This is a genomic window from Pantoea sp. X-Soil-TKNS-1207 (assembly GCF_059730485.1).
Genome location: NZ_AP035959.1, coordinates 572294 through 629456, shown reverse-complemented (window position 1 = coordinate 629456; position 57163 = coordinate 572294). Strand labels below are relative to the sequence as shown.

General features: G+C 58.4%; 51 protein-coding genes, 2 pseudogenes and 1 riboswitch (2 of these 54 cut by a window edge). Of the genes and pseudogenes, 33 read left to right on the top strand and 20 right to left on the bottom strand.

What is annotated here, in order from left to right:
* The 3 genes from mqo to AC6I8V_RS23030 all read right to left on the bottom strand — a co-directional run.
* Positions 1 to 424 carry the start of a malate dehydrogenase (quinone) gene (gene mqo / locus AC6I8V_RS23040; RefSeq protein WP_497846134.1) on the bottom strand. 1229 nt of this gene lie to the left of the window's left edge, so the window shows 424 of its 1653 coding nt (coding positions 1-424); the start codon lies at positions 422 to 424; the stop codon falls past the left edge of the window.
* Positions 425 to 655: 231 nt separating this feature from the next.
* Positions 656 to 1360: a GNAT family N-acetyltransferase gene (locus tag AC6I8V_RS23035; protein ID WP_497846133.1), complete on the bottom strand. Its 705-nt coding sequence runs from the start codon at positions 1358 to 1360 to the stop codon at positions 656 to 658.
* Positions 1361 to 1399: 39 nt separating this feature from the next.
* Positions 1400 to 2269 (bottom strand): LysR substrate-binding domain-containing protein, encoded by an 870-nt coding sequence (locus tag AC6I8V_RS23030; protein ID WP_497846568.1) that lies wholly within the window; start codon positions 2267 to 2269, stop codon positions 1400 to 1402.
* A 100-nt stretch (positions 2270 to 2369) separates the two neighbouring features.
* Here AC6I8V_RS23030 and AC6I8V_RS23025 point away from each other — a divergent pair, with 100 nt between their 5' ends.
* From AC6I8V_RS23025 to AC6I8V_RS23015, 3 genes are all read left to right on the top strand, one after another.
* The gene (locus AC6I8V_RS23025; RefSeq protein ID WP_497846132.1) at positions 2370 to 2678 is read left to right on the top strand and encodes a carboxymuconolactone decarboxylase family protein; all 309 of its coding nucleotides are present in this window, start codon (positions 2370 to 2372) and stop codon (positions 2676 to 2678) included.
* Positions 2678 to 3070, top strand: coding sequence for a tautomerase family protein (locus AC6I8V_RS23020; RefSeq protein ID WP_497846131.1), 393 nt, complete (start codon positions 2678 to 2680; stop codon positions 3068 to 3070). Before AC6I8V_RS23025 ends, AC6I8V_RS23020 begins: the two co-directional genes overlap by 1 nt.
* A gap of 62 nt (positions 3071 to 3132) precedes the next feature.
* Positions 3133 to 3588: an acyltransferase gene (locus AC6I8V_RS23015; RefSeq protein WP_497846130.1), complete on the top strand. Its 456-nt coding sequence runs from the start codon at positions 3133 to 3135 to the stop codon at positions 3586 to 3588.
* Positions 3589 to 3592: 4 nt separating this feature from the next.
* Here AC6I8V_RS23015 and AC6I8V_RS23010 read toward each other — a convergent pair whose 3' ends face one another.
* The 3 genes from AC6I8V_RS23010 to AC6I8V_RS23000 are packed head-to-tail and all read right to left on the bottom strand — an operon-like array spanning position 3593 to position 7976.
* The gene (locus tag AC6I8V_RS23010) at positions 3593 to 5386 is read right to left on the bottom strand and encodes an ABC transporter ATP-binding protein (protein WP_497846129.1); all 1794 of its coding nucleotides are present in this window, start codon (positions 5384 to 5386) and stop codon (positions 3593 to 3595) included.
* Entirely contained in the window at positions 5383 to 6831 is a 1449-nt protein-coding gene (locus AC6I8V_RS23005) for a M81 family metallopeptidase (RefSeq protein WP_497846128.1), read from the bottom strand. Before AC6I8V_RS23005 ends, AC6I8V_RS23010 begins: the two co-directional genes overlap by 4 nt.
* A gap of 11 nt (positions 6832 to 6842) precedes the next feature.
* Complete coding sequence (locus AC6I8V_RS23000) at positions 6843 to 7976, bottom strand: ROK family protein (protein WP_497846127.1); 1134 nt, start codon at positions 7974 to 7976, stop codon at positions 6843 to 6845.
* Between the two features lie 191 nt (positions 7977 to 8167).
* Here AC6I8V_RS23000 and AC6I8V_RS22995 point away from each other — a divergent pair, with 191 nt between their 5' ends.
* From AC6I8V_RS22995 to AC6I8V_RS22980, 4 genes are read left to right on the top strand one after another with little or no spacing between them, the layout of a single operon-like run.
* A complete protein-coding gene (locus tag AC6I8V_RS22995) occupies positions 8168 to 9703 on the top strand; it encodes an ABC transporter substrate-binding protein (protein ID WP_497846126.1) in 1536 nt (511 codons plus the stop codon).
* Positions 9704 to 9718: 15 nt separating this feature from the next.
* Positions 9719 to 10639 carry an ABC transporter permease gene (locus AC6I8V_RS22990; RefSeq protein WP_497846125.1) on the top strand — a complete coding sequence of 307 codons (921 nt, stop codon included), beginning with the start codon at positions 9719 to 9721 and terminating at the stop codon, positions 10637 to 10639.
* Positions 10639 to 11505, top strand: coding sequence for an ABC transporter permease (locus AC6I8V_RS22985; RefSeq protein WP_497846124.1), 867 nt, complete (start codon positions 10639 to 10641; stop codon positions 11503 to 11505). The genes AC6I8V_RS22990 and AC6I8V_RS22985 overlap by 1 nt, the downstream gene beginning before the upstream one ends.
* Complete coding sequence (locus AC6I8V_RS22980) at positions 11502 to 12455, top strand: ROK family protein (RefSeq protein WP_497846123.1); 954 nt, start codon at positions 11502 to 11504, stop codon at positions 12453 to 12455. Before AC6I8V_RS22985 ends, AC6I8V_RS22980 begins: the two co-directional genes overlap by 4 nt.
* 186 nt (positions 12456 to 12641) lie before the next feature.
* On the opposite strand, the gene AC6I8V_RS22975 is transcribed toward AC6I8V_RS22980, so the two are convergent.
* Positions 12642 to 13520, bottom strand: coding sequence for a LysR family transcriptional regulator (locus tag AC6I8V_RS22975; RefSeq protein ID WP_497846122.1), 879 nt, complete (start codon positions 13518 to 13520; stop codon positions 12642 to 12644).
* Between the two features lie 123 nt (positions 13521 to 13643).
* On the opposite strand from AC6I8V_RS22975, the gene AC6I8V_RS22970 reads away from it, so the two are divergent.
* Positions 13644 to 14369 (top strand): pirin family protein, encoded by a 726-nt coding sequence (locus AC6I8V_RS22970; RefSeq protein ID WP_497846121.1) that lies wholly within the window; start codon positions 13644 to 13646, stop codon positions 14367 to 14369.
* 63 nt (positions 14370 to 14432) lie between these two features.
* Here AC6I8V_RS22970 and iolG read toward each other — a convergent pair whose 3' ends face one another.
* Positions 14433 to 15431 carry an inositol 2-dehydrogenase gene (gene iolG, locus AC6I8V_RS22965; RefSeq protein ID WP_497846120.1) on the bottom strand — a complete coding sequence of 333 codons (999 nt, stop codon included), beginning with the start codon at positions 15429 to 15431 and terminating at the stop codon, positions 14433 to 14435.
* 224 nt (positions 15432 to 15655) lie between these two features.
* A riboswitch (TPP riboswitch) is annotated at positions 15656 to 15775 on the top strand.
* A gap of 128 nt (positions 15776 to 15903) precedes the next feature.
* Here iolG and AC6I8V_RS22960 point away from each other — a divergent pair.
* The 9 genes from AC6I8V_RS22960 to fepB all read left to right on the top strand — a co-directional run bounded on the left by AC6I8V_RS22960 (position 15904) and on the right by fepB (position 24921).
* Positions 15904 to 16848, top strand: coding sequence for an FAD-dependent oxidoreductase (locus tag AC6I8V_RS22960; protein ID WP_497846119.1), 945 nt, complete (start codon positions 15904 to 15906; stop codon positions 16846 to 16848).
* Positions 16832 to 17029 (top strand): sulfur carrier protein ThiS, encoded by a 198-nt coding sequence (thiS, locus tag AC6I8V_RS22955; RefSeq protein ID WP_497846118.1) that lies wholly within the window; start codon positions 16832 to 16834, stop codon positions 17027 to 17029. Before AC6I8V_RS22960 ends, thiS begins: the two co-directional genes overlap by 17 nt.
* A gap of 3 nt (positions 17030 to 17032) precedes the next feature.
* A complete protein-coding gene (locus AC6I8V_RS22950; RefSeq protein ID WP_497846117.1) occupies positions 17033 to 17791 on the top strand; it encodes a thiazole synthase in 759 nt (252 codons plus the stop codon).
* A gap of 11 nt (positions 17792 to 17802) precedes the next feature.
* On the top strand, positions 17803 to 18771 hold the full coding sequence (locus AC6I8V_RS22945) for a HesA/MoeB/ThiF family protein (protein ID WP_497846116.1): 969 nt from the start codon (positions 17803 to 17805) through the stop codon (positions 18769 to 18771).
* Positions 18768 to 19487, top strand: coding sequence for an ABC transporter ATP-binding protein (locus AC6I8V_RS22940; protein WP_497846115.1), 720 nt, complete (start codon positions 18768 to 18770; stop codon positions 19485 to 19487). Before AC6I8V_RS22945 ends, AC6I8V_RS22940 begins: the two co-directional genes overlap by 4 nt.
* The gene (locus AC6I8V_RS22935; RefSeq protein WP_497846114.1) at positions 19468 to 20205 is read left to right on the top strand and encodes an ABC transporter permease; all 738 of its coding nucleotides are present in this window, start codon (positions 19468 to 19470) and stop codon (positions 20203 to 20205) included. The genes AC6I8V_RS22940 and AC6I8V_RS22935 overlap by 20 nt, the downstream gene beginning before the upstream one ends.
* 9 nt (positions 20206 to 20214) lie before the next feature.
* Positions 20215 to 21150 (top strand): ABC transporter substrate-binding protein, encoded by a 936-nt coding sequence (locus tag AC6I8V_RS22930; RefSeq protein WP_497846113.1) that lies wholly within the window; start codon positions 20215 to 20217, stop codon positions 21148 to 21150.
* Positions 21151 to 21432: 282 nt separating this feature from the next.
* Entirely contained in the window at positions 21433 to 23793 is a 2361-nt protein-coding gene (locus AC6I8V_RS22925; protein ID WP_497846112.1) for a glucose/quinate/shikimate family membrane-bound PQQ-dependent dehydrogenase, read from the top strand.
* Positions 23794 to 23916: 123 nt separating this feature from the next.
* Positions 23917 to 24921: a Fe2+-enterobactin ABC transporter substrate-binding protein gene (gene fepB / locus AC6I8V_RS22920; RefSeq protein ID WP_497846111.1), complete on the top strand. Its 1005-nt coding sequence runs from the start codon at positions 23917 to 23919 to the stop codon at positions 24919 to 24921.
* Here fepB and fes read toward each other — a convergent pair.
* Positions 24918 to 26243 (bottom strand): enterochelin esterase, encoded by a 1326-nt coding sequence (gene fes, locus AC6I8V_RS22915; RefSeq protein WP_497846110.1) that lies wholly within the window; start codon positions 26241 to 26243, stop codon positions 24918 to 24920. The two genes, fepB and fes, sit on opposite strands and share 4 nt — an antisense overlap.
* A gap of 278 nt (positions 26244 to 26521) precedes the next feature.
* Here fes and AC6I8V_RS22910 point away from each other — a divergent pair, with 278 nt between their 5' ends.
* Positions 26522 to 28708 carry a TonB-dependent siderophore receptor gene (locus AC6I8V_RS22910; protein ID WP_497846109.1) on the top strand — a complete coding sequence of 729 codons (2187 nt, stop codon included), beginning with the start codon at positions 26522 to 26524 and terminating at the stop codon, positions 28706 to 28708.
* 160 nt (positions 28709 to 28868) lie between these two features.
* Positions 28869 to 29315 (top strand): hypothetical protein, encoded by a 447-nt coding sequence (locus AC6I8V_RS22905; RefSeq protein ID WP_497846108.1) that lies wholly within the window; start codon positions 28869 to 28871, stop codon positions 29313 to 29315.
* Between the two features lie 50 nt (positions 29316 to 29365).
* On the opposite strand, the gene AC6I8V_RS22900 is transcribed toward AC6I8V_RS22905, so the two are convergent.
* Complete coding sequence (locus AC6I8V_RS22900) at positions 29366 to 29998, bottom strand: LysE family translocator (RefSeq protein ID WP_497846107.1); 633 nt, start codon at positions 29996 to 29998, stop codon at positions 29366 to 29368.
* Positions 29999 to 30138: 140 nt separating this feature from the next.
* Here AC6I8V_RS22900 and AC6I8V_RS22895 point away from each other — a divergent pair, with 140 nt between their 5' ends.
* Positions 30139 to 32007, top strand: a complete 1869-nt coding sequence (locus tag AC6I8V_RS22895; RefSeq protein WP_497846106.1) for a sigma-54-dependent Fis family transcriptional regulator — start codon at positions 30139 to 30141, stop codon at positions 32005 to 32007.
* A gap of 31 nt (positions 32008 to 32038) precedes the next feature.
* On the opposite strand, the gene AC6I8V_RS22890 is transcribed toward AC6I8V_RS22895, so the two are convergent.
* Both AC6I8V_RS22890 and AC6I8V_RS22885 read right to left on the bottom strand, forming a co-directional pair.
* Positions 32039 to 33094, bottom strand: a complete 1056-nt coding sequence (locus tag AC6I8V_RS22890; RefSeq protein WP_497846105.1) for a 2,3-butanediol dehydrogenase — start codon at positions 33092 to 33094, stop codon at positions 32039 to 32041.
* A gap of 216 nt (positions 33095 to 33310) precedes the next feature.
* On the bottom strand, positions 33311 to 34228 hold the full coding sequence (locus AC6I8V_RS22885; protein WP_497846104.1) for a LysR family transcriptional regulator: 918 nt from the start codon (positions 34226 to 34228) through the stop codon (positions 33311 to 33313).
* Positions 34229 to 34364: 136 nt separating this feature from the next.
* Here AC6I8V_RS22885 and AC6I8V_RS22880 point away from each other — a divergent pair, with 136 nt between their 5' ends.
* Both AC6I8V_RS22880 and nfsB read left to right on the top strand, forming a co-directional pair.
* The gene (locus AC6I8V_RS22880) at positions 34365 to 35366 is read left to right on the top strand and encodes a zinc-binding alcohol dehydrogenase family protein (protein WP_497846103.1); all 1002 of its coding nucleotides are present in this window, start codon (positions 34365 to 34367) and stop codon (positions 35364 to 35366) included.
* A gap of 87 nt (positions 35367 to 35453) precedes the next feature.
* Positions 35454 to 36107 (top strand): oxygen-insensitive NAD(P)H nitroreductase, encoded by a 654-nt coding sequence (gene nfsB, locus AC6I8V_RS22875; RefSeq protein WP_497846102.1) that lies wholly within the window; start codon positions 35454 to 35456, stop codon positions 36105 to 36107.
* A gap of 44 nt (positions 36108 to 36151) precedes the next feature.
* Here the strand turns inward: nfsB and AC6I8V_RS22870 are convergent, their stop codons facing one another.
* The 4 genes from AC6I8V_RS22870 to AC6I8V_RS22855 all read right to left on the bottom strand — a co-directional run bounded on the left by AC6I8V_RS22870 (position 36152) and on the right by AC6I8V_RS22855 (position 41300).
* A complete protein-coding gene (locus AC6I8V_RS22870) occupies positions 36152 to 37516 on the bottom strand; it encodes a heavy metal sensor histidine kinase (protein ID WP_497846101.1) in 1365 nt (454 codons plus the stop codon).
* Complete coding sequence (locus AC6I8V_RS22865) at positions 37513 to 38187, bottom strand: heavy metal response regulator transcription factor (protein WP_497846100.1); 675 nt, start codon at positions 38185 to 38187, stop codon at positions 37513 to 37515. Before AC6I8V_RS22865 ends, AC6I8V_RS22870 begins: the two co-directional genes overlap by 4 nt.
* Positions 38188 to 38214: 27 nt before the next feature.
* Positions 38215 to 38970, bottom strand: a complete 756-nt coding sequence (locus tag AC6I8V_RS22860) for an alpha/beta fold hydrolase (protein WP_497846099.1) — start codon at positions 38968 to 38970, stop codon at positions 38215 to 38217.
* A 134-nt stretch (positions 38971 to 39104) separates the two neighbouring features.
* Positions 39105 to 41300 (bottom strand): hypothetical protein, encoded by a 2196-nt coding sequence (locus AC6I8V_RS22855; RefSeq protein ID WP_497846098.1) that lies wholly within the window; start codon positions 41298 to 41300, stop codon positions 39105 to 39107.
* Between the two features lie 285 nt (positions 41301 to 41585).
* On the opposite strand from AC6I8V_RS22855, the gene AC6I8V_RS22850 reads away from it, so the two are divergent.
* Together AC6I8V_RS22850 and AC6I8V_RS22845 are read left to right on the top strand one after the other, a co-directional pair.
* Positions 41586 to 42356 (top strand): ABC transporter substrate-binding protein, encoded by a 771-nt coding sequence (locus AC6I8V_RS22850; RefSeq protein WP_497846097.1) that lies wholly within the window; start codon positions 41586 to 41588, stop codon positions 42354 to 42356.
* Between the two features lie 56 nt (positions 42357 to 42412).
* Complete coding sequence (locus AC6I8V_RS22845) at positions 42413 to 43504, top strand: DUF2817 domain-containing protein (protein WP_497846597.1); 1092 nt, start codon at positions 42413 to 42415, stop codon at positions 43502 to 43504.
* Here AC6I8V_RS22845 and AC6I8V_RS22840 read toward each other — a convergent pair.
* A complete protein-coding gene (locus AC6I8V_RS22840) occupies positions 43489 to 44262 on the bottom strand; it encodes a 2OG-Fe(II) oxygenase (protein WP_497846096.1) in 774 nt (257 codons plus the stop codon). The two genes, AC6I8V_RS22845 and AC6I8V_RS22840, sit on opposite strands and share 16 nt — an antisense overlap.
* A 99-nt stretch (positions 44263 to 44361) precedes the next feature.
* On the opposite strand from AC6I8V_RS22840, the gene AC6I8V_RS22835 reads away from it, so the two are divergent.
* The 6 genes and pseudogenes from AC6I8V_RS22835 (at position 44362) to AC6I8V_RS22810 (ending at position 49781) form a co-directional block, all read left to right on the top strand.
* On the top strand, positions 44362 to 45270 hold the full coding sequence (locus tag AC6I8V_RS22835; protein ID WP_497846095.1) for a LysR substrate-binding domain-containing protein: 909 nt from the start codon (positions 44362 to 44364) through the stop codon (positions 45268 to 45270).
* Between the two features lie 428 nt (positions 45271 to 45698).
* Positions 45699 to 46203: pseudogene (locus tag AC6I8V_RS22830) on the top strand (DUF1254 domain-containing protein); the annotation flags it as partial.
* A pseudogene (locus AC6I8V_RS22825) lies at positions 46200 to 46880 on the top strand (DUF1214 domain-containing protein); the annotation flags it as partial. The pseudogenes AC6I8V_RS22830 and AC6I8V_RS22825, both read left to right, overlap by 4 nt.
* Positions 46881 to 47112: 232 nt before the next feature.
* Positions 47113 to 48408: an SLC13 family permease gene (locus tag AC6I8V_RS22820; protein WP_497846094.1), complete on the top strand. Its 1296-nt coding sequence runs from the start codon at positions 47113 to 47115 to the stop codon at positions 48406 to 48408.
* Positions 48409 to 48490: 82 nt separating this feature from the next.
* Positions 48491 to 49333 carry a helix-turn-helix domain-containing protein gene (locus AC6I8V_RS22815; protein WP_497846093.1) on the top strand — a complete coding sequence of 281 codons (843 nt, stop codon included), beginning with the start codon at positions 48491 to 48493 and terminating at the stop codon, positions 49331 to 49333.
* A gap of 40 nt (positions 49334 to 49373) precedes the next feature.
* Positions 49374 to 49781, top strand: coding sequence for a DUF2000 family protein (locus AC6I8V_RS22810; protein WP_497846092.1), 408 nt, complete (start codon positions 49374 to 49376; stop codon positions 49779 to 49781).
* Here AC6I8V_RS22810 and AC6I8V_RS22805 read toward each other — a convergent pair.
* Genes AC6I8V_RS22805 through AC6I8V_RS22795 form a run of 3 tightly spaced genes read right to left on the bottom strand, consistent with a single transcriptional unit; the run spans position 49778 to position 53177 of the window.
* On the bottom strand, positions 49778 to 50923 hold the full coding sequence (locus tag AC6I8V_RS22805) for an MFS transporter (RefSeq protein WP_497846091.1): 1146 nt from the start codon (positions 50921 to 50923) through the stop codon (positions 49778 to 49780). The genes AC6I8V_RS22810 and AC6I8V_RS22805 overlap by 4 nt on opposite strands.
* A gap of 57 nt (positions 50924 to 50980) precedes the next feature.
* Positions 50981 to 52336 carry an amidase gene (locus AC6I8V_RS22800; RefSeq protein WP_497846090.1) on the bottom strand — a complete coding sequence of 452 codons (1356 nt, stop codon included), beginning with the start codon at positions 52334 to 52336 and terminating at the stop codon, positions 50981 to 50983.
* Positions 52323 to 53177, bottom strand: coding sequence for an MBL fold metallo-hydrolase (locus AC6I8V_RS22795; protein WP_497846089.1), 855 nt, complete (start codon positions 53175 to 53177; stop codon positions 52323 to 52325). The genes AC6I8V_RS22800 and AC6I8V_RS22795 overlap by 14 nt, the downstream gene beginning before the upstream one ends.
* 78 nt (positions 53178 to 53255) lie before the next feature.
* Between AC6I8V_RS22795 and AC6I8V_RS22790 the strand changes: the two genes are divergently transcribed.
* The 3 genes from AC6I8V_RS22790 to AC6I8V_RS22780 all read left to right on the top strand — a co-directional run.
* A complete protein-coding gene (locus AC6I8V_RS22790) occupies positions 53256 to 54188 on the top strand; it encodes a LysR family transcriptional regulator (protein ID WP_497846088.1) in 933 nt (310 codons plus the stop codon).
* A 69-nt stretch (positions 54189 to 54257) separates the two neighbouring features.
* Positions 54258 to 55157: a LysR family transcriptional regulator gene (locus AC6I8V_RS22785; protein ID WP_497846087.1), complete on the top strand. Its 900-nt coding sequence runs from the start codon at positions 54258 to 54260 to the stop codon at positions 55155 to 55157.
* Positions 55158 to 55264: 107 nt separating this feature from the next.
* Positions 55265 to 57163 carry the 5' portion of a pentapeptide repeat-containing protein gene (locus AC6I8V_RS22780; RefSeq protein ID WP_497846086.1) on the top strand. The gene runs 219 nt beyond the window's last position, so only the first 1899 of its 2118 coding nucleotides appear in the window; its start codon is at positions 55265 to 55267; the stop codon falls past the right edge of the window.

The window sequence follows — 57163 nt, the reverse complement described above, 5'->3', positions numbered from 1 at the left end:
AACTCATGTGCGGCGTAGAATTAATAAAGTTATGCGGATTATTTAATACGCCGCGTTTAACCTGAGCGGTCCAGAATTGACGGGAAATCATAAAGGCTTCATTGATTTCCAGCGCTTTGCTGACATCAATGCTGCCGTCCGGACGTTCTGGCGTATAGTTCAGTTCCATATTGGCGGAGTGACCGGTACCGGCATTATTCCAGCCGTTGGACGATTCCAGCGCGACGCCGTCCAGTTTTTCTACCATTACCTGTTTCCAGCTGGGTTGTAATTCTTCCAGCCAGGTCCCCAGAGAAGCACTCATAATGCCCCCGCCAATCAGCAGCACATCAGTCTTTTCCGGCGCATCGGCGGCATGGACGGCTGAGCTGACAAGTAAGGCGGTGAGCGAAAGCGAGGTGATTAATTTAGTTGGATTTTTCATTAAGTTGACAACGTTTTCTTAGGCGATGATTAAAGAGTTCGCAACAAATTTAAAACATTGTTATTGAAATATTAAAATTTTTTTAGTTTAAAAACTATTGAACTGAAATAACGGATTTATTTGGTTACAAATGTAACCAGGATATTTCCCTGCGGGGAAAGCGGTTATTTGGCAATCAACAAACCAGAAGATAACCGCTATTTTAACGTGGGCATCCGGTGCGGCGGTGAATTAATTTTGGTTAAAGAAATGGCGCAACGGATGTATTTGTTGACCGTGATTATCCCTATTTTCTGCGCCACACCAGGCCGTTATCGCCTGCTGAATGGCGGGCCATTCAACATCGATTATCGATAACCAGTCGGTGTCGCGATTGCGCTGTTTACGCGTCATCGCCTGACGGAAACGTCCTTCAAAGGTGAAGCCGATGCGTTCCGCCGCCCGCCGCGAGGCATGGTTTAACGAATCGCAACGCCAGGCCACACGCCGGTAGCCGAGCGCGAAGGCCTGGGCCAGCAGCAGATACAGCGCTTCCGTACCCAGCACGTTGCGTTGCATCAGGGGAGACCAGGTCACATGGCCAATCTCCAGCGCGCCATTCTGCGGATCGATATTGGCGAGACATACCACACCCACGGCCTGCTGGCTGGCATGGCTGATCACCGCATAGGACACCAGCGTGGCGTCGGCAATTTTATCGCCGACCCAGCGTTGCAGCTCGGCCAGCGAGCGCGGTTGCTCCGCACCGAGCCAGGTCCAGTCACGATCGTCGCTGGCCTGGGAAAACGCGGCGTACAACGATGCGCAATGCCCGGATTGCAGCGGGGCCAGGGTGCAAAACTGTCCTGCCAGCGGGATGGCCGGAGGACGCACAACCGGCTGCCAGTCGGGCAGCGGCGTTCCTACCGGTTGACCATATTGATTAAAATGCGCCACGTTACATTCCTTAATTCAGTTCCGTTGTCGGTTGGCTGATTATGCCACCAGATAGTCGCTCACCGCCGCCGCCATCAGCTGGCCCAGCCATTGCTGGGTGGCATCAGTGCTTTCCTGCTGCACCAGCGCAATCCCGATACTGCCGACTGCGGGCAGCTGCGCGTTGAGGGTGCGTAGCCCGGCAGGCAGGCCAATCTGGCTGCGCAGGGTGACGCCCAGCCCAGCCTGCACCGCCGCCCATACGCCGCTCAGGCTGTGGCTGGTAAACACCACGCGCCAGGCGATACCCGCCTGTTCCAGCGCAGCAATGGCGCGGGATCGCATCAGGCAGGGGGCTTCAAACATCACCAGCGGCAGCGGTTGCAACGCAGAGATATCCAGTTCAGGCGCGGCAATCCAGGCCAGCGGGCACTGGCCGAGCAGTTGACTGCTGGCAGGCAGGTTATCTCCCTGCCACAGCAGCGCCATATCGAGGTTGTGCTCGCTTAGCGCCTGTAATAGCGGCTGGTTACGGTCAACGCGCGCGCTGATGCGTACGCCAGGATGATGGCGGCTGAAGGGGCCGAGAATACCGGGCATCAGCGACTCACCAAAATCTTCCTGCATCCCGATGCGCACGTCGCCCTGCAACAATTCCCCGCGCACCGCGCGGCAGGCTTCATCGTTCAGGCTGAGCAGGCGGCGCGCATAGCTCATCAGGATTTCACCCCCCGGCGTCGGCACCAGATGGCGGCCATGTTTCACCACCAGCGGTGTGCCGCATTGCTGCTCCAGCTTTTTCAACTGGGCGCTGACCGCCGAGGTGGAGCGGCACAGCTGTCGGGCGGCCAGCGCGAAGCTGCCGCATTCGATACCCAGCACAAAGCTGCGTAACGCATCGCTATCGAGCGAGATCGGGATCTTCTCCATCATCATCCTTAAAAACGGGACCATTGGTCCTGAATAATATGATTTTTCGGATTGTAGCAGTGCGCGATACTCGCGGCATAGACCATCACGGAGAATAAAGATGACGAAATCCCTGGATCGTGACGCGCTGCAACGCGTCGCGCCGAAACTGGCAGAGCTGACGCAGCAGGTATTGTTTGGTGATATCTGGCAGCGCCCGATATTAAGCCCGCGCGAGCGCAGCCTGATTACCCTGGCGACGCTGGCGGCCCTTGGCCGGGTGCAGCAGCTTCCCTGGCATCTGCAATTTGCCGCTGAAAATGGCCTGAGCCATGACGAGCTGGCCGAAGCCTTTACCCATCTGGCGTTTTACGCGGGCTGGCCCGCAGCGGTAACGGCGTTAACCTGTCTGGATGAGGAGGCGCGCTGATGCCCTTTACCCGAATTACGCTGCGTGAAGGCTGGTGTGACGCAGAACTGCAAATCCTGTCGGACACCCTGCATGAGGTGCTGGTGGCGGAATTCAGCGTGCCGCCCGGCGACCGCTTTCAGATAATTGACTGCCTGCCTGCCGCGCGATTCATCTATGATCGTCATTACCTGAGTGGCGGACGCAGCGATCGTTACGTGCTGTTCAACCTGGTGGTGGGAAAATCGCGCAGCACCGGCCAGAAGCAGAGGTTTTATCATGTGCTGAGCCAGCGCCTGCACCAGCGGCTGGGCCTCGATCCCAATGACGTGATGGTGGTGATTCAGCCAACCAGCGCCGGGGAGTGGAGCTTCAGCGGGGGAGAGATGTTCGATTTATCGATGATAAAATAACGCCAGCAGAGCGGAAGCCGCGCCTGCGATCTCACCATACTGGCAAACAGGGAGGATAAAGGATGGCAAATCTGCGTGAAACGGGCTTAAAAGATGTGATTAGCGGCGAAAACGTCACCATTTATCAGCCGTCAAATCTCTACGGCTGCACCTTACAGGACGATGTATTTATCGGGCCGTTTGTCGAAATTCAGGGACATACGGTGATCGGTCGTGGCAGCAAGGTGCAGTCGCACAGCTTTATCTGCGAGTACGTCACCATTGGCGAGAACTGCTTTATCGGCCACGGCGTGATGTTCGCCAATGATATGTTTCGAGATGGCAAACCGGATGCGGATCGCGCCAGCTGGGGACGGATTGTTATCGGCGACGCGGTCTCGATAGGCAGCGGCGCCACCATTCTGGCAGTCACCATCTGCGACGGCACCGTGATTGGCGCCGGCAGCGTGGTGACGAAAGATATTACACAGAAAGGGATTTACGCCGGCAATCCGGCGCGTTTGCTACGTTTGCTGTAACGCGCTACTCCATCACCCAATGCCCGGCGCTGACCGCACGGTAGCGCCGCGTTGCCGGGACAAAACCCACCGGCCTGACCGGGCTTTTCAGCTCGCTGACCTCAATCTGTCGCTTCAGCTGACGGCGCGCCGGATCGGGCACCGGCACCGACGACAGCAGCTTACGGGTATAGTCGTGTTGCGGGTTTTCGAAAATCGCCGCGCGCGGGCCAATTTCCACGATCTCGCCTAACAACATCACCGCCACCCGATGGCTGATGCGTTCCACCACCGCCATATCATGCGAAATAAACAGATACGACAGCCCGAGGCTGTGCTGCAAATCGAGCAGCAGGTTGATGATCTGGGCTTTCACCGTCACATCGAGCGCTGAGACCGATTCATCGGCAATGATCATTTTCGGGTCCAGCATCAGCGCGCGGGCGATGCAGATTCGTTGCCGCTGGCCGCCGGAAAACTCGTGTGGATACCTTTTCATCATCGCTGGCGACAAGCCGACTCGCGCCATTAATTCCCCCGCTTTCTGCACCGCCGTGGCCTTGCTGCCCAGCTGGTGCTGTAAAAACGGCTCGGTCAGGGCTTCCTGCACCGACATGCGCGGATTGAGGCTGGCGAACGGGTCCTGGAAAATCATCTGCATCGCACAGCGAAGCTTACGCAGCTCGCTGGCAGAAAGATTGAGGACATCATAGCCATCAAACTCTATCTGGCCGGAGGTGGCAGCCGTCAGGCGGGTGAGGGAACGGCCGGTGGTGGATTTGCCACAGCCGGATTCACCCACCAGCGACAGCGTTTCGCCCGGCATCAGCTCGAAGGAGATATTCTCCACCGCATGTACCGCGCCGGTTTTACGGCTGAACAATCCCTCATGGATGCTGAAGCGCGTGCTGAGGTTTTTTACCGACAGCAGCGGGCGCGCAGCGGGATCGGGCGTTTTCGCTGCCGGGACGGCGCTGTCGCGGGTCAGGGCAAACTTACGTGGCCCTTCAATGCCCCGCATCGCGCCGAGCTGCGGCACGGTGGCAATCAGGGTGCGGGTATAATCCGCCGCCGGTGCGGAGAAGATCGCTGCGGTGGTGCCGGTTTCCACCACATCACCCTGATACATCACCAGCGTGCGGTCAGACACTTCCGCCACCACGCCCATATCGTGGGTGATAAAAAGCACCGCCGTGCCTTCTTCTTCCTGTAGGGTTTTGATCAGATCGAGAATTTGCCCCTGAATGGTGACGTCGAGCGCGGTGGTGGGTTCATCGGCGATCAGCAACCGCGGGCGTAACGCCAGCGCCATAGCGATCATCACGCGCTGACGCATCCCGCCGGAGAAGTGATGCGGATAGTCATCAAAACGCCGGGCCGCATTCGGGATGCGCACCTTCTCCAGCAGGCGAATGGTCTCCTCTCGGGCGGCGCGCCTGGAGATTTTGCGGTGGTTGATCAGCACTTCGGCGATCTGATGACCAATGGTAAACGACGGATTCAGGCTGGTCATTGGCTCCTGAAAGATCATCGCTACCGCATTGCCGCGAATATCCCGCATCGCCGCTTCACTCAGCGTCAGCAAATCCACGCCGTTAAGCAGAATCCTGCCGGTAACGCGGGCGTGGCGCGGATTCAGCAGCCGCATAATCGACATGGAGGTGACGCTTTTACCGGAACCCGACTCGCCGACAATCGCCAGGGTTTCACCGGCGTGAATGTCGAGCGAGACGTTCTTCACCACTTCACGCCACTGATGGTCGCTGCGAAACGCGACCGACAGATTTTCGATGCGCAGTACCGGTTGCGAGGCGTTCATCGCTGGGGTTCTGCCATAAAACGCGCCGACAGGGTGCTGACCGGCAGGAAGTCAAAATCGGTATCGAACGGGTAGGTGGGGTGCGTTTTGCGTTTGCGCTCCAGGCGCTCCACATATTGATCGACCACGCCTTCCGACAGCGCCATCAGGTTCGGATTCGCCAGCGGCGCCAGCTCCGGCGACAGATAACCGGATTTCACCACCACGATTTTTGCCGTTGCCGGGTCCAGCCCCAGCAGCGCGAAGTCGGCGAGGTTGTGATACGGACGACGGCGATCCGCCACCACCAGGGTAATGCCACCGGTTTGCAGCAGCGCCTGCTTCGCAATCGAACGCGGATCATCCACCAGATGGGTGACGACAAACGTCGCGCTGGCCTTGCCACCGGCCGGATCGAGCGTGGCGCCCACGGTAAGGGCTAAGCTCGCGCCGACACCCGCGGCAAACGCCGCATCGGTGGCAGGTTTATCGGTAATGCCTGCGACGATCACGCCCTGCGCGTCCTGACGGATCAGTTCCGCCAGCATATCGCCGCGATCGCCAACGCCGCCGCCGGTGGGGTTATCGCCGGAATCCGCCAGAATCACCGGGTGGGTCTGGCTGGCTATCGCCATGCTCACGCACGCCTCGGTGCTGCCGGTGACACAACCAAAGCTGAATGCCTCCCGCGCCTGCCAGTAAGCCAGCGCCAGTTTTGCCGCCTGTTCCGCCAGCACATCCGCGTCGGTGCCGGTCATGATCGCCGCTGCGGTAGCGCGTGGTTCGTCGGCCCACACGTAACCCACCATCAGTGAGGCATCCCAGATATGATCGAGGGCATCAATGGCGGGGAGTCGCGCATACAGGCTTTTCGCCGGTTCATCTTCGGTACTGGTGCGTTCGCCGGGTAACACCACCGGAATCGGCGCCCAGACCACACCCGGTTTCACGCCGCTGTGCAGGCTTTTAACCAGCATCGACACCGAACGGCGCATGGTTTCTTCCACATCAATATGCGGCGCGGTGCGGTAGGTGGAGAACATATCAATGGCATCAATGATGCGTTGCGTAACGTTGCCGTGCAGATCATAGCTGACGCTAATCGGGCAATCCTGGCCCACCAGCTCGCGGGTGGCGGCAATCCAGTCGCCTTCGGCATCTTCCATCCCTTCAACGTAGACCGCACCGTGCATCGCCAGATACACCCCGTCCACCGGCAACAGCGCCGCCAGCCGGGTCAGGAAATCCTGTTTGAAATCATCGTAAGTGACGCGGGCCACCGGCCCACCGGCGATGGCGCGGGCATGAAACGTGGGCAGAAAGGTGGCGTCATAATCGGCGAGAAAGGCAAAATAAGGACTCGCCGTTAATTCATCCCCGCGCAGAATGCGGAAGTCATCGGCATAATTCAGCACCGGGTTATAGGTACTGCACTCAGTATGAATACCACCAAAAGCAATGCGCATAGCAGCCTCCGCTACTCGGGTAAATGAATTAAGAAACGATATGCCGCCACACTGGCTGCGGCTCTGGCCCAGCTTTCTTCGGTAATTTCGATGGTCGAAATCGGTGTTTTGCCCATGATGGAAGGCAGCACGTTGGCATCAATCGCCTGCATCACCACGGTTTTCAGCAGGCCATCAAACGCTGCCGGATGATGGGCAATCACAATCAATTCCGGGTCGTTCATCTGGATGATATTGGCGATGGCCAGACCGAGCGCATTGCCCGCCTGGTGCAAAATGGCAATCGCCGCGCTATGGCCCTTCACCGCCAGCGTTTCCAGCGCCGCCAGCCCCTCGGCGTTGATGGCTTTTTCTCGCATGTTCTCGCGGATGGCGGTGAGCGAGGCGAGGGTGTCGAGGCAGCCGCGTTTGCCGCAGCGACACGGCCGTCCGCCAGGTTCAATGGTGCAGTGGGCGATCTCACCGGCACCGCCATGCGCACCCCGGTGCAGCTGTCCCTGGAAAAAATGCGCCGAACCGATGCCGTCGCCATGGGAAATCACCGTGAAATTGCGCACCTTCTTTGCCAGTCCGAAGATTTTCTCGCTCACCGCCAGCGCTTTGGCGTCGTTTTCCAGCGACACCTCGAGTCCGGTTTTCTCTTTCAGCATTGCCGCCAGCGGCACATCTTTCCAGCCGAGCAGGGCCGACTGCACGCATACCGCCTGATGTTCATCAACAAAGCCGGACAGGGTGACGCCGAGGCCAATCAGCTGGTCCGGCGAGATAGCGTTATCGGCCACCAGCGGGGGAATGGCCGCCGCAATCGCCGCAGTGAGCTGTGACGGATCGAGGCTCAGCGGCAATACACGGGTCGCCAGCGTGCGGCCATGCATATCAATCAGTACCAGGGTTATCTCCTCGCCGAGCAGGGAGGCACCGAGGAAATAGGCGCTGTCGGCCCGCATTTTTAATAACACCGACGGACGGCCCTGCCCGGTGGCTTCGGGAATACTCTCTTCCAGCAAACCGGCGTTCAGCATTTCTTTAATCAGGGTACTAATCGCCGCTTTGCTCAGTTTCATGTTCTGCGCAATAGCGGTGCGGCTCATGCCATGTGAAGCGATAAGCAGGCGAATGATTTGTTGCTGATGGGCATTGAGCATTCAGAACACCAGGATCGGGGCAATATCGCCTGACAATAATAAGAGGTGAGAACAAACACAACGTTATTTAGTTAAATTTCTGAACCTGGATCGAGATATAAGTAAAATATATGAACTTACGTATTGGCTTTCATTCATGAACTGTGCCTTATATGTCCGGGTTAATTCACCGATCGTATCTGAGGGCCTTCATGGAAAGCACACTTAAGCGTTTTAGGGTAATGACTCTCGCGGGCTGCATGATGTCGTTATTTGCCAGCGCCTCCGCCTTTGCCAGCCAGCTGGTGATTATGCAAAACGAGCCGCCACGCAGTATGGATCCGGGTAACCAGACCGCCACCTTTACCGGCACGGTGCTCGATCCGATGTACGAAGGTCTGACGCGCCTCGGTGATGACGGCAAAATTATTCCGGCGCTGGCCCTCTCCTGGACCACCGATGCCAGCGGCCTGAACTGGACCTTCAAACTGCGTCCGAACGTGAAATTCCACGATGGCACGCCGTTTAATGCCGACGCGGTGGTGGAAAACTTTCAGCGCCATCTCGATACCAAACGCGGCCTCGCCGCCAGCGGCAAAATTCGCACCTTTATTCAGGACGTGAAGAAAAAAGATGATCTCACGGTGGAATTTCAGCTGAAGAAAATTAACCCGGCGTTTTTAACCGTTCTGGCGTCCGGTCCGGGATTAATGGTCAGCCCGCAGGCGGATAAAGCAGGCAGCATCAATAATAAAGCCGATGGCACCGGGCCTTATAAGCTGGCGCAATATAAATCCGGCGAATTTGTACTGGAACAGAAGAACCCGGATTATTGGGGTAAATCATCCGGCCCGGACGAAATTAAATGGACGTGGAGCAGCGAGCCGTCGGTTATGAATATGGCGCTGCAATCGGGGCAGGTGGATATTATTAACCCGGTGCCGCCGCAATTTGCCGGCATGTTAAAAAACAATCCCAACGTCAACCTTAAACAGTCGCCCGGTGCGGCGGTGTTCTGGGTGGATCTGAATACGCAAGCCAAAGCGCTGAGCGATGTCCGGGTGCGTCAGGCGCTGAACTTCGCCACCGATCAGCAGGCGCTGAGCAAAGCGATTATGTTTGGCTACGCGCAGCCCGCCAACTCGGCGCTGGCGCCGGTCGATCCCAACTACGACAAAAGTCTGCACGACTACCCGTATGACATCCAGAAAGCCAAAGATCTGCTGAAAGCGGCGGGTTATGCCAACGGCTTTGCCATGTCGATTGCGGTACAGGCGCCCGATGCGCGCACTGCGCAGGTGTTGCAGGGCATGTGGGGCAAAATTGGCGTCAAACTGAACGTGCGCCAGATGGAAAGCGGCGTCTGGACCAAAGCGGCCTTTGCCGATGGCAAAGAGAAAGCGTCGCAGGGGACGGATGCGGTGCTGGCTTCGTGGTCGTCCGGGTTGTACGGTTCCGATCTGCAACTGCGCCCGCTGTACCACACCAGCAGCTTTGCCCCAGGCGGGGCTAACCTCGGCTTCTTCAGTGATAAGCAGACCGATGATCTGATCGATACCGCTGCATCCACTATGGACGACAGCAAACGCAAAGCGCTCTACGTTGCAGCGCAGCAGCGCATCAGCGCGCTGGCCCCGCAGGTGCTGCTGTTTTATCAGGACGATCTCTATGCCGCGCGTAAAAATATCAGCGGTGTGACCATGCAGCCAGGCGGTCAGCTGGTGGTGCGGGATGCGGTAAAACCTTAATCCAGGCGGTTTGTGATGAAAGCGTATGTCGCGAAAAAGGTGCTGTCACTGCCGTTAATTATTTTCGGCGTGTCGATTATCGTCTTTATCGCCATCCGCGCGCTGCCGGGCGATCCGGCGCGCCTGATGGCGGGGCCGGAAGCGCCGCAGGAAGCGGTGGATAATATGCGTATCCGCCTCGGCCTTGACCAGCCGCTGCCGCTGCAATATGTGACGTTTGCAGCGGAAGCGCTGCATGGCAACCTTGGGTTGTCGTTGCAGTCGCAGCGTCCGGTGATGACCGAAATCAGCGAACGGCTGCCCTATACCTTATCGCTGGCGGCGCTGGCCTATCTGCTGGCGATTGCCATTGGGGTGCCCGCAGGCATGACCGGGGCGATCTATCGTCAACGCATCCCGGATCAGGTGGTGATGGTGCTGACCATCGCCGGGGCGTCAATTGCCAACTTCTGGCTGGCGCTGCTGGCGATGAACTACTTTGCGGTGCAGCTCGGCTGGCTGCCGCTGCTCGGGGCAGATTCCTGGCGCAACTATATTATGCCCACCGTCACGCTGGCGATTTTGCCGATGGCGATGATTGCCCGTATGACACGCTCCAGTATGCTCGACGTCCTGAGCCAGGACTATATCCGCACCGCCAAAGCCAAAGGGTTATCCTCGCGCAGCATCCACTGGAAACACGCGTTGCGTAACGCGCTCATCCCCATCGTTACCATTGTGGCGCTGAATTTCGGCAGCCTGATTGGCGGCGCCGTGGTGACGGAATCGGTGTTCAACTGGCCCGGCATTGGCCGGTTACTGGTGGACTCGGTGCGCTACCGCGACTATCCGGTGATTCAGGGCGTTACCCTGGTGGCGGTGACCGGCGTGGTGCTGATGAATCTGGTGGGCGAAATCCTTATTGGTTTACTGAATCCAAAAATAAGGTTCGACTGATGAACAGCATAGAAACCTCCGTGCTGCCGCGCCGTTCGCGCGGCAGGCAGCTGCTGCACTTTCTGCTGGCCTATCCATCCATCGCCATTGGCGGCGGGCTGGTTCTGTTGGTGGTACTGGCGGCGATCCTCGCCCCGTTCATCACCCAGTGGGATCCGGTGGAGCAGGATCTGCTGAGTACCTTGCAGGCTCCGTCGGCCGCCCACTGGTTCGGCACGGACGATTACGGACGTGACATCTTCTCGCGGGTGATTTACGGCGCGCGGATCTCATTGTTTGAAGTCTGCCTTAGCGTGGCGATCTCGATGGTGATCGGCATTCCGCTCGGCATTATCTCCGGTCTGGCGGGGCGGAAAATCGATGCGCTGATCATGTGGGTGATGGACATTATTTTCGCCTTTCCGGGCATCGTGCTGGCGATTCTGATTGTTAGCGTGCTGGGCGAGGGGCTGACCAATATGCTGATTGCGATCTCGCTGTTTTCCATCCCGGTGTATGCGCGCCTCAGCCGCAACCTGACGCTGGGGCTGAAAAATATGGAGTACATCGAAGCGGCGCATATGCTGGGGGTGCGTTATCCGCGCATCATTACCCACTATATTTTGCGTAATTCGATCGGACCGCTGATTGTGCAATCCACCCTGACCGCCGGGGCGGTGGTGCTGTCCGCCGCCAGTCTGTCGTTCCTTGGGCTGGGGGTACAACCGCCGATGCCGGAGTGGGGCACCATGATGAGCGACGGTCGCAACTTTCTCGGACTGAATATTTACGTGTCGCTTTTCCCTGGTCTGGCGATTCTGATTACCGTGCTCGGCTGCAACGTGCTGGGTGACGGTTTGCGCGATGTAATGGATAAGCGTCTATGAATAACAAGCAACATGCGGTGATTTGTTTCGATTTAGGCGGTTCTTTTATCAAACTGGCGGCGGCCCGGCAGGACGGCGAACTGACGCTGCTGGGGCAGGAAAAAATCCCCGCCGCCTCCTGGCCGGCCTTCACGCAGGTCATCCGCGCGATGATTGACCAGCATCAGCAGCATTTCAGCGATGCCAGCCCGGTGGCGATCTCCACCGCCGGGATCGTGGCGCCGGATAGCGGCGAAATGTTTGCCAGCAATATTCCGGCGTTTCATCAGCGCAATCTTGCGCAGGAACTGGGCGCCATTCTGCAACGTCAGGTGATTGTGCATAACGATGCCGACTGCTTCACCCTGGCGGAAGCGCTGGCCGGGGCGGGCAAAGGTCACAAGGTGGTGTTCGGCGCGATCCTCGGCTCTGGTGTCGGCGGTGGGCTGGTGGCGGATGGCCGTATTATTACCGGGCAAAATGGCTTAACCGGCGAGTGGGGCCACGGCCCGATTACCCTGACCGAGGTTGAGATCGATGGCAAGTGGCAGCGACTGCCGCGCCCGCTCTGTCCGTGCGGACAGCGGGGGTGCCTGGACAGCTACGGCGGCGCGCGCGGGATGGAGAATCTGCATCGCACGCTGCATGGCGAGTCGGCCACCAGCCTCGACATTATCGCGCGCTGGCAAGCTCAGGAGGCGCTGGCCGGGAAAACTATCGCGGCGTGGTTGCAGTTGGTGGCGCAGCCGCTGGCTTATTGCATCAATATCACTGGCGCATCGGTGGTGGTGGTGGGCGGTGGGCTGGCATCGGTTACGCCGCTGATTGCTGAGCTGGATCGCGCGGTGCAAAGTTATGTCTTACGCCGCCGTTCGCAGCCGCTGGTGGTGCCGGGCAGGTTTGCGCATCATGGCGGGATGATGGGGGCGGCGTTGCTGGCGCGTCAGCGTCTGGTTACCGTAGCCGGTTAGCGATGTAGTTGGGAGGATGAGGTGATTAACGATGACGCCACCGGTCACAGCGCGATAAAAAATGATGTGCCTGCCGATAGGAAAACTGCGGGTATCGGCACGCACTTCTTCGCGAACAATACCTAACTGAGGCGACATCTCCAGTGTCGTCATCGTCAACTGTAGCTGTAACGTATTCTACTAAAGTCATGAAGCCAGCTTCTGCTGCAAAAATGCCATAAACACCCGATTGACCTCGCTGCGCTGGCGATGCTGCGGATAAAGCGCATTCAGGCTCAGCGAGGAGGGATGCCAGTCGTCAAGTACGGTGAGCAGATCGCCGCTGGCGATGGCCGGGGCGACGATAAATTCCGGCAGCAGGATCAGCCCCAGCCCGGCAACCGCGGCATCGCGCAGCATCTCACCGTTGTTACTGACCATCGGTCCCTGCACGTTGATCACTTCACGCTTCTCACCCTGAAACAGCTCCCAGCCGGTCTGGCTTTCACGTCCGTAACGCAGGCAGGCGTGGTTGAGCAAATCATCCGGCTTACGTGGCGCATCCGCTCCCTGTAGATAACGCGGGCTGGCGCAGATCACGCGACGAAACTCTCCCAGTTTTTTGGCAATCAGGGTTGAGTCGGGCAGGGTACCGATACGGATCGCCATATCAAAGCCTTCGCCAATCATATCCACATAGCGATCCGCCAGTTCCACCTGGAACTGCAATGCCGGATGGATGCTGAGGAATTCGGCAATAAACGGCGAAAGGTGGCTGATGCCAAACGACATCGGCACGCTAAGACGAAAGCTGCCCTGCAACACCTGACGACGCCCCGATACCGCCAGCTCCACTTCCTGCACGTCATCCAGGATGCGCTGCGCGTGCCGGGCAAACACCTGCCCGTTATCGGTCACCGACAGTTTGCGCGTGTTGCGGTTAAGCAGGGTTGCGCCGAGTGACTCTTCCAGCGCGGCAATACGACGGCTGACATATTGCTTGGAAAGCAGCAGCTGCTCGGCGGCAGCGGTGAAGTTGCCTGCTTTAATCACGGCAACATAAATGCGGAGATCGTCTATCTGCATATTGTCCACTTCCTGGTGACAGTCATTGTCAATGCAACACATTGTTGGGCATTTCAGTTTACGTATACTGAATCACATCAGGAAGCGAAATCGTCTTCCACCCACAAATTCGAGGAGCAGACCATGATTGAACAACGCCTGTCAGCACAACGCGGTTTAGGTGACCACGGCTGGTTGCATTCACGCCACACCTTTTCTTTCGCCAACTACTGGGACCCGAAACAAACCGGTTTCTCTGATTTGCTGGTGATTAACGATGACCAGGTCGCACCGGGTCGTGGTTTTGGTGCGCATCCGCACAGCAACATGGAGATCATCTCCTACGTTCTGGAAGGCGCGCTGGAGCATAAAGATTCCATGGGTACCGGTTCGGTGATTGTCCCTGGCGATGTGCAGCTGATGAGTGCCGGTAGCGGCGTCACGCACAGCGAGTTTAACCACTCGAAAGCGGACAACGTCCACTTCCTGCAAATCTGGATCGTGCCTGCCGAACGCGGTACGCAGCCGGGATATCAGCAGGTATCGGTAGCGGAAAGCGACAAACGCGGTCAGCTGCGTCTGATTGTTTCGCCGCAGGGTGATGAGGGTTCGCTGAGCGTGCGTCAGGACATCCGTATCTATGCCGGACTGTTTGACGGTGCAGAGCAGCAGACCTTCGCGCTGGATGCCGACCGTTATGCCTACATCCATGTGGCTCGCGGCAGCATTGAAGTGAATGGCGTGGTGTTTAACGAAGGTGACGGTGCGCGCGTACGTAACGAAACCGCGCTGCAATTCGCCAACGGCAAAGACGCGGAAGTGCTGGTGTTTGACCTGCGCCCGCTGGAAGTGAACCATCCGCAGCGTTAAAACATAAAAGGGAGGCCTGAGCGCCTCCCTTATTCTTTTCGCCGTTATATTCCCGGCAAAGCGTTACAACAGCGACGCAGGCGCTACCGGTTTGCCGGTCTTCAGCGACGTCAGCGCCGCATCCGCCAGCAGCAACGCCTGCAATCCATCATTCCCGCCGGGATACTCGCCTTCCCCTTTCGCCAGCGCTTCCACAAATGTCGCCAGTTCATTGCGATAGGCTTCGGCGTAGCGTTGCAGGAAGAAATGCTGCGGCTTCTGCGCCACGACGCCGGACGCCACCGATTTCACCAGCTGACTCTCCAGCTGATTGGTCACCGCCAGCATCCCTTCGCTGCCGTGGACCTCAATGCGCTGATCGTAGCCGTAACTGGCTCGGCGGCTATTGGTGATCACCGCCATTTTGCCGCTGGCGCAGGTCAGGGTGACCACTGCGGTATCGACATCGCCCAGCGCTTTGATCTGGGGATCGACCAGCGCCGAGGCTGAGGCGTACACCGTCACCGGTTCTTCATCCAGCAGCCAGCGCGCCATATCGAAATCGTGAATGGTCATATCACGGAACAGCCCGCCGGAGACTTTGACATACTCAGCCGGGGGCGCACCCGGATCGCGCGAGCTGATGGTGACCAGTTCGGTGCTGCCAATCTCCCCGGCCCGCAGGCAGGCCTGCAAATGCGCCATGCTCGGATCAAAGCGGCGGTTAAACCCAATCATCAGCGGCACCCCGGCGGCGCGCACCGTGGCGAGGCAACGCTGCACGCGTTCCAGGCTGAGATCGACCGGCTTTTCACAGAAGATGGCTTTCTTCGCCTGTGCGGCGGCTTCAATCAAATCGGCATGGGTATTGGTGGCGCTGCAAATCGCCACCAGGTCGATGCTACTATCCGCGAGGATGGTGTCGAGATCGGCGACGGCGGCACCGTATTTCTCTGCCAGCGCGCTGGCGGCGGAGGCATTCACATCCATCACATACGTCAGACGGCACTGCGGATGTGCGGCGATATTGCCTGCGTGGATCTGACCAATACGACCGGCACCTAATAAAGCGACATTCAGCATGGGGGAGTTCCTCTGAGGGTAATAAGGCAGTGGCGCTATTAATCGATTCTGGCGGGCTTTAAGTCAAAACAAAGCCCCTGCGACAGTGCAAATTAATGAGGTTGATCACAGGGTTTTTCGCGCTGCAAGCGATCAGAACTGCGCTGCTGGGGTCGCACCGTTTTTCCTATTTCGCCTGATTATGATGCCCTGCGCTTGACGAAGCCTGGCTGCTGCAATACAAATAGACGCGTCGGGGGAGTCTCGCCCAAGAGACTGAGAGGCTAATAGCGCACTGCGCGGCTTAGCGACCCTTTGAACCTGACCCAGTTGATACTGGCGTAGGAAGACTGACAGTCGGCTTTTTTGGCTGTCTGGCGCAGGGACGTTTTTCCGTCGCGCGCGTCATTTCCCTTCTCCTGTATCCGGGTCTCAGTGCGAAAAACTGAGAGGCCGATGTGAATTTCCCCATTTCTATTCCGGAACACCCGCTATGAGCCGCTGGACGGTACTCGGCGGCGGTGTCGCGGGTCTGTGCGTGGCCACGTTACTGGCGGAACGCGGTGAACAAGCTGAGCTGATTGTTGATGAGTCGCGCCCGCCCGCTTCGTGGTTTGCGGGCGGGATGCTTGCGCCCTGGTGCGAGGCGGAAAGTGCGCCCCCGGCGGTGATCGAGCTTGGACAGCACTCCGCCGCCTGGTGGCAGCAGCGCGTGAGCAGCGTCGAACATCAGGGCACGCTGGTGGTGGCGCCCCCGCGCGACGGCCAGGAGCTGAACCGCTTTGCGCGTATGACCGAACAACATCAATGGATCGATCCCGCTGAACTGGAACCGGCGCTGGCCGGACGCTTTGCCCGCGGCCTGTACTTTGCACGCGAAGCCCATCTCGATCCGCGCCTGGCGCTGGGCGAAATGCGCGAGAAATTGCAGCAGCGCGGCGTCGCGATCCACAGCGGGAAAGCCAGCGGTCGGGTGATTGATTGTCGCGGCATCCACGCCGCGCCTGCGTTGCCGCGTCTGCGTGCGGTGCGCGGTGAAATGCTGATCCTGCAAAGCAATGACGTGCAGTTCTCCCGGCCGATTCGTCTGCTGCACCCGCGTTTTCCCTGCTATCTGGTGCCGCGTCGCGGCGGCCATTTTATGCTCGGCGCCACCATGGTGGAGAGCCATGACGCCAGCCCGATCAGCGCGCGCGCCATGATGGAGCTGCTGAGCGCCGCTTATGCCATCCATCCGGCGCTGGCTGAAGCGCGCATCATCGAAAGCGCCAGCGGTTTACGCCCGGCTTATCCGGCCAATCTGCCGGAAATCCACTATCAGGACGGCACCTTTTATCTGAATGGCATGTATCGCCACGGTTTCCTGTTGGCTCCGCTGATGGCGGAACAGCTGATGCAGCGCCTGTCCGAGGAACATCTTCATGAATATTCAGCTTAACGGCCGTCTGGTCTCGACTGAGGCCCGCACCCTGAGCGAACTGCTGCGCGAGCAGCAGATTGACGCCGCCTGCGTGGCGACGGCATTGAACGGCATGTTCGTGCCAAAAGCGCAGTACGACAGCCAGCCGCTCGAAGAGGGTTGCCAGCTGGAAGTGTTATCACCGATGCAGGGAGGCTAAACGATGTTTTACGGCTTTGAACCCCAATCACGTTTCTTACTTGGCACGGCGGGCTATCCGTCGCCGGCGATTTTGCAGCAGGCGATTGCTGCCTCGGGCAGTGAGATCATCACCGTCAGCCTGCGGCGCGAAGGGGCCGCCGGTGCGGCGTTTCGTGAGCTGCTGAGCCAGCTGGATCTGCGCGTGCTGCCAAATACCGCAGGCTGCCACACGGTGCAGGAAGCGGTCACCACCGCCTACATGGCGCGCGAACTGTTTAACACGCCGTGGATCAAGCTGGAGGTGATCGGCCATGCCGATACGCTGCAACCCGATCCCTTCGCGCTGGTGGAAGCGGCGCGCATCCTGTGTGCCGATGGCTTCCAGGTATTTCCCTACACCACGGAAGATCTGATCGTCGGTGAAAAATTGCTGGAAGCGGGCTGCGAAGTGCTGATGCCGTGGGGCGCGCCTATTGGTTCCGGCCAGGGGCTGCGCAATATCGATGGTCTGCGGGCGATGCGTGCCTGGTTTAGCGACATCCCACTGATTATTGATGCCGGGATTGGCGCACCCTCGCAGGCAGCGCAGGCGATGGAGCTGGGTTTCGACGCCATCCTGCTGAATACCGCAGTGGCGAAAGCGGGCGATCCGGTGCGCATGGCCGGGGCGTTCCGCCAGGCGATCGACGCCGGAAAAGCCGCGCGCGACGGTGGCTTAATGGAAAAACGCGATATGGCGGTGGCATCAACGCCAATCTTTGGCCTGGCGAATTTTTCCTGAGGAGAACAACCATGGATCGCTATCAACGTCAGACGATGTTGCCGGAGATAGGGGAGCTGGGCCAGCAGCGCCTGGCGCAGGCGCGGGTGCTGGTCGTCGGTGCGGGCGGGCTTGGCTCCACGCTGCTGCCGCTGCTGGTGGGGGCGGGCGTCGGCTTTCTCCGCCTTTACGACGACGATGAAGTGGCGCTGCATAATCTGCATCGCCAGACGCTGTTTGACATGCAGGATGTGGCGCAGTCGAAAGTCGCCAGCGCGCAGCGCGCGTTGCAGCGGCGTAACCCGCAGGTCGCCATTGAAGCGCGGCACCAGCCGCTTACCGCCAGCAATGTGCAGCAGGCACTGCACGGCATCGATTTGGTGATCGATGCGGCGGATAACTTTGCTGTGACTTATCAATTGTCGGACGCCTGCCACCCGGCGGGGATACCGCTGATTAGCGCCTCGGTGCTGGGGCGTCAGGGATATGTTGGCGGGTTCTGCGGTCCGGCGCCAAGCTATCGCGCGGTGTTTCCGCGTTTGCCCGGCTCGGCAGCCAACTGCAACACCGCCGGGGTGATGGGACCGGCGGTGGCGGTGCTTGGGGCGATGCAGGCGCAGATGGCGCTGAGCGTATTGATCGGCCTCGACCCTTCGCCGCTCGGCTGCCTGGTGAACTGCGACTTCGTCCACTGGCATTTCCGCCAGTTCCGCTTTGATGGCGCGGGCGAGCCGGATCAGCCTTATGTCCCCTTTATCGATACCCAGTTGCTCACCGCAGAAGATTGCATCGTGGAGTTGCGCAGCCGCGAAGAAGCGCCGGTCAGCGTGGCGGCCTGGGCGCAGCGCATTCTGCCGCAGCAGCTTGATGACTGGCAGCCGCCTTATGATCGCCGCATCGTGCTGGTGTGCGCCAGCGGTATTCGGGCGGCGCAGGCGGCGACGGCGCTGGCGCAGCGCGGCTGCTCGCAGCTGGCGATTCTGGCAGCGAACCGGCCATGAGCAACGATATTACGCTGCATGACGTCAGCTTCGGCTGGGGCGCACAGCCGCTGTGCCAGCAGCTGAACCTGCGGCTGCGTGGCGGCAAAACCACGGTGATGCTCGGTCGCAGCGGCATTGGTAAAAGCACGCTGCTGCGGCTGGTGGCCGGTCTGCTCCAGCCGCAGCAGGGGCGGATCAGCGGCATTGCCGACAGCGTGGCGTGGATGGGGCAGCAGGATCTGCTGTACCCGTGGCTGTCGGTGCTGGACAACGTGATGCTGGCGGCGCGTCTCAATGGCGACAAGCCGGATCGCGAACGGGCGCGGCATCTGCTGGAGCAGGTGAAACTGGCTGAGGTGGCGACTGCCCGGCCGCACACGCTTTCTGGCGGGATGCGCCAGCGCGTGGCGCTGGCCCGTACCCTTTACGCACAACGTGATGTGGTGCTGATGGATGAACCCTTCGCCACCCTCGACGTGATGACCAAAATCAGCCTGCAAACGCTGACCGCGACGCTGCTGCACGGCAAAACCGTGCTGCTGGTAACCCACGATCCGCTGGAAGCCTGCCGCATGGCCGATGATATTTTGCTGCTGAGCGGCCAGCCGTTGAGCATCGAAAACTGGCCGGTGCCGCAAGGCCACGCGCCCCGCACCCTCGACGACCCGGCGCTACTTCAGGCGCAGGGCCATCTCTTTACCCGACTGAATGACGATGAAAACGAATCTGTTTAGCGCCCTCTATCTGCTGGCGGTGCTGCTGTGCGGCTGGCTGCTGGCACGTCACAGCGGCGTGCCCAACTTCCTGCTACCCGCGCCGCAGGCGGTGCTGGAGGCGTTGTGGCTGCATCGTCAGCTGCTGTGGCATCACCTGCTGTATACCCTGGCGGAAATCGTGCTGGCGCTGCTGCTGGGGGTGGGCGCGGGCGTCATGCTGGCGGTGCTGATGGCTGCCAGCCCGACCATCCGGCGTCTGCTGTTTCCGCTGGTCACCGCCAGCCAGGCTATCCCGGTGTTTGCGCTCGCGCCGCTGCTGGTGCTGTGGCTCGGTTTCGGCATTGCCTCGAAAGTGGTGGTGGCGGCGCTGATCCTGTTCTTTCCGCTGTGCCTGTCGCTGTTTGACGGCCTGTGCCGCACGCCGCCGGGCTGGCTGGAGCTGGCGCAAACCCTCAACCGTTCGCGTTTCCGCCAGTTCTGGCTGGTGCGCTGGCCCGCCGCGCTGCCGCAGTTTTTCTCCGGTTTGCAGATGGCGGTGGTGCTGGCACCGATTGGCGTGGTGATTGGCGAATGGGTGGGGGCGAGTGAAGGGCTGGGCTATCTGATGATGCAGGCCAATGCCCGGCTGGAAACCGCCACCAGCTTTGCCGCGCTGCTGCTGTTACTGATTCTGGCGTTGCTGCTCTCCGGTGGCGTCGCCCTGATACGCAAGAAAACCCTCTGGCACTTAACATAAGGATGCACTTTGAACACCCTACGTACGGCGATCGCCGCGTTGCTGCTGCTGGCAACCACCAGCGTGGCACAGGCCAATGAAAAGGTTCGTTTGCTGCTCGACTGGTTTGTTAACCCCAACCACGCGGCGATCTTTGCGGCGCAATACAGCGGCGCGTTTAACAAAGAGGGGCTGGATGTTGAGATGATCGCGCCTGCCGATTCCGCCTCGGTGCCGCTGTTGCTGGCCGCCGGTAAGGCCGATCTGGCTATCAGCTATCAGCCGCAGCTGTACACGCTGGTGGAAAAAGAGGTGCCAGTGATCCGCGTCGGCACGTTGATCAACCAGCCGCTTAATACCCTGACCACGGTATCGGACGATATTCACTCCCTGAAAGATTTTGCCGGTAAGTCCATCGGCTACGCCATTCCGGGCGCGGAAGATGTGGCAATTCGCAACATGCTGAAATCACAGGGCGTGGATGCGGATAGCGTCAAGCTGATCAACCTGAATATGGATGCCGTATCGGCGCTGCTGACGCACAAAATTGATGGCGCGATGACGGTTTTTCGTAATTACGAGTTGATCGACCTGAAGGACAAGGGCGCGAAACCGGTGGTATTTAAACCGGAAGATTATGGCGTACCCGCTTATGACGAGCTGATCATTCTGGCGAACCAGAAAACCGCCGCGCAGGATAAACGCATCCCGGCGTTTCTGCGCGGGCTGGATGCCGGTATCGCCTGGCTGCGCGCTCATCCGCAGCAGGCCTGGCAGGCATTTATCAAACAATATCCGGAGCTGGATACGCCGCTGAACAAACAGGCGTGGCAGGCGACGTTGCCTTATTTCGCCAGCCATACGGCGACGCTGGATACTCAGCGTTATCAGGCGTTTGGCGAATATATGCAGGCCAATGGCCTGATTAAGAGCGTGGCGCCGATGTCGCGTTATTCGTTGCAGTAACGGCGGGGACGTACCCTGCGCGTGCTGGTTGGCACTGCCGATCGGCACGCGCGCCATCGTTGGTAGCGTTATCACATAAATCCTTTCCTTTCGAACGCCCCTATGCAGTCTCCGTTTTTATAAACCACCGCAATTAAAACAACAGTTTGATTTTTAACTGTTTTATAAAATTAAAAATAAAACCCGCACGGAATGATAATGTAAGGTAACTGTGGAAGCGTTTACACTTAGGTTGTAATTTCTTTACAATTGTCACGCTTTCATTTCCTCAAGGTTAATCAAATGTCACGGGTATCCCGAACGCTTAATTTGTTAACACTCATTTTTTCAGTCGCTTGCGCTGCATGGCTGTTGATTGGTGGTGTCTGGTTACTGTCGCTGGGCGGCAGTGCTTATTATCTGGTGAGTGGCCTCGCGATGGCCGCCTTTAGTGGGCTGTTGCTGAAGAGAAAGCGCAGTGCGCTTTACCTGTTTGCTGCCATTCTGTTGTTCACCGCCCTCTGGGCCTGGCATGAGGCCGGAAGCGACTACTGGACGCTGGTGCCGCGTCTGGATATCTGGGTGCTGCTGGGTATCTGGTTAATCCTGCCATTCAGCTACCGTCAGTTTGATGTCACCAATAAAAAACCACTGGGCGCGATGCTGGTTGCCCTGCTGGTCAACATTGCCTTGCTGGCGGGTTCGGCGCTGCACGATCCGCAGGAGATCAACGGTGAACTGCCGCTGACCGCTAAGGCACCGGCGACGTCCCCGGTTCCGGCGGAAGACTGGCGCGCCTATGGCCGCACCCAGCAAGGGGTACGCTACTCGCCGCTGCAACAGATCAATGAACACAACGTCAAAGATTTGCAGGTGGCCTGGCAGTTTGAAACCGGCGACCACAAAACCGCGAACGATCCGGGCGAAATCACCAATGAAGTGACGCCGCTGAAAGTAGGCAACCTGCTTTACCTCTGCACACCACACCAGATTCTGATTGCCCTGGACGCGGCCAGTGGTAAAGAGCAATGGCGTTTCGATCCCAAACTGAAATCGGACCCGACCTTCCAGCACATTACCTGCCGTGGCGTCTCGTATCATGAAATGCCGGTGGCAGCAGCAGGCAGCGCCAGCCAGCCTGCGATCTGCGCCCGTCGTATCTTCCTGCCGGTGGATGATGGCCGTCTGTTCGCGCTGGATGCGCAGACCGGCGAGCGTTGCCAGAGCTTCGCCAGCAACGGTGAACTGAATCTGCAACATCAGCAGCCGAATGCCTATCCGGGCGGTTATGAGCCGACTTCTCCGCCGATTGTCACCGATAATGTGGTGATCGTGGCCGGTTCGGTGACCGATAACCTCTCGACCCGTGAACCTTCCGGCGTGATCCGGGGTTTTGATATCAACAGCGGCAAACTGGTGTGGGCATTTGATCCCGGCGCGAAAGATCCCAACGCGCTGCCGGCCGATGGTCAAACCTTTACCAACAACTCGCCTAACTCGTGGGCGCCAGCCGCTTATGATGCCCAGCGCGACATCATCTATCTGCCTATGGGCGTTTCCACGCCGGATATCTGGGGCGGCAACCGCACCCCGGAACAGGAACGTTTTGCCAGCGGTCTGCTGGCGTTACATGCTTCAACCGGCAAACTGGCCTGGTTCTATCAGACGGTGCATCACGATTTGTGGGATATGGATCTGCCATCGCAACCGACGCTGGCTGACATCACCGACAAAGACGGTCACACCGTTCCGGCGATCTATATTCCGGCTAAAACCGGCAACATCTTTGTGCTGAACCGGGAAACCGGTAAGCCGGTGGTTCCGGCCCCGGAAACCCCGGTACCGCAGGGTCCGGCGAAAGGCGACCACCTCAATCCGACCCAGCCGTTCTCTGAACTGACCTTCCGTCCAAAACAGAAACTGCAAGGCAAGGACATGTGGGGCGCCACCATGTTCGACCAGCTGGTGTGCCGCGTGATGTTCCATCGCCTGCGTTATGAAGGGCCGTTCACGCCGCCGTCAGAGCAGGGCACGCTGGTGTTCCCCGGTGACTTCGGCATGTTTGAATGGGGCGGCATCGCGGTGGATACGGACCGTCAGATTGCGATTGCAAACCCGATGGCGATGCCGTTTATCTCTAAACTGGTGCCGCGCGGACCGGGCAACCCGATTGAACCAGGCGCAGACGGCGCTGACGGTTCCGGTTCTGAATCTGGCGTGCAGCATATGTACGGTGTGCCTTACGGTGTGGAGCTGAATCCCTTCCTGTCTCCGTTTGGTCTGCCGTGTCTGCAACCGTCGTGGGGCTTTGTTTCGGCGATCAACCTGCAAAATCATCAGATTGTCTGGAAAAAACGTATTGGTACGGTGCGTGATAGCGCCCCTGTGCCGCTGCCGTTCAAAATGGGTGTGCCGATGTTAGGCGGCCCGGTGACTACCGCTGGCAACGTGTTCTTTGTGGCGGGGACGCTGGATAACTACCTGCGCGCCTACAGCGTGCGTGACGGCCAACTGCTGTGGCAGGCGCGTCTGCCCGCCGGAGGCCAGGCGACGCCGATGACCTATGCGGTTGATGGCAAGCAATACGTGGTGATTATGGCGGGCGGCCACGGTTCGTTCGGCACCAAACTCGGCGATTACGTTATTGCCTATAAACTGCCGTAACCAGCCGTGATGTTCTGATCATGCCTCCGTTGGGTTAACCCACGGGGGCTTTTTTTTCGCTTGCGCTGCAATGATTTTATGATAATGATATTTATTCTCAATAATAAATTGTTGGATAATTCAATGCGTTTGCTGGCCTTTCCCCTCCTTGCCCTGTTGCTGTGCGTGAGCCTTCTCTGCCTCAGCGATGATGATGGCGCGCGGGCGCAGGAGATTGCTGCGCCGGGCGCCGTCTCTGCCAGCTGGCCGCGCACGCTGCAAACGCCGAAAGGGCCGTTTACCCTGCGACAGCCGCCAAAACGGATTGTGTCCGCCAGCGTCACCCTGAGCGGGACGCTGCTGGCGATCAATGCGCCGCTGGTCGGCTCCGGCGCCACCAGTCGGGGCAGCGCGGTGGCCGACGATCAGGGATTCTTTACCCAGTGGGGAGCGGTGGCAAAGGCGCGGCACGTTAAGCCGCTGTATATCGGACAGCCGGATGCGGAGGCGATTGCCGCCGCAGCGCCGGATTTGATCGTGATGGCCGCCACCGGTGGTGATGCGGCGCTGCGGTTGTACGATCAGTTAACGGCCATCGCGCCGGTGCTGGTGATTGATTACGGTGATAAAAGCTGGCAGGCGCTGGCGTTGCAGCTTGGCAGCATCACTGGTCATGACGAAGAGGCACGCCAGCTGATTGCGCAGTTTAATACCCGCGTGGCGGCGCTGCGTGCTGATATCAGCCTGCCGCCGCAGCCCACTTCGGCGCTGGTCTATTACGAAGACGGCCGCGGGATGAACCTGTGGACGCCCGCGTCAGCGCAGGGCGCGCTGCTGAGTGAACTCGGTTTCACGCTGGCCGCGCCGCCCGCCGGTTTTCACGGCAGCACCAGCATGGGCAAACGGCATGACATCATTCAGCTGAATGGCGAAAGCATGGCGGACGGCGTGACCGGCCACAGCCTGCTGCTGTTTGCGGCGGATGATCGCACGGTGGCGCAGCTGACAAAAAATCCGTTCCTTGCCCACCTGCCTGCGGTGCAGCAGCACAACGTTTTTGCCGTCGGCAACGATACCTTCCGCCTCGATTATTACAGCGCCAGCAATATGCTGGACAGCCTCGAACGGCAGTTCGGCCACCGCCGCTAGGGCAGGAAGTCCGCCAGCAGCCAGCGGCAGCCGTCAATCAGGCCGCCGCGCCAGCACAGCGCATCATGTCCGCCGTTATAGACGCGAAAATGCAGGCGATGTCCGGCCTGTTGCAGGGCGGGCGCCAGCTGTTGATTGACGTACGCGATATCCGGCTCGCGTGCGCCCACCTCCTGAAAAATGGTAAGCCGGGCCGTGGGCAGCCTGCCCTGATGCAGTTGCTGCCACAGCAGGCCGGGCGTGTGCCGATCGCTGTTGGCGCTGTCGTGGATATAGTGCAGATTGGGCCACCAGAAGGAACCGGACTGCGTCAGTACACGGCCAAAGCGCTCGGGCCAGTGCAGAGCGGCGTACAGCGCCGACAGGCCGCCGTAGCTCTGACCGGCCACCAGCGTGCGATCGGCCTGATCGCTGAAGGCCGCGTGCTGACGGGCCAGCGGGATCAGCTCCTGTTGCACCGCCTGCCAGAAGTGCGGATTGCAGGGCAGCTCGGCTTCGCGATGCTGTCCGTCAATCGCATCGATAAATAGCCAGCAGCAGGCGGGCAGTCGTCCGGCGGCGGTTTCTGTGGCCAGCGCGCTGAAAATCGGCTGCCCCTGCACCCAGTTCCTTCCGTCGAGCAAAATGGCCAGCGGCCGCTGCGTCGGGCTGGGGGTCGTACCGCTGGTGTAAAGCCAGACGTCACGCGTGACGTCGAGTAACCGGCTGTGCCAGCGCAGATGGCGCAGTGACGGCGGTGCGTTAGCGCTGCGCCCGGCATCGAATGCCCGCCAGGCGGATTGATCCGGCGCATCGGGCATCTGTGCATTGCTGAGCGCGATGCGGCGGCTGCCCTGCAAGGGCTGACAGGGATTCAGCGTATCGTGCTGCGCCAGCGGCATCAGGGAGATCCACCAGGCGCGCTGTTGCTGACGGCAGAGGTCGGCATCGCTGCTGAAAGCCGGGGGCAGATGCCGGGCGCTGAGCGGAATCAGGCTATAGCTGCCGCGCCAGTCGGCTTCAATCCGCGTTGACCAGTGCCAGACCGCGCTGTCACCGATGCGTTGCAGGCTTTGTGGCGCGGTGCTGTGATGGTCGGTGACGCCGTTTATATCGATATACACCTGTTTAGTCGCAGAGGCTGCGGCATTCCCCGCCGGGTCACACCAGAAGTAATGCATCCGCACCCAGCCGGGTTCCGCCGCTTCCACCAGCGGTGTACCCACTTTCCGCAGCCGTTGCCACCAGCTTTCAGCGCCAAAGTCGGGCATGGCCAGCCATGTCGCAACGCTGCCTGCGGGTTGACAATATCTCTCCTGATTCGCTGCCTCTCGCTGAAACATTCCGCAATATTTCTCCACAATGTCGGCATAGTCTTTACACAATCAAACATAATGCAAATGCTATTGATAATGATTTACATTTGCAATATTATTTTTTCGCCACGTAATCCCCCGTTTTTTCAGGTAATTATTTTGTGATGCTGCACCGGGGAGGGAATCAGGGCCGTCAGATACTGATGATAATAATGTTTCAATCCGTTTCAGTTCGGGCCGTCTGTCCGGCGCCAGCGAACGGATTTTTCAACTACAAGGCAGTTTGAAATAAAGAGATGGCAACCATGTCCGTTTATGCAAGAAGAACGTCAATACCTGCTGTGGCTGTTCCGTTCCGCTTTTCCCGTCTCCACTTATCGCTGGCCTCATTCCTGCTGGCGGCGCCTGCGACCTTCAGCGTGATGGCCGAAGAGACGATCACCGTCAGCGCCGATGCGCGCGAAAGCGTGACCGCGCCGCTGCCGGGTTATGTGGCGAAAGAGAGCGCTTCCGGCACCAAAACTGATACGCCGCTGCGCAAAACGCCGCAGTCGATTTCGGTGATCACCCGTGAGCAGATGGACGATCAGGCCGCAGCCTCGGTGGCGGATGCCCTGAGCTACACCAGCGGGGTGCTGACCAACTATCGTGGCAACTCCAACCGCAACGATGAAATCATCGCGCGCGGCTTTCGCTACGCACCGAAGTTCCTTGATGGCCTGAGCTACGGTCTGTCCGGGCAGGCGGGGGCGGCAGGGCAGATCGATCCCTGGCTGCTGGAGCGGGTGGAGATGGTGCATGGCCCGGCATCGGTGCTTTACGGCCAGGTGAATCCGGGCGGGCTGATCAATATGACCAGCAAACGTCCGACCGCTGAGAGCATCCATAAAATCCAGCTCAGCAGCGGGAACCAGCATTATGGCGAAGCGGCGTTTGATTTCGGCGGCAAGCTGAATGATGACAATACGCTGTTTTATCGTCTGAACGGGGTTGCCAGCACCCGACATGAATTTGTGCGCGACAACCAACAGCAGCGGGTGGCGATTGCCCCGGCGCTGACCTGGCTGCCAAATTCTGACACCAGCGTTACCCTGCTGACTTTGTATCAGAACGAGCCAAAAGCAGGCTATCGCAACTTCCTGCCTGCCAGCGGGACGGTGTTTAACACCAGCGCCGGTTATATCCCTTATGACTTCAACGTCAGCGATCCCGGTTTCAATGAAGCGAAGCGTGAACAGACGTCGGTCGGTTATATCTTTGAACATAACGTTAACGACGCCATCAGCTTCACCCAGAATCTGCGTTTCTCCGCTATGGACGAGTCGTACAAATATCTGGTCTACACCTGGGATGCGGATAACGACCATTCCATTAACCGTCGCCCGCAGCATGACAAAATCAAATCGCAGGAGCTGGGCGTGGATAACCAGCTGAAGGCGCAGTTTGATACCGGCAACCTCGGCCATACCCTGCTGACGGGGCTGGATTACAAATGGAGCGACGTTGACAGCAAGCTGTGGCGTGACAGCGGCGACCAGTACATTCTCGACTGGGCGAATCCAACGCGCGTGACCATCAATGAGAGCGATCTGGCGCTGGCCACCAGCACGCGGAAAAAACTCGATCAGGTGGGCGTTTATTTACAGGACCAGCTGGAGTGGGATAACTGGAACCTGCTGCTGTCGGGGCGCCATGACTGGAGCGAAGTGCGTACCCAGGATCGTCTGGCCGACACCGATGCGCAGCAGAATGACAGCAAATTTACCGGCCGTGCCGGGTTGTTATATGCCTTCGATAACGGAATTTCCCCCTACATCAGCTACAGCACCTCGTTCGAACCGAATCTGGATACCGGCGCGCCAGGCACTGATGCGTTCAAACCGACCACCGGTGAGCAGACGGAGATTGGGGTGAAGTATCAGCCGCTGGGCCTCGATGCGGTGTTCACCCTGTCGGCGTTCGATATCACGCAGAAAAACATCTCCTCCTATAACAGCGAAATTGGCTACTACGAGCAGATCGGCAAGGTCCGTTCAAAAGGGATTGAAACCGAAGCCCACGCGCAGATCACACCGGAAATTAAGCTGATTGCGGCCTACACCTACACCGATGCGGTGACGAAAGAGAGCAATACCGTGGCGCAGATTGGCAACACGCCATCCAGCATTCCGCGCCATGCGGCGTCGGCCTGGGGCAGTTACCACTTCCTCGATGGCGTGCTGAATGGCCTGACGTTCGGCAGCGGCGTGCGATACACCGGCACCGCCTGGGGGGATTCGGTGGGTGGGTTCAGGGTCGCGCATTACACCCTGTATGACCTGATGGCGAAGTATGAGCTGGGCGAAGCGGCTGCTACGCTGCGTGGCGCCACCCTGCAACTGAACGTCAACAACGTGGCGGATAAGCACTACGTTTCATCCTGTAGCAATACCTCGGCCTGCTTCTACGGCAGCGGCCGCTCGATGGTGGCATCAGTGAGTTACAGCTGGTAACGGGGGGCGGCGGGAAAACCGCCGCTCTTTTGGCATTGTGTGCGGCGAGCCGCCTCGTTGTTACAAGTTTTCGGAAAATACTGGAATTGTGTGACTGTCATCACTCGTTGCCGCGCGCTAAAATAAACACTTCTCATTCAGCAAAGGTTATCTCGTTACGATGTTACCGCGTTTCACTCTGGCCACCATGATGGCCGCGACATTACTTACCGGCTGCGCGCGTCATGCCACCAGCGACACTGCCGCTGCGCAGGCACCGATCTCTAATGACGACATTGCCTCACCGTTTGAGCAAGGTCCGACGCTGATCAATGTATCCCATGAGATCACCCGCACCGATGATGGTTCCTCGGTGTACGTGACGGTAGACGGTCAGGATGCTGGCTTGCTGCATAAGGGCGAAGATAAGCAGATTCACGTCCCGGCGGGCAAACATAAAGTTGGCGGCTACGTGCAGACGCTATTCGGCTTTGGCCGCGTGACCATCCAGTCTGTGGATGTCACCACCGATACCAAAGGCCCGAAAAACGTGGTTTATTCTGTCAACAAACAGAAACCGGCGTTTAGCGAAACGGCGGCCAACACCTCCGCGCCAAACAACTCCTGATTTCTCTGCGGAAACGGTGCGGCACAGACGCCTGCACCGTTTCACGTTGCTTAATTGCGGCTGAGCACCAGCTTCACACCCGCTACGGCGAAGCAGCAGGCCAGCAGGGCGTCGAGTCCGCGCTGAATTCTGCGATAGAACGCCGCCATTGGCGCGGTGGAAAACAGCAGCGCATAGCCGCCGAATACCAGCACGCAAATCCCGGCGCAGCCTGCGATGATCAGCGGCAGGGTTGTGGCCGCCGCCTGGGGTTGCAGCGCCACCGACATAATCGCCACCCAGGTCAGAATCGCTTTCGGATTGCCGACGTGCATCAGTATCCCCTGGCGGAACATCTTGCCGAAATGCACCGGCGTAGCGCTGCGCTGGGCAAAAGCCGGGTTATCCGGTTTACGCAGCGCCGATTTTCCGGCTTTGGTCGCCAGCCACAACAGATACAAACCCCCGCCGATTTTCAGCACCAGCAGCAGCTGGGCAAAAGTTGCCAGCACGGTGAGCACGCCGCAGGCCGCCAGCAGCGCCCACATCATCGATCCCCCGATAACGCCGCCGGCTAACGCCAGCGCCGCACCGCGCCCCTGCTTCATTGCCGTGCCCATAATCGCCATATTGCTCGGGCCAGGGCTGGCGGTTGCGACAAAATAGGTGGTGTAGATCAGAATCAGTTCGTGTGAAAGCGCCATTATTTCCTCGTTGGCTGATTTATCCCGCTTTAGGGTTATATCGCCTGTCGCCACAATTTTCCATGCCAGATCTGTTAATTAGGTGTTAATTCGCTATGCTGTGGTTCCATTGAACCGGGCTGTCAGGCAGGAGAAAGGCTGTGAATCTGAGCCAGCGCGAACATATCGCCAACGTGGTCGCCAGCGTTGAAAATGGCGTCGCTACGAGCGTGCTAAATCCGCAGGATAGTGCCGTGCGGGCCTCCTGGTTGCGCTGCGTGACCCGCTACGGTCTTGATCCCGGCCGCTTACAGGAAGCGCGTATTTTGCCCGGCCATCAGTTGCGCCAGCATCGCCAGCAACTGGATGAACTGCGTTTTGTCGCGCAGCACGGTTTACAACGGCTTTATCAGCAAATCGCTCCCGCCGGCTATATCCTGCTGCTGGCTGATGCGCAGGGTGTGGCCGTGGATTATCTCGGCGATGCGAACGCCGAAATCAGCCTGCGGCGTGCCGGATTGTTCCTCGGCGCGCAGTGGTCGGAAGCGCTGGCCGGGACCTGCGCGGTGGGGACGGCGCTGGCGACCGGCGAAGCCATCACCATCCATCAAACCGACCATTTTGACGCAACCCATATTCCGCTCACCTGTAGCGCCGTCCCGCTGTTCGACTCTCAGGGCGATTTGCAGGCGGTGCTGGATATTTCGGCGCTCACGTCTCCGCAGCCGCGCACCAGCCAGCATCTGGTGATGCAGCTGGCTCAGCAGCAGGCCCGGCAGATTGAAAACGCCTGGCTGCTGCATCGCCATCGCCATGACTGGGTACTGAAACTCAGCACCGGCTATGCCTGGGCCGACGTACAGCCGGAATTTCTGCTGGCATTTGATGATAACGGACGGCTGGTGGGCCTGAACCCGGCGGCGCGCCGCTGGCTGGTGGCCCATCAACAGCCGCTGGGCTTACCGATATCGGCGCTGTTGCGCACCTCGATGGAGCAATTGCCCGCTGGCATCCAGGGGCAGCAGCTGGAGGATATTCACGGCCAGCAGCGTTTCCACGCGCAGACCCGGCCACCGGCGCGGGTCAGCGCCACCAGTGTCACAACCGTTCCCGCAGCGATTGCGCCTGCGCTGGCGGCGTTAACCGGTGGGGATGTGCCGCTGGAACAACAGCTACGACGCGCCACCCGCCTGCTCGATTCTAAGCTGCACCTGCTGGTGCAGGGCGAAACCGGCAGCGGCAAAGAATATTTTGCGCGGGCTTTTCATCAGGCCAGCGCCCGGCGCAACGGGCCGTTTATCGCGGTGAACTGTGCCGCCATCCCGCCGAGCCTGATTGAAAGCGAGCTGTTTGGTCATCTGCCGGGCAGCTTCTCCGGCGCGGGCAGCAAAGCGCGCAGCGGGCTGATTCAGGCCGCCGACGGCGGCACCTTGTTCCTTGATGAGATAGGCGATATGCCGCTGGAGATGCAGACGCGTCTGCTGCGGGTGCTGGCGGAACAGGAGGTGCTGCCGATTGGCGCGCGCCAGCCGCAACGGGTGGATATCCGGGTGATTTCGGCCTCCCATCACCCGCTGAGCCAGCGCGTGGCGCACGGGCTGTTCCGCGAAGATTTGCTGTACCGTTTGCAGGGCGCGTGCATTACGCTGCCGCCGCTGCGCGAGCGGGCGGATATCAACTGGCTGGTCGATCATCTGCTGGCGGGGCGGGCGCAACTCAGCGACCGTGCGCGTCAGTGCCTGGCCGGTTATCGCTGGCCGGGTAATCTGCGCGAACTGAGCCACGCTTTACAATATGCGCTGGCGATGGGGGAAGAGGGGATGATTACGCCGGAGGATCTGCCCGATGCGATCCAGCTGGCGGCGCCACCGCAGAAGGGGATGGCCGGAGGAGAGGCGGAACAGTTGCTTCAGCAGCTGCGCGCGGTGCGCTGGAATCAGAGCGAGGCGGCACGCCAGCTCGGCATCAGTCGCATGACGCTCTATCGTCGGCTGCAACGGCTGGGCATCCGGCTGCCGGATCGCCACTGAACAGGGGCCAGCCGGGCTGGCCCATAAGGGATTACTGCGGGGGACGTACCAGGATTTTGACCTGTTGTTTCTCTTTCACCAGCGCTTCAAAACCCTCCTCGACGAGGTCGGCCAGCTCGATGCGTTTGGTGACCAGCTTGTCAGCCTGGAAGTAGCCCTGCGTCATCAGCTCCATCACCGCCGGGAAGATATTGCGGTAGGCGATGATGCCTTTGATGTTGCGTTCGTTCAGCACCACTTTGTTGGGATGGAATGCGGCTTCGCCTTCCCAGATCGATACGATTACGGTTTCACCTTCGAAGGTGGTGCTGTCGATACATTGCTTCAGCACCACCGGTACGCCGGTTACTTCAAAGGCTACATCAACACCGCCGTTGCTCAGTTCACGAATTTTCGCCACGGCATCGTCTTTACTCGGGTCGATCACCACTTTCGCGCCCAGCTCACGCGCTTTTTCCGCACGCTGTGCTGACAACTCGACGACAAAGATCTCAGCGGCACCGGCGGCGCGCAGCGCTTCGATCACCAGCAGGCCAATCGGACCCGCGCCAAACACCGCCGCTTTATCGCCTGCTTTCAGCTTGCTCATACGAACCGCATGAAGCGCCACGGCGGCCGGTTCCACCAGCGCGCCTTGCTCGTACGAGAGGGAATCCGGCATCGGATGCACCATATGCTCGTCTACCATGGTGTAGCTGGCAAAACCGCCGCCGCCGCCGGACAGGCCGTGGAAGCCCATATCGACACACAGATTGTATTTGCCTGCGCGGCAGGTAGGGCACTCGCCGCAGGAGAGGATCGGTTCCACCACCACGCGATCGCCGGCTTTCACTTTAGTGACGCCAGCACCCACTTCAACCACCTGACCAGAAAACTCATGACCGAGGACGATAGGGGCGATGTCATGGCTGATTTTATGCGGTTTTTCTACCGGGACGAAGATTGGACCCGCGATGTATTCATGCAGATCGCTGCCGCAGATGCCGGTCCATGCGACTTTGATTTTTACCTTTCCGGCTGAGACCTGGGGTTCTTCAATATCATCGACGCGAATATCGCGTGCTTTATACCAACGTGCCGCTTTCATCTTGTTCTCCTTGAGGCTGGCATTATTTCTGTCCATTGCCACCTGGGTGGCCGGAGCAGAAGCTCAGCGCTGCTATTGCGAGAACCGTGCCAGCCTGGCAGGAAGGGTAAAGATGATATATTTCAATCAATTGCGTTTTTAACTTCTGTCACAGTGTGACAGGTGTATCAGTTACGACTGTCACAGTGTGACAGGCAGCGGCAACGTCATGGCAGGTTAGCCGCCGCAAGTAAGCTGCGCCGTTAGCGCGCGCAGTTTCGCCCGTAACACTTGATGTAACGCGCGGATCGCCGGAGAGAACTGTTTTCGGTGCGGGCATATCAGGTGCAGCGGGGTGCTTTCACCGGGCTGCTGAGGCAGTACCACCTCCAGCCGACCGCTCTGCACATCTTCGCAGACATCAATCCAGGATTTATAGGCAATGCCCATCCCTGCCACCGCCCAGCGGCGCGCGACATCGGCGTCGTCGCACAGCAAACGGCTTTTGACGGTGATATGACGACGCATCCCCTCCTGCGGGAAGGTCCATTTGTCGTAGACCTGGCCGTTCATCACAAACAGCAGGCAGTTATGCCGGGCGAGATCCTCCAGGGTTTCCGGTCGGCCATGTTGATCGAGCCAGGCGGGCGAGGCGACCAGCACGCGGCGATTATCCTCCGCCAGCGGCAGCGCGACGTAGCTGCTGTCATCAAGTTTGCCGTAGCGGATGGCGATATCTACCGGGTCGCGAAACACATCGCTGATCTGGTCGGAAAGCGACAGGCGCACCGACAGCGCCGGATGTTCGCGGCAAAAATCGGTGATCAGCGGCAGCACGATATTGCGGCCGATATCGGACGGCAGTGCGATTTTCAGCTCGCCAGCCAGCGCGTCTTCGTGGCTTTGCAGGCTATCGGCACCCGCCTGCATCAGCGCCAGCATCTCCTGGGCATAAGGCAGATATTTTTCACCTTCGGCGGTCAGGCGCAGGCTGCGGGTGGAGCGGGCAAACAGACGCTTATCCAGCTCACGTTCCAGGCGCTGAATCGCCGCACTGACCTGGCCTGGCAGCAGGCCAGCTTCACGCGCGGCATGGGAAAAACTGCCGAGCGCGGCAGAACGCACAAATAAGGTCACATCTTCCAGTCGAATCATTTCACTCTCCCCAGCGGCAGCGGATTTTCACTCTAAAAGTGAAAGTGTTCCCCTGCAAGTGACGTTTTTCGCCGTCCTCCGTCAGCGTAGGCTAGCTGTTATTCGCTAAAACCCCTGATGAATAAGGAACCGACCGATGAAAGCCATTGTTTACAGCCAGAACGGTTTACCGATTTCTGATGAAAATGCCCTGTACGATCTCGACGTCGCCAAACCGCAACCGGGCGCGCGCGACCTGCTGGTTAAAATCAACGCCATCGCCGTCAACCCGGTGGACACCAAAGTGCGCGCCGGTGCGCCTGCCGATAAGCCACGTATTCTCGGCTGGGATGCCGTGGGTGTGGTGGAAGCGGTCGGTGACGCGGTAACGCTGTTTCAGCCCGGTGATGAAGTCTATTACGCGGGAGATATCACCCGTCCGGGCAGCTACGCCGAATACGGGCTGGTGGATGAGCGCATCGCCGGGCATAAACCCCATGCGCTGAGTGATGCCGATGCCGCCGCGCTGCCGCTGACCGCGTTAACCGCCTGGGAATTGCTGTTTGACCGTCTGGAAGTGCAGGCCGATGACGACGCGGCGCTGTTGATTATCGGCGCAGGCGGCGGCGTGGGATCGATGCTGACCCAGCTCGCCAGCAGGCTGACAAAACTGACGGTGATTGGCACGGCATCGCGCCCGGCAACCACCGACTGGGTGCGTTCGCTGGGGGCGCATCATGTGATTGATCACCAGCGCCCGCTGGGCGAGCAGTTAGCGGCGCTGGGCATTGACAATGTACGCTACGTCGCCAGCCTGACCCACACCGACAGCTACTATCCGCAGCTGATTGATGTGCTGGCCCCGCAGGGTAAGCTGGCGCTGATTGACGATCCTGAGACGCTGGATGTGGTGCCGCTGAAACGCAAAGCCATTTCGCTGCACTGGGAGCTGATGTTTACCCGTTCACTGTTCCATACCGCGGATATGCAGCGTCAGCATGACATTTTGCAGCAGGTGAGCGCGCTGATTGACGCGGGCACCCTGCAAACCACCGCGGGCGAGCATCATGGCACCATCAACGCCGCCAATCTGCGCCAGGCCCATGCCCTGATTGAGAGCGGACGCGCCCGCGGCAAAATCGTGCTGAGCGGCTTTTAACGTATTGAAACACAAATCGTTAACCAGTGAATAAGCGAGGCGGCTATCTTAACGCCATCTTAAACCGTTACTGTTCTGGAGATAAAAATGACGCTGAATGATGCCGTGGCCCGTCGCCACACTGTGAAAGCTTTTTCTTCCGGCAAAAGTCTGCCGGAGGCGGAGATCGAAACGCTGCTGAACGTGCTGCGCAATACGCCGTCATCGGTCAACTCACAGCCGTGGCATTTTGTGGTGGCTTCCACGGCTGCCGGTCGCGAGCTGATCGCGCAATCCACGCAGGGACCCTTTGTTTACAACGGCCCCAAAGTGCTGAACGCGTCTCATGTGATCGCGCTGTGTATGCGTACCGATCTGGACGAAGCACATCTGCAAAAGGTGCTGGCGCAGGAAGAGAAAGATGGCCGTTTCCTCAAGCCGGAAGCCAAAGCCGGGCAGGATAAAAGCCGCCGTGGCTATGTTGATATCCACCGTTATGAGCAGCGTGACGTGCCGCAATGGATGGAGAAACAGGTTTATCTGGCGCTGGGCGGTCTGCTGCTGGGCGCGGCAATGCTGGGCATCGATGCCACGCCGATGGAAGGTTTTGATCAACGCGCGCTCGATCAGGCGTTAGGTCTGCGCGAAAAAGGGCTGACCAGCGTGGTGCTGGTGTCGCTGGGTTATCGCAGCGATGAAGATTTCAACGCCGCGCTGCCGAAGTCCCGCTTGCCGCGCGAAGAGATTTTCACCTTTATCTGATGTCTCCACCCTCTGCGCAGCGCGGAGGGTTGGTCTCTCTGCGCTCAGGGGAAAACCAGGCTAAAGCGGTTCACCCCCTGCGCGCTGCTCACCTCGCACCGTCCCTGATGCAACTGCATAATGCTGCGCACGATCTCTAACCCCAGGCCGCTGCTGCCCTGATGACGCGCCGGATCGGCGCGCCAGAAGCGGTCGAACATGCGTTGCTGCTGAGCCGCACTCAGCGCTGGCCCGTGGTTTTCCACCACCAGACGCCGCGGCTGGTTATAAATACGGATTTCGCTGTGCGGGTCGCCATAGCGCAACGCGTTAGCAATCAGATTCGCCAGGGCGCGCTGCAACAGATATTCATCAGCCACCAGTTCGCCGTGCAGGCTGATATTGAGCGTCATCCCCTGTTCATCGGCGATATCTTCAAAATAGCCGCGCAGCCTCTCTCCCAGCGCCGCCAGCGGCAGAGTTTGCAGGTTGACGGCCTGGCTGGCATCTTCCGCTTTGGCAAGAAACAGCATGTTATCGATCATCTTCGCCAGCCGCTCCAGCTCCTCGTAGTTGGAGCCGAGCAGTTGCTGGTAGTCGGCCACGCTGCGCGTCTGGCTGAGCGCAACCTCGGTCTGACCGATCAGGATGTTGATCGGGGTGCGCAGGTCGTGCGCCATATCGGCGGTGAGCTGGCTGAGCTGTTGGTAGCCGCTCTCCAGTCGGCTCAGCATCTGATTAAATGCCGCCACCAGCGGCTGCAACTCGGTGGGTGTCTGTTGCAGGCGAATACGATGCGCCAGATGACGTACGTCGATGGCCTCGGTTTCCGCCGCGAGTCGCCGCAGCGGCCGCAAACCGCGTTGCAGCAGCAGGGCGCCGATGGCGGCCACCAGCAGCATCGCCAGCCCGATGGCGAGTACGATCTGATCGCGGTAGCGGCGCAGGGTTTGCGTGCGGTCATTCATCAGGCGTCCGCTGATGATCTCCATCTGCCCATTGCCATCGCGGGTGGGGGTGAGTGCCGCCACGGCGATAAAGGGGGTGCCATCCGCCGCCTGCTGATGATGGACGGCCGCCAGCGTCAGTGGCTGACTGGCGGCGACCGGCGTAATCGCCGGAATCGGCCGTTGACCGGGGTTGACCACAATCAACGGCGGCTGGCCGGGGAAACGCAGCACCAGCAGCGATTCGGTGTTGCCCAGCATATTGGCGAACAAACGCGGCTTTTGCTGGATCAGGCTCAGGGCATCTTCATCGTGCAGCAGGGTACGGATTTGATCGACGCGCGCCAGCAGCGCGCCGTCATCGCGTACGCCAATCTGGGCCGCCAGCGAATGATACAGCGCCACGCCGCACAGCGACAAAATCACCATGACAGTCAGACTCAGCAGCAGTGACAGGCGCGCCGTCAGCGAAAGTCGTTTCATGCTTCCGCTTCGCACCGATAACCCACGCCATGGACCGTGTGGATCAACGGCTGGTCGAAGGGTTCATCAATCTTCTGGCGCAGGCGTCGCACCGCCACATCCACCACGTTGGTGTCACTGTCGAAATTCATATCCCATACGCGCGAGGCGATAACGGTACGCGTCAGCACTTCGCCGGGGTGCAGCATAAACAGATGCAGCAGGTTGAACTCTTTATTGGTCAGATCGATGCGCTGGCCGCCGCGTTCTACGCGACGCTTCAGAATATCGAGGTGCAAATCGGCGAGGATCAGCGTATCCGGCAGCTTTTGCTGGCTGCCACGGCGCAGTTGGGTGCGTACCCGCGCCAGCAGTTCGGCGAAGGAGAAGGGCTTCACCAGATAGTCATCTGCGCCCAGCTCCAGCCCTTTGATGCGATCTTCCAGCGTGCCTTTGGCGGTAAGAAAAATCACCGGCGTGTGGATCTGTTGATTGAGCGCCGCCATCACTTCCCAGCCGTTAAGGCCGGGCATCATGACATCCAGCAGAATCAGATCGTAATGATGCTCCTGCGCATAGAACAGGCCATCCTGGCCGTTTTCCGCCACATCGACAATGTATCCCGCCTCCGTCAGCCCGTTACGCATGTAGTCGCGGGCCTTGGCTTCATCTTCAATCACCAAAATTTTCATCGGTTTCTCCGGATGGCGGGATAATCATCAGCGCAGCGCCTGCTGAGCAGCCTGTTCAATCAGCTGCGTCACCTCTGCGGGATGGGATTCATACACGGAATGGCTGGCATTCGCGACCTCAACCGTATGGCTGTGGGCGCGTCTGGCGTACATCCGTTCCAGATCGGGGTTAATGATTTTGTCAGCTTTCGCCACCATGTACCAGCTGGGTTTGTTCTTCCACGCCGGGTCCGGGATATTGGCGGTGAACACTGCGGCAGCGGTCGGCATCTGCGCATGGGCCTCAAAATCAGCCTCGGCAGCGGGTAAATCTGCCGCGAAGTCTGCGTGGAAGTTTTGCGGCGCGATGGTCAGAAAACCGTCGGCGGATTTGGCGAACGGATGCGCGCTATTGGGAAACTTTTTGCCGTTGCTGGCTTCGGTTTCACCGTTATCCAGCGCGTGAGCGGCGATATAGACCAGCCCGGCAACATGCGCATCGTTGCCCGCTTCGGTAATGATGGCCCCGCCGTAGCTGTGGCCGACCAGAATCGCCGGGCCGTTTTGCTCGTCCAGAATACGGCGCGTGGCCTGTACGTCTGCGTCAAATCCGGTCAGGGGTTCCTGCACCAGCGTTACGTGATAACCATCGTGGGTAAGGCGATCGTACACCGGACGCCAGCCCGAACCGCCAACAAACGCGCCATGTACCAGCACAATATTTTTCACCGCTTGCGCCTGAGCGGCACCGCCTGCCAGTGCCAGCAGCAGACCCGCCGCCAGCGTCATTTTATGCATTTTCATCTTTTCTCTCCTGATTGAATAATTCGCCTTCAGGATAAGAAAATGCCTCTGACATCAGGGTGAGCGAATAATGACAAAAGAATGACAGCGGCGCTGGCCGACATCACTGCCTGACCTGGCGCCGGTTTTATCAGTCAGGTTAACGGGTAATTCGCATGAATGAGTTTACGCATCTCCCGGCCACGTTCGCCGGGGAGCGGGTGGCTGGCTATTTTGTCCGTCAACACGGATGAGCAGGTGAAGGTCTTGAGATTGGACGCGACAAGACGTTCCATCCAGTCATTCGCTGTGTCCTGGCTAAGGGTGGCGGGGCTGAGAATTCTGAGATCCGCAAGCAACGCTTTTGCCAGCAGGCGCAGCGCATAGGGTGAGTCAAACTCTTTTCCGCTGTAGCGCGACGAAGATAATTCGGCCAGCAATCTTATCAATATCAGCAGCGCCACCACTTTTCTGTCGGTAGCAGAAAGTATTCTGCTTTTCAGTGCTAATTGTCGTTGGGTCAGCTCAACCAATTCTTTGCGCAATAATGCTGCGGCCTGTTTGACATCCTCTGGCGCGTCATCGTCGGGACAATAACCGCTCAGCAGCGAGAGTAAAATATTCTGATCCTGCGCTGAGGTGAGTTCTATATTCTGCGTAGGTTTACGCATCAGCAGCGCAATTAAAAGATCGGTGATCTCAACTGCTCTCGCTTTGTCGGCGACAGCAAGATTTTCATCGTGGCTGAATAGCGCGGAAATGACCGGGCTAAACATACCCGCCGAACGGGTCCAGAGTGCGTGCAGCATCGGGAAATGGCCCAGAATAGCGCTGAGTTCATCTGCCGTGGCGGCGATACCATCAACAACGTCCTCCTGCATAGGTTGAAATTTCAATATCAGGTAACGCTCCGGGGTTTTATTGGCGTTAATTAACTGGCTGAAATCCTCTGCGGGAAGATATAAAGCTTTTTCGCTGCCCGGACAGTAAAAAATATGATGTACCGTATCTTCACCCATCATCACATTCTCTTCGATAAAACGGATAAACTGTTTTGCCGGAGTGAGTTGATAAATCGCCTGACGCAATGCGGGGTGTTTGGATAACAATTGATTAATCGGGAATTGATAATCCACTAATTGATGGCTGTGCAGGGTGCTGAGCAATTCAGCCAGCTCGGATTGTATCGTGGATGGCACCAGCATGTTCTGGCAATTTGCTAATAATTTCTGCATTCTGAACGCTTTGATTTTTGCCGAACCGGCATAACACGCCTTACTCAATTCATTCAGTATCGATTGCCGCAGCGTCGGCGATTCTTCCCACGCCTGTATCAGTGGCGGATAGGTCTGGATCATCTCCACCAGCTGTTCGGCAAAATCACGGACAACAGCACCATTTTTAATGGTGGCAAAGGTATTAAACAGAATCGCTCCCGTAATGTTGTTATCGATACTGTTGAGATAAGTATCGATTCTCCGTTCCTTGTCAAACATGGCTGGGTCGAGCGTGATCGCGCCGGGTTGATAGTCGCCAAATACCGCACCGCTGAAATCACAGAAATTTATCAGCGATAGCTTATCGATTTTCACATTAATAAATTTAACCGCGCTATTCCCGGTTTTTTCAATTTCTTCACATATTATGGATTTCAGTTTGAAACGGCTGGCGCGCATATTGGTGAAGTTGACATTTCTGAATACATGCGTGCTGGCGGCACAACCTTTAAAACTGACATTTTCCATTAGGCTATCGCTAAAGTCCGCTCCCAGCGTCAGCCTTCTGTCACTGTCTGCGAAAGAGAGATTGTTAAGCTGGCAACGCGACATTCTGGCAAACGAAAAGTCAGATGATTTTATTCTTGATTTTCTTCCCTTATATAAACCGTCAATCCGGGTGCCTTCCCAGCACACCTTTCCGCCTTCAAATTTGAACCAATCCAGCCCTCGGTTATGCGCTGTGATCTGAGCATTTTTTATTTCAATCGGATGGTCTGGATAACAACAGTCAAACTTCAGATCGATAAAGCTGTCGCCATCAAAAAGCATAGGCTTATTATAATATTGAGGAAGTTGTGTCTTTGACGGGCCAAACCAAAGGTTACGAAATATCCGTGGGTGAGTTTCGCTGGCTTTAAAATTATCCATGTAATTAATAAATATATCTCCAGTAATCTCGTCCGGCTTATATTTCTTTTTTAACCCATCCGCGCCGGTCTGCGCTGCGTAATTCGAAACGGGCGATGCCTGTACATTGCCGATCGTTATATTCACCGGCGGAGGCGGAGTGGCGGGGGCTGCTGAGGGAGACGTTGCTGGTGAAATAGCGTTGATCGCGGTGTCTGACATCATGTTTTCCTGTATGGGATTTGGGCGTTGTTACCGGCAATGAATAAGATGTTCAACATTTCACACCTGGCGCGGCATTACCCAGCAATAACCCTGAAAAATAACTGAAGTCAGGATAATTTTTTGGGTATTAAGCAAAAATTAATGGGGTATGAATTTAAGCTAACTTATTAACAATGATAAGTTTTTGCTCTGATTAAATGCCGGTAATTCTCTGGTGGGAAGCCTGGCGCCATGTTATTTAATCTGCATGTCGTGCCGAAACTCACCTGCGTCCCGGAGATTACAATGAAAAAGATCCTGTCCTTTGCTGTCCTTCTTTCACTTACTGCATTTACCCATACCGCACTGGCCCAGCAAACTCTGCGTTTCGGCGTAGATCCAACTTTTCCACCGTTCGAATCCAAAGCGGCCGATGGTTCGTTGCAGGGATTTGATATCGATCTTGGCAACGCCATTTGTGCGCAGGCAAAGGTGAAATGCCAGTGGGTGGAAATGGGTTTTGACAGCAGCATCCCGGCGCTACAGGCGAAAAAATTTGATGCCATTCTGTCGGCCATGTCGATGACCGACAAACGCCGTCAGCAGGTTGCATTCAGCGATATGCTGTACAACACGCCAAGCGCGCTGCTGGCTCCGTCCGCCAGCAAACTGACCACCGACCTCAGCACCCTGCGCGGTAAGACCATCGGCGTAGCCCAGGGCACGATCCAGGAAACCTACGCGAAAACCAAATGGGCGGCGGAAGGGGTGAATGTGGTCTCCTACCCGAACCAGATGGAGGTTTATCCGGATCTGCTCGCCGGTCGTCTGGATGGCAGCCTGAGCAATGCCGTCTCGGCTGAGCAGGGGTTTCTCACCAAACCCGAAGGTAAAGGTTACGAGATTAAAGGTACGCTGACCGATAAGAAAATTTTTGGCGACGGCGTGGGCATCGCGCTGCGTAAAGGGGACGATGCGAATTTGCAGCTGATCAACAAGGCGCTGGCGGCGATGCATAAAGATGGCACCTATACTCAGCTGACGAAAAAATACTTCAAATTCAATGTTTATCCCTGATATCTGATGACCGGTCGGCAGCCATGCCGACCGGCAATGCCAGGACAGAAAAAATGATCGTCTTACCGCAATACAGCGCGCAGCGCGCGCGTTTTCTGGCCGCAGCCGAGCGTGAAGGCGCGGTGCTCACCGCTTACCCGCACCCACTCCGCGGCCCTCAGGGCGAAAACCTCTATACCGACGTGGCGCTGATCGGCCCGGCAACGGCGTCACGCCTGATGCTGGTGGTCTCCGGCACCCACGGTGTTGAAGGTTATTATGGCTCGGATTGCCAGATTGCCTGGCTGGAGTCGCTGGATGCGACCGCTTTACCCGCCGACAGCGCGGTGCTGCTGATCCACCTGCTCAACCCCTGGGGTGCGGCTCATCTGCGACGCGTCAACGAAGACAATATCGACCTGAACCGTAACTTTATCGACTTCAGCCAGCCCGCACCCGCCAACCCGGACTACGCGCAATGGCATGATATCTACCACGGCAATCGCGCCCGTGCGGACCAGCAACTGGCGAGCGCGCTCGCCAGCGTCGGCTGGCAGGCGGTCAAGCGGGTGGTGGAAGCAGGGCAATATCAGTCGGCGGAGGGGTTCTTCTTTGGCGGCCAGCAGCCGAGCTGGTCGCATCGCACCCTGCAAACCCTGATTGCTGAGCATCTGAAGCAGGCGAAAACCATCATCAGCTTTGATCTGCACACCGGGGCGGGCGCATGGGGACATCCGATGCTGCTCTCCATTGCTGAGCAGCGTGTTGCCGCCCATGACTGGGGCCAAGCGATCTACGATGAATGGCTGACGCTGCTGTTTACCGCTGCCGGACGCGACAGCGCCACCGGTGTCACCGCCACCGCCACGGGTTATCTGTCGCAGTATCTGCTGACGTCACTGCCCGCTACCCGGATTCTGCCGCTGGTGGTGGAATGTGGCACCTATGCGGGTGAAGAGATGCACCGCCGCGTGCGCGAGGATCACTGGCTGCATCTGTATGGCGATCCCGCCAGTGCGGCGGGGCAGGCAGTCAAGCGCGAGCTGGTGGAGGGATTCTGGCCCGCTGACCCTGACTGGCGTGCGCTGGTGGCATTTCGCACCCAGCAAATCTTTCTGCGAGGCTGGCGCGCCCTGAACGACACGCCCGACACTCACAGCCGACCGTAAAAGGTCATCCGCGCGGTTTCTGATAACGCGATACCTGGCGCGGTGTTGTAAGCCAGTACCGCCAGCATCCGCGTGATTTCCCCTTCCGTCGGGGTGACGCGGTGCAGCGAATTACGGCCACGGAACAGCACCAGATCGCCCGCATCAATCGCTAGCGCTTCAACCGGCTGGCGTTGATCCAGCACCGCCGCCACGCCGTCGTAGTTCATCTCTCCGCTATCGGCATCCCGCAGATCCTTCACGTACTGGAACACGGCACCGGCGCGCGGCTTCTGCACCAGCAGCGTGATGGCAAATGAGGAGTTGTCAAAGTGCCAGCCCAGCTCCTGGCCGTGCGGGGCGTAGTGCAGATTGATCGACGACAGAGGGTCGGCATAGGGATAGAGCGCGCTTTCGCCTAATACATCGCACAGAAAAGCTTTGAACTGCGCATCATTGTAGAGCTGGCGCAGCGGCGAGTCGGCGGCGATGGCGTCATCGGTGATGCAGCCTTTGGTGCTGATCACATCGCGGTTGCGCGGATGATCGGCGCTGAATGCGGCATCCGGTTTCATCAGATAAACGTTATGCTTGCTGACGGTGTGATAGGCCAGATGGCGTTGTGCTTCCCCTTCGGCGATGATCGCTTCCAGTGCGGCGGGCTGTAAAAACTGACGCAGCACCAGCGCGCCGTGCTCATTAAGTTGCTCGCGGCAGGTTTGGCGCCAGTCGGCGTCAGCCAGGGGATGCAGATCGAGACGAACGAGAGAGTCAGGCATGGCAACAGTTCTCATAATTAGCAGGTGTGATGTTACTCTAGCCGTGGCTGATGTTGCTGTGTAACGATAAATACTTAATACCCTGATAAGGAAGCCTTAATGCCCGCCCAGTCACCGCGATTGCCCAAAATCAGCGTCATTCAGTCGTTTAAAGTCGCTGCCGAACTGGGAAGCCTGGCAAAAGCGGCCGCCCAGCTGGCGTTAACCCCGGCGGCGGTCAGCCAGCAGATCCGCCAGTTAGAGGAACTGCTGGGCAGCGCGCTGTTTCTGCGGACGCAGAGTGGCGTGATGCTGACGGAAACGGGCAAAGAGTATCTGCGCTACGTCACCGAAGCCTTCGATATTTTGCATCTTGGCCAGCAGAACATCCGCCATGCCGCCGCCGCGCCTAAACTGACGATCTTTGCGCTGCCGGCGCTGGCCTCAAAATGGTTGCTGCCGCAGCTGGCAGGCTGGCGCGTGCACTGCCCGCATATTGATCTCTCGCTGCACGGCACCCATGCGCAGGTGGATTTCACCGCCATGCCGGCGGATTTTGTCATCTGCTTTGGGGAAGACCGTTATCCGCAGCTGGATAAGCAGTGGCTGTTTCACGATGAGGTGCTGCCGGTGGCAAGTCCGGCGCTGTTGCAGCGTTATCCAGAGGCTGACATCTTCAGCCACGCCCCGTTAATCCATCTCGACTGGGGGAATGAAGGCCGTTTCCTGCCAGACTGGCGCAGCTGGTTCCAGGCGAAAGGGCGGACCGAACCGGCTGCGCAGGCGGCGTTCAGCTTTAACCTCACCTCGCTGGCGATTGATGCAGCGGTGGCGGGTGCCGGGGTGTTGCTGGGTCAGCGCCGCCTGATTGCCCCGGAACTGGCGCGCGGGGCGCTGGTGGTGATTGATGAACTGAGTCTGCCGCTCAGCAAACCCTATTTCCTCGCCTGGCCGCAGCGCACGCTCAGCCAGCCAGGCAGTGAAGCGATGATTGACTGGCTACGCGAACTGGCTGCGGCTGGCGACTAAGCTCCGGGCCAGCATAGCGCGCGCGTAATCCCCGCATTATGCGCGGCTCCCTCATCTCCTCTGCTGATATCCTTCTGTGCATTTAACGTAAGTCAACACATTAATAATTTGATTTCCCAGAGTTTTGAACAAAACACCTTTCTCCAGTGAAATTCTCCGCTTGATTCTGCCAGCTCAAACTACACTGAAATCACTCTGCCAAAAAAGACCGTAATCTCAACAGGTTCCTGACCGTCGATAGCACTTTTGTCCATAGAGGTTAGTCATGGGTAAAACACATGTTCTGATTTGCGGGACGTAAAACGCCATAGCCAAAAATAACAGGCAGTCAGAGTCACACCTTTTAATCCGTTCAGGAGACCGTCATGGCCATATCAAGACGAAGTTTTTATTAGCTGGTTCTTGGCAGCGCGGTGGGGTTTGCCGTCATGAAACATGCGGGTGCCAGGCCGGCGAAAGTGCTGGGAAAAATCCCCCAGCATCACGGCGCAGGTAACAAAGGCGAAACGCAGGGTGGTTTCCCTCCGGCAGGCGCGACCTGTTCCATCGCTGATTTTGACTATCAGATCAAATATCAGCGGGCGTTTGAAGCCGTGCTGTGGAATATGCCCGCCGTGGCGATTTACAGCTTCCGGCGCGCCGCCTTCGACACCCTTGGCATGAAAGACAACGACATCATCGCCTATTCCCACACGGCAACGCCCAGGCTGGAAGCCATCACGGCCAACAGCACCACGCCGTACATCACGGCCTTTACCGATCTGCAACGCGGGCCGGTGGTGCTGGAGGTGCCCGCAGCCGGGGCAGATGGCAGCCTGTCCGGGCATCGTGGATGCCTGGCAGTTCACCATCGCCGATGTGGGACCCGCAGGCATGGACAAAGGACAGGGTGGGAAATATCTTCTCACGCCGCCAGGGTATAAAGAGGAGATTTGGCGAAAACCAACTGGCTGCAACGCGTAAACTTCGTTCTTTGCCAGGGTGATATGGGCACAGCAGATAAAAAATGGATTGCGCAGTACAAAGCGGTGGGCATTGAGCCATGCAAAACCCACTTCACTGCGGAACAGCTCGCTGCCGCGAAAAAAGGGGAAGCGCTGGGCATGGCGCACCTGAAAAAACTCCTGCCAACCATGACATCGTCTAAGGGCCTGCTGGGCACGCGTGAAGAGCTGCAAAACCAGCAACGCGATTTGTTTGCTGAAGGTACTCTCATTGGTCAGTGGGGACTGCCGCCGGAAGAATCGGTGTATCTGCAAATCATCAAAGGTTCAGACGGGCAGAACATCAACGGCTCGAATGGAAAAAAATACCGCCTGCACTTTAAAGCACCGAACGTCAGCCAGTTCTGGTCCTTTACTGTCTACGGTTCTGACAACATGTTTATGGCGCACAATGCCATTAACCGGCACAGCCGGGGCGACCGTACGCTGAAGCCCGATGCCGATGGTATGTACACCATAGACCTGAGCGCCAAAGGCGATGCGAATAACCCTAACTGGCTGCCAATCCCGGAAAAAGATGCGTATATCATCATGCGCCTCTATGGACCGGATCAGGCGGCAATCGACGGAAAATACCCGACGCCAACCCTCGACGTCGTTAAATAAACCGGCCATATCTCAGTTTGCTCTCTCTGCCAGCAGGTGGCAGGGAGAGCGCTAACGTTTCGCTTTTATCGGCATGGCTGCTGGAATTGCTCTCATTTCATCCGGCATTTGTCCGGATATAACTTTCCTGGGCGCGCCTGCGCAAATGTTATCTGCTTCATCTTCCTGCACTTTCTTTTGCGCTATGGTTAACCCTTTTGTAACAAACTGACCGCAAGGGAGCTCCACCGCAATGATGCACCTCTCCGATCTGACCCTCACCGCGCTGGTGGTGGGGATCACCATCCTGTTATGGGCCAGCGCGCGCCTGCCGGAGTACCTCACGGCACTGCTGTTCTTTGCTGCTGCGATGCTGCTGCATATCGCCCCCGCCGCCAGCGTGTTCAGTGGTTTTGCCTCCTCCGCCTTCTGGCTGGTGTTGAGCGGCTTTATTATCGGTGCGGCGATCCGCAAAGTGGGGCTGGCGCAGCGCTGGGCGAACTGGCTGGTGGTGCCGCTCAGTCGCAGCTGGCCGCGTATGGTTGCCGGGGTGGTGGCGGTGAGCTATCTGCTGGCGCTGGTTATGCCTTCCAATATGGGACGCATTGCGTTGCTGATGCCGGTGGCGGCGGCACTGGGCGAGCAGGCCGGTATCCGGGCGGGCAGCCGTGGAGCCATCGGGCTGGCGCTGGCGGTGGGATTTGGCACCTTCCAGCTTTCCGCCAGCATCCTTCCCGCGAACGTACCCAATCTGGTGTTGAGCGGCGCGGCGGAAAGCGCCTGGCACATTCATCTGCAATGGTTGCCGTGGTGGCTGCTGCATCTGCCCGTGCTCGGCATCGGCAAAGGCCTGCTGCTGATCGCCTGCATCACCGTGTTGTTCCGCGCTCAGCCGCAGGCGGTGCGCAGCCGCGCTGTGCTGCCCGCCTTCAGCTCCAGTGAATGGCGCCTGATGATCCTGCTGGCGCTGACGTTGCTGCTGTGGATGACCGACAGCCTGCACGGCATCTCCGCCGCATGGATTGGGCTGGCGGCCGCCTGCATTTGTCTGTTGCCGCGCATCGGTTTCCTCTCCGGGGACGATTTCGCCAGCGGCGTCAATTTCCGGACCTGCCTGTATATCGCCGGGATTCTTGGCGTGGCGACGGTGGTGGTGGAATCCGGCCTGGGCCGCATGATTGCCAACGCCTTGCTGGCGTTGTTACCGCTGGATGCCGCTACGCCGTTTGCCAATTTCGTCACCCTGAATGGACTGGTTTCCCTGCTGAATTTCGTGCTGACCGCCAATGGCGTGCCAGCAATGGTGACGCCGATGGCGCAGGAACTGGCCACGGCCGCCGGTTTTCCATTGCTGACGGTAATCATGTTGCAGGTGTTCGCCTACGCGACGCCGCTGCTGCCGTATCAGGCTTCGCCGGTGGTGGTGGCGATGGGGCTGGGGAATGTACCGGCGAAAGCCGGGCTGACGCTGTGCGTGGCGGTGTTTGTACTCAGCGTGCTGATCCTGCTGCCGCTGGATTATTTATGGTTCCGGCTGCTGGGGTATTAAGACGGTCGCTGTTATAGTCATTTTTCGACCGTGTTAAGCAAGAGTGAATCCCTATGTCCACCATTCTCGTCAGGGCCATATCGTGAGCGATTGGGTCGATTTTCACCGGGATGACGAAACCGGCATCGAAAGCGTTAACGCGCATTTCTGCGGCCATGCCTATGATCCGCACGATCATAACGAGCTGCTGGTGGGGGTGACGCAGCAGGGCGTGCAACGCTTTAACTGTCACCGTTCCCTGCATACCAGCACGCCGGGACGGGCGATCCTGATTGAGCCGGGTGCGGTGCATGACGGTCACGCGCCGGATGCGGCGGGGTTCACCTATGTGATGCTCTATCTGCCGCAGGTATGGGTGGCGGAGATGATGCAGCGGCGCGGTCTGGGCGATATTGCCAACATCGAAGCGGCGTTTCGCGCCACCCTGACCGACGATGCGCTGCTTACCAGCGCCATTCAGCAGGCCTGGTATGCCGTGCATCATGCGGAAGGGCGGCTGGCGCGCGATCAAAGCCTTGATCATCTGCTTACCATGCTCTCTCGCCACCTCGATCCCCGTCCGGGAACGCAACTGAATGAGGCGCTGGCGCCGATGCAGCTGCTGCGTGATTACCTGCACGATTTTATGGCGCAGGACATCGGGCTGGAGGAGCTGGCGCGCCTGTCGGGCATCGATCGCTTTCGCCTGACGCGGCAATTCAAACAAGCCTTTGGTCAGTCGCCTCACGCCTATCTGGTGCGGCTGCGGCTGCGCAGTGCGCGAACCTTGCTGGCGCAGGGGATCGAACCGGCGCAGGTGGCTTCTCAGGTGGGCTTCTCCGATCAAAGTCATCTTGGCCGCTGGTTTCAGCGCGCCTACCGTATGACGCCAGCCTCTTATCAACGTCAGTGCACAAACGTTCTATACCGGCAGCATCGTTCCTGACGATGATAGGGTTTTTGACCCGAACGGAGAGTTGTTGCAGATGTTTGATACCAAAATTGCCCTGATCGTACGTGATGATTTGGCAACCTGGCAGCGGTTGAATGTGGTGGCGTTTCTCGCCACCGGGATTGCCTCGGCGGCGCCGGAAATGATGGGTGAACCCTATATCGATGCGCGCGGGCGTCATTACGGCAATATGGCCGGGCAGCCGATGCTGATTTTTGCGGGCGATCTGCCGGGCCTGCAACGCGCCCATCGTCAGGGGCTGGAACGCGAACTGACCATCATTCCTTATGTCCACGCCATGTTCTCCACCGGCCATGATGCCGCCAACCGCGAGGTGTTTCTGGCGGAAGATGCGGACGATCTCAACCTGGTGGGGATCGCCTTGCGCGGGCCGAAGAAGGCGGTGGACAAGGCGATTAAGGGACTGGCCCTGCACGGCTAAGGGCAACGCACCGCGCGTCTGGCGCGCACGGTGCTGGCATACGCCCAGGCACCGATCCCCAGCAGCGCGGTGGCGCTACCCGAATAGAGCAGCAATGACGGGCCGCCGTGTTCCAGCCACAGGCCGCCCGCCATTGCGCCGGACCCGATGCCGACGTTAAACGCCATCACGTACAGCGCCGAAGCGAACTCTGGCCGATCGCCGCCAACCTCAATCACCCAGCTTTGCAGCCCGATAATCAGGATGGCTATCGAAGCGCCCCAGATGGCCATCACCAGCCACGAGAAACCGGTTGCCGGCAACGCCCAGAGGATCAGCAACTGGCTGCACAAAATCCCCAATCCGCCCAGTAACGCCAGATGCGCCGGGCGCAGCGGCACGCCACCGGCGATCAGGGTGCCACAGGCTCCGGCGATGCCGAATACCAGCAGATTCAGCGCAATCGCGCTGACCGGCGTGTGCAGCACACCGCTCAGCAGCGTGGTGATATAGGTGTAACTGGTGAAATGCGCCGTCACCAGCAGCAGCGTAATCACCACCGCCAGCCACAGCGCCGGATTCTGCCCGGAATGTTGCTCCGTTTGTTGCGGTGACTGTTGCAGCGAGGGCAACCAGAAATAACCGGCGATCAGGATCAGCAAGCCAAACAGACCAAACAGCGCGAAGCCCTGCTGCCAGCCCCAGAACTGCCCGATGGCGCTTGACAGCGGCACCCCGGCGACAATCGACAGCGAAATCCCGGCAAACACAATCGCGGTGACGCGGCTCGGGCGCATGGCTGGGGTGATTTTGATGGCATAGCTGGCAATGCTCGACCAGAACACGCCGTGTCCGAGTGCCGCAATGGCGCGCAGCACCATCAGCTGCCACCAGGCGTGCGTAAACCAGGCCAGCCCGTTGCACAGCGTGATGACGCCCAGCAGAAACAAAAACAGGGTGCGGCGATCGATACGCTGCGTCAGTAGCGTCACCGGCACCACGGTGAGGGTGATAATCCAGGCATAACCGGTGACCAGCAGGCCAACACTGGCTTCGCTGACCTGCAAATCCCGGGCAATAAATGACAACAATCCAATCGGCAGGTACTCGGTGGTTTGCGAAACAAATGCACCGAACATCAATACCAGCAATACCTTCAACATGACTCGCCTGCTTGTTACGTTTTCGTTAACAGGAACATAACGTAATCACGCTGCGCTTTAAACCCCGATTTCCGCCATGCGCGCGGCGGCGTGCAGTAACAGGTCTTCCCGCCCGCGCAGCGCCAGCAGCTCCATGCCAATCGGCAATCCCTGCGCGGTAAACCCCACCGGGATACTGATGGCCGGTGCGCCGGTCACGGCGGCGAGCAGGGCGTTGCTGCCAGGTTGCATCTCGCCATGTTGCACCGGGGGATGTTTCACCACCGGAAAGGCCAGCACATTGATTTTCCGCTGGTTAAACAACTGTTCGAGCGTCTGGTACAGGGTCCGCTGACGCAGCTGGACCAGGGCATAGCTTTCGCTCTCTTTACCCGGATGGCTGGCGCGTGCGGTAAACACCGCTTCCAACTGCGGATGATAACGCCCCGATGCCACGACCTCCGCCAGGCTGCGGCTGTGCGCCCTGGGTTTATCCGCCAGCCAGGCGGCGAGCGCTTCGGCAAACTCCCAGGCGATAATATTGGCTTCGGCGGTAAGGGTCTCCAGCTGCGGAAAGCTGATCTCCTGCTGGCTGCCATCTTCGCTGACCAGCGCGGTGACTGCCGCACGCACCGCCTGATTAATCGCGTCTTCCCCGGCGGCAAAACCTTCCAGCCACAGGCCGATGCGCAGCGGCTCACTCTCCCGCGCAAATGTCTGTCCACTGAGGATTTCACTGGCGAGACGCAGATCGGCAGGATGGCGTACCAGCGCGCCTGGGATATCCTGGGTTGGCGACAGAGGCACAATGCCGTCGGTGCTGATGGCGCCGCGCGTCATTCGCAGGCCGTACAGATAATTGAAGGCCGCCGGGATGCGCACCGATCCTGCGGTGTCGGTGCCAATCGCCAGCGGGACATAGCCTGCCGCCACGGCGACTGCCGAACCGCTGCTGGAGCCACCCGGTGAATGGCCGGTCAGCCACGCATTATGGGTAAAACCGCTGAGTGACGAGGCACCGGTAATGCCGGCTGCCAGTTCATGCATCGCGGTTTTGCCGATCAACACCGCCCCGGCGGCGCGCAGCGCTGCCACTAAGGGAGCGTCCTGATCGGCAATCACTTCGCGCAGCAGCACTGAACCGGCGCTGGTCGGCCAGCCCTGCACCTCAATATTGTCTTTGATCAGCAGCGGAATCCCCGCCAGCCGACCCATCGCTTCACCGCGCTGACGGCGCGCATCGCTGGCATCGGCCGCCGCCAGCGCCTGGTCGGCAAACAGCCAGGTAATGGCGTTATAACGCGGGCCATGCTGGTCGGCTTCCGCAATGCGCCGCAGAGCAAATTCAGTTAACTGGCGGGCGGTAACGGCACCCTGTTGCAGTGCCTCGCTCATGTCGCTTAGCGACGCGCGTAGATAATCAGCGTATTGCATCCGGTTCAACCTCCAGCGGTAGCCAGTTGGCCAGCCCCCGATCAGCAGGGATAAGCCTGCCGCAGGCACTGGCGGGAAAGTGGGAACTGAACCAGATTGCCTGATGTTGCAGGCACCAGTCTATCGCCTGTTGCCGGGAACGTGTTGCCTGCGGTTTATCTTCACAAAATACCGAGTTCCAGTGCGGGAACTGAAACTGAATCGGATGATGCATCACATCACCGGAAAAGATCGCCTGCTGGCCCGCGCTGCTGAGCAGCAGCGAAGCGTGATCGACGCTATGCCCCGGCGTGGGCAGATAGCGCAGCACCCCGGCCAGCAGCGGCGAATCGGTGACATCAACGGTTTCCAGCTGGCCGCTGTTAATCAGCGGCAGAATGCTGTCGAGGTACAGCGCCTGCATCGCCGGGTTGTTCTGACAGCGCGCCAGTTCGCGCGCAGAGCAGATATAACGCGCGTTGGGGAACATCGGCCGCCAGGCGCCATCCTGCCAGTGAGTATTCCAGCCGACGTGATCGGTATGGATATGCGTCATTAATACCAGCGTCACCTCATCCGGCGACACCCCGGCCTGCGCGAGCCGTTCGGCATACGGGGTTTGCAGCTGATGAAACAGCGGCTTATTGCTGCGGTCGCGTTGGTTGCCGGTGGCGGTATCAATAATGAGGGTGTGATCGGCCGTCTTCACCACCCAGCTGTGGATCGACAGCTCTGCCGCCTGCGCGGCCTGTTGCGGCGACATCTCGTGGCGATGTTCGGGATAAAGTGCGGCAAACGGCAGCGAAATGGTTTGTTCGGTGACTTTTTCTATCAGGCAATCGCCTACGCGAATTTTCATCATGTGTTCCCGGTCAGATGGTTTGCTGAGTTGCTTCTCACTATACTGACGGCTGGATCATCATTTAAATCGATTAAAATCATGCAAAGCATCAACAAGAATGATTTAAGTCGCATCGACCTCAATCTGCTGGTGGTGCTGCTGGTGATGTATGACACGCGCAGCGTGACCGGGGCGGCGAACCGATTGTATCTCGGCCAGCCTGCGGTGAGTGCGGCGCTGAAACGGTTACGCGAGCTGTTCGGCGATCCCTTATTTGTCCGCTCCTCGCAGGGCATGACGCCAACGCCGCGCGCGGAACAGCTGGTCCAGCAGTTCGCGCCCCTGATGCAGGGCGTACACAGCGCCATCTTCAGCACGCCCGCGTTCAATCCGGCGCAGGATCGCTACAGTTTTCGTCTGGGGATGAGCGACTGGATCGAGCACTGGCTGATGCCCGATTTGCTGGCTGAACTGATGACAGAAGCGCCGCTGGTGGACGTCACGGTGCTGGCCGCCGATCCCTGGCAGGCTATCCCGTTGATGGAGCAGCAGCAGGCTGATGTGGTGGTGACGGTCGGTAATGAAACCAGCCGCGATTTAACACGGGAAAACATCGCCCACGCCGGGTTCAGCACGGTATGGGACAGCCAGCAAATCCGCCTGACTTCAACGCTGACGGTGGAGGATTTTGTCCGCTATGATCATGCGCTGGTGTCATATCGTGGCGTCAACGAAAGCGCGCTGGATCAGCAGCTCCAGCAGTGTGGCACCGCGCGGCGCGTGCGTTTTGTGACGCCGCATTTCTCCGCGCTGCCGGTGCTGTTGCGGCGTCTGCCGCTGTTTGCCACCGTACCCCAGGGGCTGGTGAGCAGCTGGTGCCTGCGCTACAGCCTGCAAGCCGCGCCGGTGCCGGTAGCCATGCCGGATTACACCCTGTCGCTGTTGTGGCACAACGCAACGCGCGATGACGCGGCTAACTGCTGGATACGGGAAAAACTGCGCCAGCTGATGTTGCGTAAACTGGCGTGTTAGGCAACTTCGCCGTCGATAACCTGCATCAGACGCCTTGCCTCCACGGCAGCAATCGGTGAGGATAGCAGCATGAACGAACCCGATCTCAATCTCCTTATTGCCCTGGATGCCCTGCTGACGGAAGGCAGTGTCACCGGCGCTGCGCGCCGTCTGGGCCTGAGTGAATCAGCGATGAGCCGCACCCTGAGCCGTTTGCGTGCCACCACCGGGGATGCGCTACTGGTGCGTGCCGGGCGTCAGATGGTGCTGACGCCCTGGGCCGAGGCGATCCGTCAACGTACCCGGCACAGCGTCAGCGAGGCGCGCGCGGTGCTGCAACCGGCATCCACCTCGCTGGATCTCGCTACCCTCGATCGTTGTTTTACCCTGCGCACCAACGAAGGTTTTGTTGAGGCATTCGGCGGCACGTTAATCAGCGCCGTGGCACAGGTTGCGCCGCTGGTCAGGCTTGATTTTGTCGCCAAACCGGAGAAAAGCGCGCGTGATTTACGTGAAGGGCGGGTCGATCTGGAAATTGGCGTGCTCGGCAATATGGGGCCGGAAATCCGGATGCAGGCGCTGTTCCGCGATCATTTTGTCGGGGTGGTGCGGCAGGGACATCCCTTAACGCAGCAGGCCAGCCTCGCTCAGCTGGCGGCTTTTGGCCATATTGTGGCGTCACGACGGGGTGAGCTGGGCGGTCCGATTCATGATGCGCTGGCGCAGGCGGGTTTTACCCGTCATATCGCGGCAGTGGTTCCGGCGTTTTCCACTGCCGTGGCGATCGCCCAGGGCTGCGATCTGGTGGCGCTGGTGCCGCGCTCGCTGTTTTTGCATCATCCGCTGATCAAAGCCAATCCGACGCTGGCCTGTTTTGAACTGCCGTTCAGCACCCCGGAAATGACGGTGTCGCAGTTCTGGCATCCACGACTGGAAAATGACGCCGCGCATCGCTGGTTGCGGGGATTGGTACGAGAGAAGCTGTCCTGAATAAATCATGATTATATTGTGACTTTTTTCCTCGCTATAGCGTTCTCCTGATGACAAACGGAAAATAAGATCCATTGCACATCTGAATGTATACAGGGAGAAATACCATGTCAGATTTATCTGTTTCCACCAGCCCGTTAATGTCTTCTTCAATAGAGAGTAGCTCTAACTCTTCCGGCACCAAAATCAGCGTAAAGAATGCCAGTACCACTATCACGACCAATACGGAAAATACGCAATTCTCGTTTATGGTGGTTTATCCCAAAGATTTTCGGTTGTATGTCGATACGTTGATGAGCACCGACCAGCACAAGCGGTTATTTGTCAATATCAAACTTTCACGCAATCCCGGAACCACCTCCTACCTGTTAGAACCCGATCAAATACTGACGTTTAAAGGACAACATTTTATCGACCTCAGCCTGGTGGGAATTAATTTCCCGGCCGGGACGGTAATGAAAAACTGCACCCTGGAAGCGCAGGACAGATATATGCAGTGGGGGGAGGTGAGTTTTACCGATTCAGATCTGGAAGCGGTAAAAATTGAAGGGAACTGGCACGGCAGGCAATCTTTTTTTTCCGGCTTTACCTTGCATTCTGTCAATATGAAAAAGGCCACGCTGCATGATATCAAGTTCTCCAGTGGCGATGGCTCTTATATGCTGAATGTGAATCTATATAGCGCTGATCTAAAAAATATCTCTTTTTTGGGCCATAAAGGAACAACCTACCAAATCAGTGAGGTGGACTTACGACATGCTAAAATCACCGGCCTGGAGATGGGCTATGTCTGCTGTAAAGAAAAAGTCTATATTACGGGTGCCGGGATTGGGCAATTAATGCTGAGCGGACCATGTGATTTGTCCGGGTGGGTCTGTAAAAATTATCAGCCCCGCGCTATTACCTGGAACCCAGAGATGTTTAGCGACGCTGATGCGTTGAAAAAAGCATTTTGCCATAAGCAGGGGGCGATTGTGATTAATGCTCTCGACACGCTGAAGAAAAATAATAGCGATATTGTCGTTGATCTGGTTGAGCAAATGGTGGCGATCATCAGAAAATATCCTGAGTCTTTAGCAACCTGCCTGGAGTCTGATTCCATACGGCTGCCGCTGGTTGAAATGTTGCGAGATCCCTGTTTTGCTAATAATCAGAAAATACAGGCATTCAGAAATACGCTGTTATATCGGCATTATCAGCGCGTCCCGCTAAGACTGGCTGCGGCAGATATCACCGAAGCCGCTGGCATGATCAAAACATTGCCGCTGGAGCAACTTTTACCTATTCAGCTGGTGGTTAATCAGCTCGCGCAGCAACAGCCAGGCATCAGAAAAGAATTTTCCAGAATAAAGGGTTTGGCAAAAATAGTGGAATATCTGAAAACACACTATGGCCCGTTTCCCCATATTTTTGTTAATCGGGGAACCCAGGAGGCGTTGTGCCTGACGGAGGAGGACTTTACTCAACTCGTCACCCGGCTTAAAACGCCGGAGGCGGTCAGGCTGGTAAAATTCGATCACGCTAAGCAAAAATTTGCCACCCTCCCGGCTACCCCTGAAAATATCGCCGCTATTCTTACGCATTTCCCGCTATTAGATTCGCTGTGGAAGCGTTCGGTGTTCACGTTGCGGCCTGCGATTGAATTTCTGTTTTCTGATCTTTCCGGCCTAAACAATCAGTCTGAGGCGATGCAGGCGTATGGCATTCAGCAGCATCTTATTTCGTTGCTGGTGCGGCCTGGCGGCAAAAAAATGGATCTGGCTACAGAGCCGTCCCACGGCATTCTTGAAAGGTCATTCGCCGCCTTTAGCGGCACTGCGTCACAACAGCACTGCGAGGAATTGGTCAGACGGGTTCAGCGCCAGTTACAAAATCATCCCGGTTATCACGCGCGTCCAGGCGATCAGCAACAAGCCATTGCGGCGCTGGTGATGCTAAAACTCCTGATCGAACTCTCCACCGCGGAATATTGCGGCAAAGAGGCGGTATGCGCAGAGGGGCTGACC

Excerpts from the sequence above, each read along its gene's own strand:
- nfsB (WP_497846102.1), top strand. The coding sequence starts at position 35,454 with ATGACGCTGAATGATGCCGTGGCCCGTCGCCACACTGTGAAAGCTTTT.
- AC6I8V_RS22885 (WP_497846104.1), bottom strand. The coding sequence starts at position 34,228 with ATGATTCGACTGGAAGATGTGACCTTATTTGTGCGTTCTGCCGCGCTC.
- AC6I8V_RS22810 (WP_497846092.1), top strand. The coding sequence starts at position 49,374 with ATGTTTGATACCAAAATTGCCCTGATCGTACGTGATGATTTGGCAACC.
- AC6I8V_RS22865 (WP_497846100.1), bottom strand. The coding sequence starts at position 38,187 with ATGAAAATTTTGGTGATTGAAGATGAAGCCAAGGCCCGCGACTACATG.
- AC6I8V_RS22860 (WP_497846099.1), bottom strand. The coding sequence starts at position 38,970 with ATGAAAATGCATAAAATGACGCTGGCGGCGGGTCTGCTGCTGGCACTG.
- AC6I8V_RS22790 (WP_497846088.1), top strand. The coding sequence starts at position 53,256 with ATGCAAAGCATCAACAAGAATGATTTAAGTCGCATCGACCTCAATCTG.
- AC6I8V_RS22945 (WP_497846116.1), top strand. The coding sequence starts at position 17,803 with ATGGATCGCTATCAACGTCAGACGATGTTGCCGGAGATAGGGGAGCTG.
- AC6I8V_RS23000 (WP_497846127.1), bottom strand. The coding sequence starts at position 7,976 with ATGCTCAATGCCCATCAGCAACAAATCATTCGCCTGCTTATCGCTTCA.
- AC6I8V_RS22840 (WP_497846096.1), bottom strand. The coding sequence starts at position 44,262 with ATGCCTGACTCTCTCGTTCGTCTCGATCTGCATCCCCTGGCTGACGCC.
- AC6I8V_RS22850 (WP_497846097.1), top strand. The coding sequence starts at position 41,586 with ATGAAAAAGATCCTGTCCTTTGCTGTCCTTCTTTCACTTACTGCATTT.
- AC6I8V_RS22880 (WP_497846103.1), top strand. The coding sequence starts at position 34,365 with ATGAAAGCCATTGTTTACAGCCAGAACGGTTTACCGATTTCTGATGAA.
- AC6I8V_RS23025 (WP_497846132.1), top strand. The coding sequence starts at position 2,370 with ATGACGAAATCCCTGGATCGTGACGCGCTGCAACGCGTCGCGCCGAAA.
- AC6I8V_RS22900 (WP_497846107.1), bottom strand. The coding sequence starts at position 29,998 with ATGGCGCTTTCACACGAACTGATTCTGATCTACACCACCTATTTTGTC.
- AC6I8V_RS22935 (WP_497846114.1), top strand. The coding sequence starts at position 19,468 with ATGAAAACGAATCTGTTTAGCGCCCTCTATCTGCTGGCGGTGCTGCTG.
- AC6I8V_RS22995 (WP_497846126.1), top strand. The coding sequence starts at position 8,168 with ATGGAAAGCACACTTAAGCGTTTTAGGGTAATGACTCTCGCGGGCTGC.
- AC6I8V_RS22970 (WP_497846121.1), top strand. The coding sequence starts at position 13,644 with ATGATTGAACAACGCCTGTCAGCACAACGCGGTTTAGGTGACCACGGC.
- AC6I8V_RS22980 (WP_497846123.1), top strand. The coding sequence starts at position 11,502 with ATGAATAACAAGCAACATGCGGTGATTTGTTTCGATTTAGGCGGTTCT.
- AC6I8V_RS22985 (WP_497846124.1), top strand. The coding sequence starts at position 10,639 with ATGAACAGCATAGAAACCTCCGTGCTGCCGCGCCGTTCGCGCGGCAGG.
- AC6I8V_RS22925 (WP_497846112.1), top strand. The coding sequence starts at position 21,433 with ATGTCACGGGTATCCCGAACGCTTAATTTGTTAACACTCATTTTTTCA.
- AC6I8V_RS23010 (WP_497846129.1), bottom strand. The coding sequence starts at position 5,386 with ATGAACGCCTCGCAACCGGTACTGCGCATCGAAAATCTGTCGGTCGCG.
- AC6I8V_RS22800 (WP_497846090.1), bottom strand. The coding sequence starts at position 52,336 with ATGCAATACGCTGATTATCTACGCGCGTCGCTAAGCGACATGAGCGAG.
- AC6I8V_RS22975 (WP_497846122.1), bottom strand. The coding sequence starts at position 13,520 with ATGCAGATAGACGATCTCCGCATTTATGTTGCCGTGATTAAAGCAGGC.
- AC6I8V_RS22905 (WP_497846108.1), top strand. The coding sequence starts at position 28,869 with ATGTTACCGCGTTTCACTCTGGCCACCATGATGGCCGCGACATTACTT.
- AC6I8V_RS23015 (WP_497846130.1), top strand. The coding sequence starts at position 3,133 with ATGGCAAATCTGCGTGAAACGGGCTTAAAAGATGTGATTAGCGGCGAA.
- iolG (WP_497846120.1), bottom strand. The coding sequence starts at position 15,431 with ATGCTGAATGTCGCTTTATTAGGTGCCGGTCGTATTGGTCAGATCCAC.
- AC6I8V_RS23005 (WP_497846128.1), bottom strand. The coding sequence starts at position 6,831 with ATGCGCATTGCTTTTGGTGGTATTCATACTGAGTGCAGTACCTATAAC.
- AC6I8V_RS22855 (WP_497846098.1), bottom strand. The coding sequence starts at position 41,300 with ATGATGTCAGACACCGCGATCAACGCTATTTCACCAGCAACGTCTCCC.
- AC6I8V_RS22890 (WP_497846105.1), bottom strand. The coding sequence starts at position 33,094 with ATGAAAGCGGCACGTTGGTATAAAGCACGCGATATTCGCGTCGATGAT.
- fes (WP_497846110.1), bottom strand. The coding sequence starts at position 26,243 with ATGTTTCAGCGAGAGGCAGCGAATCAGGAGAGATATTGTCAACCCGCA.
- AC6I8V_RS22870 (WP_497846101.1), bottom strand. The coding sequence starts at position 37,516 with ATGAAACGACTTTCGCTGACGGCGCGCCTGTCACTGCTGCTGAGTCTG.
- AC6I8V_RS22960 (WP_497846119.1), top strand. The coding sequence starts at position 15,904 with ATGAGCCGCTGGACGGTACTCGGCGGCGGTGTCGCGGGTCTGTGCGTG.
- AC6I8V_RS22785 (WP_497846087.1), top strand. The coding sequence starts at position 54,258 with ATGAACGAACCCGATCTCAATCTCCTTATTGCCCTGGATGCCCTGCTG.
- AC6I8V_RS23020 (WP_497846131.1), top strand. The coding sequence starts at position 2,678 with ATGCCCTTTACCCGAATTACGCTGCGTGAAGGCTGGTGTGACGCAGAA.
- AC6I8V_RS23030 (WP_497846568.1), bottom strand. The coding sequence starts at position 2,269 with ATGGAGAAGATCCCGATCTCGCTCGATAGCGATGCGTTACGCAGCTTT.
- AC6I8V_RS22910 (WP_497846109.1), top strand. The coding sequence starts at position 26,522 with ATGTCCGTTTATGCAAGAAGAACGTCAATACCTGCTGTGGCTGTTCCG.
- fepB (WP_497846111.1), top strand. The coding sequence starts at position 23,917 with ATGCGTTTGCTGGCCTTTCCCCTCCTTGCCCTGTTGCTGTGCGTGAGC.
- AC6I8V_RS22990 (WP_497846125.1), top strand. The coding sequence starts at position 9,719 with ATGAAAGCGTATGTCGCGAAAAAGGTGCTGTCACTGCCGTTAATTATT.
- AC6I8V_RS22805 (WP_497846091.1), bottom strand. The coding sequence starts at position 50,923 with ATGTTGAAGGTATTGCTGGTATTGATGTTCGGTGCATTTGTTTCGCAA.
- AC6I8V_RS22820 (WP_497846094.1), top strand. The coding sequence starts at position 47,113 with ATGATGCACCTCTCCGATCTGACCCTCACCGCGCTGGTGGTGGGGATC.
- AC6I8V_RS22950 (WP_497846117.1), top strand. The coding sequence starts at position 17,033 with ATGTTTTACGGCTTTGAACCCCAATCACGTTTCTTACTTGGCACGGCG.
- thiS (WP_497846118.1), top strand. The coding sequence starts at position 16,832 with ATGAATATTCAGCTTAACGGCCGTCTGGTCTCGACTGAGGCCCGCACC.
- AC6I8V_RS22795 (WP_497846089.1), bottom strand. The coding sequence starts at position 53,177 with ATGATGAAAATTCGCGTAGGCGATTGCCTGATAGAAAAAGTCACCGAA.
- AC6I8V_RS22940 (WP_497846115.1), top strand. The coding sequence starts at position 18,768 with ATGAGCAACGATATTACGCTGCATGACGTCAGCTTCGGCTGGGGCGCA.
- AC6I8V_RS22835 (WP_497846095.1), top strand. The coding sequence starts at position 44,362 with ATGCCCGCCCAGTCACCGCGATTGCCCAAAATCAGCGTCATTCAGTCG.